Consider the following 52778-nt stretch of genomic DNA (forward strand, 5'->3'; position numbering starts at 1 on the left):
GAGCGGAACCACGAGGAGGAATGATCCTCGTGGTTCACAGCGTCCTCGCTGTGTGCCTCCCAAGCATGTTGGGAGGTCTTTCAAAGGAACCTCGTCCCAGCTTGTGCTGGAGACGGGGTATCAACATATCTGGCGTTGACTTTTGGCACGCTGTTGAGTTCTCAAGGAACGGACGCTTCCTTCGGCCTGCCCTCGCGGGCTTCCTCCGGGCGCTTCCCTTCGGTCTTGCGTCTCCGACTCTATCAGATCCTTTCGGCCCTGATTTTCGCCGGTGCGATCCGGCCTTTCGGCTTTCTCGCGGTTCCAACCTTACCAGATCCGTTTCCGTCTCTGGCCCCCTGCTGGAGCAGGGTCGGCCGTTTCGCTTTCGCTTTTCGGCCTTTCCGACTTTATCAGATCTTCTTTCCGTTCCGAGTCGCTTGGCGACTGGTTCGAATTCCGTTCTGAAATACCCGTCGGACGGGTTTGTCTCTCGACTTTTCCGACTTTATCAGAGGTATTCGATCCATATGACGGACCGAAGCTTCTGTCAGTGGTCGGTGCGCTCCGCCGACTGTGAAGTCCGGCTGGAGCGGAGATGAAACTAACCGTTGCGATCGAACCTGTCCAGTTCCTTGCAACCGTTTGAATCTACCTCCCCCTGTCACCCGTGTCAACGGGTTGCGGGGCGAAGAGGAGATTAGCAGGTCAGGAAGGGTGTGTGCACATCAGGCGGCGGTGGGGAGGAGGGCTGCGCGGTCGGTTGCGTCGACGTCGCCGGTCTCGCCGGCGCGTACGGCGCGGCCGCCCAGTACGTAGACGTAGGTGAGGAACGCCAGCTCGGCGAGGACGCCGATGGTGATGCGGGCCCAGGTGGGGAGGCCGGAGGGGGTGACGAAGCCTTCGAGGACGCCGGAGACGAAGAGGACGGCGGCGAGGCCGACGGCGACTCCCAGGGCGGTGCGTCCCTCCTCGGCCAGGGCGGTGCGGCGGGTGCGGGGGCCCGGGTCGACGACGGTCCAGCCGAGGCGGAGGCCGATGCCGGCGGCGACGAAGACGGCGGTCAGTTCGAGGAGGCCGTGCGGGAGGATCAGGCCGAGGAAGGTGTCGAGGCGGCCCGCCGAGGACATCAGGCCCAGTCCTGCGGCCAGGTTGAGCATGTTCTCCAGCAGGACCCAGAGGACGGGGAGACCGAGGAAGGCGCCGAAGACCAGGCAGAGGGCCACGGCCTGGGCGTTGTTCGTCCATACCTGGGCGGCGAAGGCCGCGGCGGGATGGTTGGAGTAGTAGGTCTCGTACTCGCCGCCGGGGCGGGTCATGTCGCGCAGTTCCTGAGGGGCGCCGAGGGCGGACTGGACCTCGGGGTGGGCGGCTATCCACCAGCCCAGGAGGGCGGCGGCGGTGAGGGAGAGCACCGCGGTGGGGATCCACCAGTGGCGCAGGCGGTAGACGGCGGCGGGGAACGAGGTGATGAAGAAGCGGGCGGCGTCGCGCCAGGAGGACTTGCGGGCGCCGGTGACCTTGCTGCGGGCGCGGGCCACGAGGGAGGTGAGGCGGCCGGTCAGGGCCGGGTCGGGGGCGCTGGAGAGGAGGAGGGAGAGGTGGGTGGTGGTGCGCTGGTAGAGCGTGACGAGTTCGTCGGCCTCGGTGCCGGTGAGGCGGCGTTTGCGGCCCAGCAGGGTTTCCAGGCGGTCCCATTCGGCACTGTGGGCCGTGACGAAGACATCGAGGTCCATACCGGGGTCGCTCCTCGCAGCGCGGTGGGTGGGTGTCGGGCCAGCTTGGCAGACTGGCCGGGCGCGGGGCCCTGGACCTCAGGGCGGGACCGCGGTGTCACGGGCGGTCGCGCAGGGCGGGCCGGGGAGCAGGGCCGAGAGGGAGTGGGGCGTGTGAGTCAGCTGGTGACGGGTGAGGCGGTGGTGCTGGGACTGCGGCCGGCCAGGCTGGCGAGCCGGGGGCTGGCCGTGGTGGTCGATCTGGCGGTGGCCTGGGGGACGTACATCGCGGTGACGCTGGTGATGGTGAGCGCCGCGTCCTCGTTGGACGGTGCGGTGCTGGCGGCCCTGCAGGTGGCGACGCTGGTGCTGGTGCAGGTGGGGATTCCGATCGCGGTGGAGACGCTGAGCCACGGGCGGTCGTTGGGAAAGCTGATCTGCGGGTTGCGGGTGGTGCGGGAGGACGGCGGGCCGATCCGGTTCCGGCATGCGCTGGTGCGGGGTGCCATGGGGGCCGTCGAGATCGTGATGACGTTCGGGGTGGTGGCGTCGATCGCTTCGTTGGTGTCCGCCCGGGGGCGGCGGCTGGGCGATGTGTTCGCCGGGACGCTGGTGATCCGGGAGCGGGTGCCCGAGGCGGAGGGCGGGGGCGTGCTGCTGCCGGCGCCGCCTGCGTGGCTGACGGGGGAGGTCGGGGGGCTCGATCTGTCGCGGGTGCCGGACGGCTGGTGGCTGGCGGTGCGGCAGTACCTGGGGCGGCTGGGCGAGCTGGATCCGCAGGCGGGCGCGGTACTGGCCGCGCGGCTCGCCGGGGATCTGCGGGGCTTCACGGGGGCGGAGGTGCCGGCAGGGGTGGACCCGGCGGTGTACCTGGCCGCGGTGGTGCAGGAGCGGCAGGGGCGGGAGTCCCGGCGGGCGTTCGGGGAGAGCGGTGTGGCCGGGGTGGAGCCGGGAACGGCCCGGGCCGCGGGGGCGGTTGCGGGGGCGGCGCCTTCGGGTGGCGTCCCCGGGGGCGGTGCGGTCGCGGCCGGTGGGGCGTGGGTGGTGCCCGGGGGTGCGGGGACGACCGAGCAGGGGCCGGTGGGCGGTGCGTCCGGTGGTGCCGGGGCAGGCGGGACCGTGGGGGCGGCCGGGCAGGTGCCGGGAGCGTCGGGCGCGGGCGGTGGGCAGGCGCCGCCGACCCGCGGGACGGGGTTCGCGCCGCCCGTGTGAGGCGGGTGGGGGCGGTGGGCGACTCCGGGAGGGCTGTGACGGAGCCGGGGTCTTTGGGGTGCCGTGCCGTGGGGCCGGTGCCCGTCGGGGCGTCAGCTGAACGTCGACGGCGGGGTGTCGAGGGATTCGAGTTCGATGCCGGGGGCGGCGAGGACGACATCGCCGGCGAGATGGACGGCGTGCTGTTCGCCGGTTTCGAGGTCGGTGACCTGGTACTCGTCGGCGACGAGCGGGGCGATGTCAGTGGCGTGTGGTGTGCTGGAGAGCAGAGCCCAGCCCTGGTCGAGGGTGCGGGGCGCGAGGACGGGGGGTGTGAGGGCGACGAGGCGGACGCGGGTGGCGCCGGCGCCGAGCGCGGGGCGCAGCAGGCGGGCGGTGGCGACGAGAAAGGCCGGGGAGGCGCCGGTGAAGGCGTGGGCGGCGGCGTTGCCCTCGGTGGCGTGGGTGCCGGTGGGATCGGTACGCACCCAGGTCACGCCGTCCAGGGCGGCGCCGCGGACCTGCCAGGCGGCGCAGGTGAGTTGGAGGCGGATCGGGCGGCCGAGGTCGTCGAGGGTGAGGTCGACGGACCCGGTGTGCTCGCCGGCGGTGTCGAGGATCTGGGAGACGTAGCGCCAGCCGGAGGGGCCGGTGGCGCAGTGGAAGTGTTCCTCGCCGAGGGGGGTGTGGTCGTGCGGGTCGTGGAGCGAGTAGTGGCCGCGGGGCATGGTGGTGCGGTCCTTGCGACGGGCGAGTGGGGCGGTGCGCCGGGGGCGCGGGGGTTTCCGGGGTTTCTGCGGGCCAGGCCCCCGCCGGGAGGGCGAGGGCCTGGTGCCAGCGGCTGCTGGGGGTGCCGGTTGCCGGCCCGCGGACGGGCCGGCGGCGGCTCAGTAGCGGTAGTGGTCGGGCTTGTAGGGGCCCTCGACCTCGACGCCGATGTAGGCGGCCTGCTCCGGGCGCAGGGTGGTGAGCTTGACGCCCAGCGCGTCCAGGTGGAGGCGGGCGACCTTCTCGTCCAGGTGCTTGGGCAGGACGTAGACGTCGGTCGGGTACTGCTCGGGCTTGGTGAAGAGCTCGATCTGGGCCAGGGTCTGGTCCGCGAAGGAGTTCGACATCACGAACGACGGGTGGCCTGTGGCATTGCCGAGGTTCAGCAGGCGGCCCTCGGAGAGCACGATGAGGACCTTGCCGTCGGGGTGGGTCCAGGTGTGGACCTGCGGCTTGACCTCGTCCTTGACGATGCCCGGGAGCTTGGCGAGGCCGGCCATGTCGATCTCGTTGTCGAAGTGGCCGATGTTGCCGACGATGGCCTGGTGCTTCATCCGCGCCATGTCGGAGGCGAGGATGATGTCCTTGTTGCCGGTGGTGGTGACGAAGATGTCGGCGGTCTCGACGACCTCGTCGAGGGTGGTGACCTGGTAGCCGTCCATCGCCGCCTGCAGGGCGCAGATCGGGTCGATCTCGGTGATGATGACGCGGGCGCCCTGGCCACGCAGGGACTCGGCGCAGCCCTTGCCGACGTCGCCGTAGCCGCAGACGACGGCGGTCTTGCCGCCGATCAGGACGTCGGTGGCGCGGTTGATGCCGTCGACGAGGGAATGCCGGCAGCCGTACTTGTTGTCGAACTTCGACTTCGTCACCGCGTCGTTGACGTTGATCGCGGGGAAGAGCAGGACGCCGTCGCGCTGCATCTCGTAGAGGCGGTGGACGCCGGTGGTGGTCTCCTCCGTCACGCCGCGGATCTCGGAGGACAGGCGGGTCCACTTCTGCGGGTTCTCGGCGAGGGTGCGGTTGAGGAGTTCCAGGATGGCGCGGTGCTCTTCGTTCTCCGCGGTCTCGACGGCGGGGGCCTGGCCGGCCTTCTCGTACTCGACGCCCTTGTGGACGAGGAGGGTGGCGTCGCCACCGTCGTCGAGGATCATGTTCGGGCCGCCGGTGGGGGTGCCGGGCCAGGTCAGCGCCTGCTCCGTGCACCACCAGTACTCCTCCAGGGACTCGCCCTTCCAAGCGAAGACCGGGACGCCCTGCGGGTCCTCGGGGGTGCCGTGCGGGCCGACGGCGATGGCCGCGGCGGCGTGGTCCTGGGTGGAGAAGATGTTGCAGGAGGCCCAGCGGACCTGTGCGCCCAGTGCCACCAGGGTCTCGATCAGCACGGCGGTCTGCACGGTCATGTGCAGCGAGCCCATGATCCGGGCGCCCTTGAGGGGCTGCTGGTCGGCGTACTCCTTGCGGATCGCCATCAGGCCGGGCATCTCGTGCTCGGCGAGGGTGATCTCCTTGCGGCCGAAGGCGGCGAGGGACAGGTCGGCGACCTTGAAGTCCTGGCCGGTGGCTGCTGTCGTCATTACGGGCTGCTCCTCGGATGTCGAGGTCGGTGGGGCAATTCGGGCAGTCTGCGGCGCGGGTCGGGGTCCCCGGTGCGTGACCGGGCGTACGTGAGCCTACGTGGAGGCTGCTACACCTCTCCCCTTGCCGCAGCGCAGTCCGTCGGAGGCCCTCTCTCCCTCGGCCGGTCCGCGAGCGCGGGCCGCCCGACCGCCATCAGCAGCGACGTCTGGCACTGCCCTCGAATCTACACTGATCGGCTCCGTGGCCCCAGACCGCGTCGGGGTGCGGGTTGGCTTGATCTGTGCGCCGCGCGGGGTGCCTGGGCCGGTTCGGTCCGTGGCGCGGGATGCGTGCGGCCCCGCCTCCCTGGGGTGGCGGGGCCGGTGGCGGGTGGGGCGTCAGGTGCCGCTGGGGGGCTGGGCCGCGGCGGCCTTCTCGTCGTAGATGTCGGGTTCGAGGTAGATGACGCGGGCGATCGGGACGGCTTCGCGGATGCGGGCCTCGGCGGCGTCGATGGCGCGGGCGATCTCGGCGGCGGTGTCGTCGTGCTGGACGGCGATCTTGGCGGCGACGAGGAGTTCCTCGGGGCCGAGGTGGAGGGTGCGCATGTGGATGACGCGGGTGACGACGTCGCCGTCGACGAGGGCTTCGCGGATCCTGGCGACCTGTTCGGGGCCGGCCGCCTCGCCGAGCAGCAGGGACTTGGTCTCGGCGGCGAGGACGAGGGCGATCAGCACCAGCAGGGTGCCGATGGCCATGGTGCCGATGCCGTCCCAGACGCTGTTGCCGGTGGCGAGGGTGAGCAGGACGCCGGCGAGGGCGAGGACGAGGCCGATCAGGGCGCCGAAGTCCTCCAGCAGGACGACGGGGAGTTCGGGGGCCTTGGCGCGGCGGATGAACTGTATCCAGGACTGCGTGCCGCGCAGCTCGTTGGACTCCTTGACGGCGGTGCGGAAGGAGAAGCCCTCGGCGACGACGGCGAAGACCAGGACGCCGACCGGCCAGTACCAGGCGTCCAGGGGGTGCGGGTGGTGGATCTTCTCCCAGCCCTCGTAGAGGGCGAAGACGCCGCCGATGCTGAAGAGGACGATGGAGACCAGGAAGCCGTAGATGTAGCGCTCGCGTCCGTAGCCGAAGGGGTGTTCGGCGGTGGCGGCGCGCCGGGACTTCTTGCCGCCGAGCAGCAGCAGGCCCTGGTTGCCGGAGTCCGCGAGGGAGTGCACGCCTTCGGCCAGCATCGAGGACGAGCCGCTGAAGGCGAAGGCGACGAACTTGGCCGCGGCGATCGCCAGGTTGGCGCCGAGCGCCGCAACGATCGCCTTGGTACCGCCGGATGCGCTCATGAGGTGCGCCGTGTCCCTTCCGTAGACCGGGCCGCTGTGCCGCCCTTTCCCTGCCGTGCGGCGGTCATTGTTGCAGCCCGGCCCGGGGGCGTCGTGCGGTGGCCGGATCGCGGACGGGCGTCAGACGACGACGGTGGCGCGGAAGAGGGTGCCGTCGCCGGTGAGGGTGAGGTGTTCGCCGGCGGGGGCGAAGACGGCGGCGCCGGGGGCGAGGGTGAGGTCGCGGGTGGTGCCGGTGTCGCTGGTGAGGTGCACGGTGCCGGCGGTGCAGAGCAGGATCTGCGGGGTGCGGGCGGGCAGCGGGCGGGGGGCGCCGCCGGGGGCCGGGACGAAGCGGGAGAGCCGGAACTCCTCGATGGGGGTGTCGTAGACCTCCTCGCCGTCGGTGTCCTCGGGGCGCAGCACGCCGGGATCGCCGGGGGTGAAGCGGACGACGCGCAGGAGTTCGGGGACGTCGACGTGCTTGGGGGTGAGGCCGCAGCGGAGCACGTTGTCGGAGTTGGCCATCAGTTCGACGCCGAGTCCGCCGAGGTAGGCGTGCGGGATGCCGGCGCCGAGGAAGAGGGCCTCGCCGGGCTGGAGGCGGACGTGGTTGAGGAGCAGGGCGGCGAGGACGCCGGGGTCGCCCGGGTAGTGGTGGGCTATGCCGGCGCAGGCGGCATACGCGTCGGCGTGTATGCCTCCCTGGGTGGCGAGTTGGGCGGCGGCCGTGGCGGCGCGGTCGACGGTCTCGGCGAGGGCGTGGGGTTCGGCGCCGAGGACGGCGGTGAGCACCTCGCGCAGGGCGGCCTCCTCGGGGGCGGCGCGCAGGATGTCGACGTACGGCTTGAGGTCGGCGACGTCCAGGCCCTCCAGGAGCTCGGCGGCCTCGGCGGGGTGCCGGAAGCCGCAGAGACCCTCGAAGGGCGTGAGGGCGCAGAGGAGTTCGGGCTTGTGGTTGGCGTCCTTGTAGTTGCGGTGCGGGGCGTCGAGGGGGATGCCGCGGGCCTCCTCGTCGGCGAAGCCGGCCTGGGCCCGGGCGCGGTCGGGGTGGACCTGGAGGGAGAGCGGGGCGCCGGCGGCGAGCACCTTGAACAGGAACGGCAGCCGGGGGCCGAAGGCGCGGACGGTGTCGGCGCCCAGTTCGGCCTCGGGGTCGGCCTCGATCACCTCGGCGAGGGAGACCGGGCCGTGGCCGCGGTCCAGGCGGGAGGGGGCGCCGGGGTGGGCGCCGAGCCACATCTCGGCCTGGGGTTCGCCGGTGGGCGGGACGCCGAGCAGCTCGGGAAGGGCGGTGGTGGAGCCCCAGGCGTAGGGGCGCACGGTGTTGACGAGGCGGTCCATGCGGCGACTGCTTCCTGACGTGGCGTGGGTGGTCCGGCGGGGCGCCGGGCGGCGGCCCCGGGCCCCATGATCACTCGGTGCCGGCGAGCGCCAGGTAAACGGCGCCGAAATCGGCGATGGCGAGGAGTTCCGCGGCGCGTTCCAGGTCGCTGCCGGGACTCGGCTGGAGTTCGCTGAGGGGGGTGTCGCGTTCCTCGGCGAGCTGCTGGGCGGCGCGGGTGGCGGAGAGCGGGCCGGCGTCGGCCTCGCGGAGCAGGACGATCCTGGCGTGCAGGGCGGCGGACTGTTCGACCCGGTCGCGGAAGAAGTCGTCCGGGTCGGCGCCGGCGGCCAGCGCGCCGGCCAGGAGGGTGCGGTGGGTGGTGAGCGCCTCGGGGAGTTCGGCGGGGAGGGCGGGGCGGCCGGCCAGTCCGGCCAGTTCGGTGGCGAAGTGGCGGCCGACGGCGCCGGCGACCGGGCCCTCGGTCCAGATCAGCGGGAGCGCGTCGGCGAGGTCGGCGGCGAGGGTCTTGCCCGGGTTGGTGTAGGTGGGGATGGCCGGGCCGCAGCGTTCGGCGACCTGGTCGAGGCGGTCGGCGAGCTTGCTGACGGCGTGCGCGGGGGCGTTGATCAGGCCGATCCGGTCGGCGAGCACCAGCAGCGGGATGAGGACGGACCAGAGGGTGCCGGGGGCGGCGGGCGGGGCGCCCTCGACGTCGAACTCGGTGTCGTAGGCGGTGGTGGCGAGGGGGACGGGCAGGCCGCGGGCCTGGACGACGGCCTCGGCGAGCGGGCCGCCGGCGGGGGTGACGGCGACGACCGCGCAGCCGCGGCGGTAGGACTGCTCGACGAGTTCGGCCAGGCCCGGGTCGGCGGCGTCGGGGCCGGCGACGAGGAGGAGGTCCAGGGGGCCGGCCCAGCCGGGCAGTGTCCAGCGGAGGGCGCCGGGCACGGGCGCGACGCCGGTGGGCTGGATGAGGCTGACCGGGCAGCTGCCGCCGCTGAGGGCGCGCAGCAGGTCGGCGACGCCGGCGGCGGCCGGGCTGGGCCCGGCGACGAGGACGGCGCGCGGCCGCCCGTCGGGGCTCAGCTCGGGGATGCCGGACTCGGCGGCGCCGCGGGCGGCGGTGCGGACCCGGGCGCCGGATTCGGCGACGCCGCGCAGCAGGCCGAAGCGGTCGGCGCCGGCCAGCGCCTCGGGGGCGTCGAGCAGTGACTCGTCGAGCATGGTGGCGCGGCCTCCGATCGCCGGGTGGGCAAAGTGACGCCGGTCAGGCGGGGCGGCGGGCTTCGTCGACGAGGAGGACCGGGATGCCGTCGGTGACGGGGTAGGCCAGGCCGCAGTCGGCGGAGGTGCAGATCAGCTCGGCCGGGTCGGCCGCGGTGCGGTCCTCCAGCCGGGCGTGGCAGGCCGGGCAGGCGAGGATCTGGATCAGGCTGGCTTCGACCGGCATCGGTGCTCCTTCGGCGTGGTTGCGGCGTGGCCAGCGTACCGCCGGAGCGGGGGGCCGGGCCTGCCCGGAGGGGTTTTCGGCAGGTGGGAGGGCCGCCGTGCGGGCGGCCCTCCCCGGGGGGCGGTCAGCCGCGGATGAGGGCGAGGGCCTCGTCGCGGATCCGGTCGACGGTGGCCCGGTCGCGGGCCTCGGCGTTGAGGCGGAGCAGCGGCTCGGTGTTGGAGGGGCGGACGTTGAACCACCAGTCGGCGGCGGTGACGGTCAGGCCGTCGAGTTCGTCGAGGGTGATGCCGTCGCGGCCGGCGTAGGCGGCCTTGAGGGCGGCGAGGCGGCCGGCCTGGTCGTCGACGGTGCTGTTGATCTCGCCGGAGGCGGCGTAGCGGTCGTAGGCGGCGACGAGCCCGGAGAGCGGGCGGTCCTGTTCGCCGAGGGCGGCCAGGACGTGGAGCGCGGCGAGCATGCCGGTGTCGGCGTTCCAGAAGTCGCGGAAGTAGTAGTGGGCGGAGTGCTCGCCGCCGAAGATGGCGCCGGTGCGGGCCATTTCGGCCTTGATGAAGGAGTGGCCGACGCGGGTGCGGACGGGGGCGCCGCCGTGTTCCTCGACGACCTCCGGGACGGACCAGGAGGTGATGCAGTTGTGGATGACGGTGCCGCCGGGGTGCTTGGCCAGTTCTCGGGCGGCGACCAGCGCGGTGATGGCGGACGGGGAGACCGGGTCGCCGTTCTCGTCGACGACGAAGCAGCGGTCGGCGTCGCCGTCGAAGGCGAGGCCGAGGTCGGCGCCGACCTCGCGGACCCGCTGCTGCAGGTCGACGAGGTTCTTCGGGTCGAGCGGGTTGGCCTCGTGGTTCGGGAAGGAGCCGTCCAGTTCGAAGTAGAGGGCGTCGAGGTCGAGGGGCAGGCCCTCGAAGACGGTGGGGACGGTGTGGCCGCCCATGCCGTTGCCGGCATCGACGACGACCTTCAGGGGGCGGATGCCGGTGAGGTCCACCAGGGAGCGCAGGTGGGCGGCGTAGTCCTTGAGGACGTCGCGGCGGGTGACGGTGCCGCGCCGCGCGGCCGGCGCGGGGGCGCCCTGCTCCGTCCAGCGCTCGACCAGCGCGCGGATGTCGGCGAGGCCGGTGTCCTGGCCCACGGGGGCGGCGCCGGCCCGGCACATCTTGATGCCGTTGTACTGCGCGGGGTTGTGCGAGGCGGTGAACATCGCGCCGGGCAGGTCCAGGGCGCCGCTGGCGTAGTAGAGCTCGTCGGTGGAGCACAGGCCGATCTCGGTGACGTCGGCGCCGCGGGCGGCCGCGCCGCGCCCGAAGGCGGCGGCCAGGCCGGGCGAGGAGGGGCGCATGTCGTGCCCGATGACGATCGCGTCGGCGGCGGTGACCTCGACGAAGGCCGCGCCGAAGAGTTCGGCCAGCGGCTCGTCCCACTGGTCGGGGACCACACCGCGCACGTCGTACGCCTTCACGATCTGCGACAGGTCAGTCACAGCCAGCCCTCCTGGAGTCGCTACGGGTCCACAAACCTACCCGTAGGGCCGGAGCGGGGGCCGGGAAACAGCCGTGATCGGCGGCGGGCCGGGGCGGCGATCAGGAGTCGGGCGAGCGCAGGACCCGGAGGTGGCCGCGGCGGGCGACCTCCATGGGGTGGCCGTCGCGGCCGGAGGGGGCGGGGGTGCCCGTGCCGCCGGCGGCGCGCTCCTGGGGGCGGGCGGCCTCGCGGACGGCGTTGGCCAGCGCTTCGAGGTCGTCACCGCTGGGGCGGGCCGGGCCGGGGTCGACGGCGAGGCGGACGACCTCCCAGCCGCGGGGGGCGGTCAGCCGCTCGGAGTGCTCGGCGCACAGGTCGTAGCAGTGCGGCTCGGCGTAGGTGGCGAGCGGTCCGAGCACGGCGGTCGAATCCGCGTAGACGTACGTCAGCGTTGCGACGGCGGGGCGGCCGCACGCAGTGCGCGAACAGCGACGTACAGGGCTCACGACGTTGGACGGTACCGCACTCTTGAGCGGGCCGCGACGACTCTCCCCCGGCTCACCCAACCGTGTCGTCCCGCTTCGTCCGATGCGTCTGACCTGCACCCGTCGGCCGGGACCGCTCGGGAACGGGACGGGGGCGTGCGGGCCGGGAGCGGATTCCCGTCACGAGGTGGCGCAATTGGTGTCATTCCGCGGCACCGGGTGGGAGCGGGGCGGTCCGATGCGGGTCCGCAAACGAACCGAACCGGGGCCGGTCCGGTCACTCGACGACAAGTGGCGCGTTGTCGCACAACGCCGTACGGGCCGTGCCGGGAGGGCTACGCTCGATCTGATGGACAGCCCCGTACCTCCCCGTCCCGCGGAGCCGCGGCCCCGCCGCCGCGACCGCCACGGCCGTGGCATGCGCGGCCCGATCGCGCCTCCCCAGGTACCGCTGTCGGTGACCCGCGCCGACGCGTTCGCGGATCTCGTCTACGACTCCCGGGACCGCCTGGAGCGGCGCTGGCCGCAGCTGGCGCAGGTCGATTTCCTGGTGCTGGAGGTGCCCGGGTCCGGGCCCGACGGCGGGCCGGACGCGCTCGCGGAGGAGGACGGTGTGCCGCTGGGGCGGGTGCTGCCGTCCGGCGGCGGATATCGCGACCGGATCGTGATCTACCGCAGGCCGGTGGAGATCCGCACCAAGGGCCGCGACGAGCGGGCGCTCCTCGTCCACGAGGTCGTGGTGGAACAGGTCGCCGAACTCCTGGGGCTGGCCCCGGAGTCGGTGGACCCGCGCTACGGGCAGGAGTGAGCCGGCGCCGCGCAACAGGAGGTGTCGCCGTGCAGCGGCGCCGGTGAGGGGCGGTGGCCGGAAGGACCGGGACGGGTCAGCGGGTGAGCAGGGACAGGTCCTGGCCGGCGGTGGGGACGAGGACCGAGCCGCGGTCGTCGGGCAGCGGCTGGATCGTGAAGGCCGGCACCCCGCCCTGCGGCAGCGCCAGTATCCGGGCCGCGTAGACCGGGCCGCTGCCGGTCTGCGGCTCCATGGTCAGCGCGTAGGTGCCCTTGAGGCCGGACGGCTGCGGCGGCGGGACCGCGAGGCTGGTGCCGCCCTTGACCGTGTACGTCTTCGAGACGGGGGTGCCGCCGCCGCTCCCGGCCGACGCGGTGACCTTGACCTTGGCGTCCTTGCCCTTGGTGGGGGCGACGAGGGTGAGGGTGCCGCCCTGGGCGCGGTTGTCGGCGACCGTGCCGCGGGTCTCGATCGGCCGGGTGGCCGGGACGAACGCCGTCTCCTGGTTGTCGCCCTTGCCGCGGACGACCTTCACGGCCGCGGTGACCGGGGCGCCGGCGTCGCCGCCGGCGGGCGTGAGGACCAGCGAGCCGGCCTCGCCCTTGGTGACGTCCTTGAGGTCGACGGTGGTGGTCATCCCGCCCTTGACGTGCAGGCTGTCGAGTCCGGTCGGGGTGATCAGGCCGGTGGGGGTGGCCAGTTGCACCTTGAGGTCGGCGTCGGAGTCGCCGGGGGCGACGGCCACCAGCTGGACGTCGGTGGCGTCGGCCGGGATGCCGGGGAGGACGACACCGGCGGACGGGTCGGCGGCGGGCGGCAGCCAGTCGCCGCCGGCCTTGGCGTCGGCGGCCTGGACGGCCGCGCCGACCCGGCCGGAGCGGACGCTGACGTGCAGTGCGGCGCCGTCGGTGGGGGTGCCGGTGAGGGTGGAGAGCCGAACCGGGACGGTGGTGTGCGGCGGCACGGGGATGTCCTCGCCGCCGCCGCTCGCCGTCAACGGGCCGTCCTTGCCGCGCATTTCGAGGTCCACGACGGCCGGGGTCGAGTCGGGGTTGGTGAGGTGGACGTAGTCGGTGCGGCCGGCGGCGGTGCTGACGCCGGGGAACCAGAACTGGGTGTCGGGGGCGGTGCAGCTCAGGCCCTGCAGGCCGCGGCCGGAGCCGGCGGCGATGGCGGTGGTCTGCTGGACCGTCCAGCCGGGGGCCGGCCCGCCCTCGGCGGAGCCGGCCAGGGCGGGCGCGTCGGGGCTGTCGGTGGTCGCCACGACGGGCTTCCCGGCCTGCTGGAGCGGCACCACGGGCTTGGTGTCGGGCGGCGGGACGGTCTGCAGGCCGCCGGAGTCCGCGGCGCCGCCCTTGCCGCCCTTGCCGCCCTTCCCCTTGTCCTTGCCGCCCTTGCCGGCGGGGTTGCCGTGGCTGTCGGCGACCGTGCCGGTGGGCAGGAGCTGGGCGGTGCCCTTCCCGGTGCCCGCGCCGGCCGCGGCGCCCGGCGGCGAGAAGGCGGTGTAGGCGGTCTCGGCGACCTCCGAGGAGCTGGGCGCCGGGCACACCAGCGTGGAGCGCTGGACGGGCTGCCGGGTGCCGCTCGCGGGGGCCGCGGCGCCGTCGCCGCCGGGGGCCGCGACCGCGGCGACGCCGGTGACGGCGGCCAGCGCGGCGGCCGCGGCGGTCAGGGACACGATGGTGCGCTTCACTGCTGCTCGCTCCCGTCACGGCGCGGCTCGGGGAAGGCGCCGGGGTACGTCGTGCCGTCGTAGGGCGGCTGCGGGTGCTGGTGCTGGTCGGGCCCGGCGTCCGGGTACGGCTGCTGCCCGCCGTAGCCGTACGGGTCGTAGGCGCCCGCCTGGTACGGGTCGGCCGGGTAGCCGCCGTACTGGCCGGCCTGGTACGGGTCGGCCGTCGGGTAGGGCTGCTGCTGCCCGCCGTACGGGTCGGGCTCGTACGGGTCGGGCTCGTACGGGTCGGCGGCCTGTGGATAGGGCTGGTCCGCGGCGGCCGGGTCCGGGGCGGCCTGCCAGTCCTCGTAGGCGGGCTGGGCGGGGACCGCGGCATACGGGTCGACGGCCGGGACGGGGTCCGGGACCGGGGCGGCGGCCGGGGGCTCCTCGGTGCCGGCGGCCGGGATACCGGCATCGGCGTCGGCGGGCGGCGCGGCGGTGCCGGCGGCCTCCGCCTGGGCGCGCAGCCGGCGGGCCCGGCGGCCCTCCCCCGGGACCTGCGGCGCGGCGAGCACGGCGGCGTCCTCGGGCAGGTCGTCGTCGATCTCCCGGCGCCGGCCGGGCAGCGCCATCACGACCAGGACGAGCGCGAGCAGCCCCTGGGTCCACAGCCAGAGGGTGTGGCCGAGGGCGTTGTCGTGGGTGAGGTCGAGCCGGCCGCCGGAGGACGGCAGCTGGAATCCCTGGGCCCAGCCGTCGACGGTGACGGGCTTGAGCGGGGTGCCGTCGAGGGTGGCGTGCCAGCCGTCGTCGGCGGCGTCGGCGATCCGCAGGATCCGGCCGGCGGGTCCGACGGGCACCTTGGCGCCGTGTGCCTCCACCGGGCCGGCCGCCACCGGGACGGGTGCCACGGCGTCGCCGTTGCCGGTGCCCTCCTTGGTCTGCCCGGAGACGATCGTGATCCGGGAGACCCGCTGGTCGACGCGCCACAGGGCGCTGCCGTCCTCCTGGCTGAGCCGGGTCAGGCCGGGGGTGGCGTCCAGGACGCGGCCCATCTCGCGCGGGGCGCCCTTGCGGACGAGGACGTAGCGGACCGCATAGCCGCCCAGCCGGTCCGTCTGGTCGGCGCCGGAGCCGGCGACGAGGTGGGCCACGACGTCGTCCAGGCGGCTGTCCGGGCCGGCCTCGGCGGCCAGGTCGGCGTCCCCGAGCACGGCCCCGGAGCCGCGCACGAGGGAGTACGAGACGTGCCCGGCGGTGCCGTCCAGGACGAGGGTGCGGGCCCGGTCGGTGGTGGTGGCCTCCTCGGCGACGAACGCCGGGACCTGGGTGGCGTCGCGCCGCTGGAGCGGGCCGGACGCGCCGGTGATCATCCAGCTGGCCGCGGCGTAGAGGGGAGCGATCAGGCAGGCCAGCGCGACCAGTACGGCGGCCGGCTGCTTCCAGCCGAAGCCGAGCGCGGTCATCCGGGTGCGGATGCCCTCGGCGCCGACCGCGGCCGCGCACAGCAGCGCCAGGCCGTAGACGAGCATCGCCGGGCCGGTCCAGCCGGAGCCGTTGCCGAGCGCCGCACACAGCAGCCCGGTCAGGGCCACCGCCCAGGCGGTGCGGATCGCCCGCTGCCGGGTGTCGCGCAGGGTCGCGCCGAGGGCGGCCAGCACGATGCCGAGCAGCAGCAGCCCGCCGACGGCCTTGGGGCCGCCCGGGCTGAGCCCGACGAGGTCCAGCACGGAGGCCGAGCCGGCGCCGTAGTCGAGGCCGGCCTCGCGGAAGAACTGCGCCGGGTGCGCGAGCAGCGACAGCGACCAGGGCGCCAGCACCACCAGCGGGGCCAGCACCACGGCCAGGAACCGCAGCGCGTACGCCAGGATCACGCCGCGGCTGCCGTCGAGGAAGCGCAGCACCAGCAGCGCCGCCCCGAGCACGACCGCGATCGGCCAGACGATCGGGGTGAAGGCGGTGGCGACGGTGACCAGCAGCGCGTACGCCCAGGCGGCGCGCCAGCCGGGCCGGGTGCCGGGCGCCAGCCGCAGCCCGGCGGCCGCGATCCCCGCGCGGGCCATCAGCGGCAGCAGGACGGCCAGCAGGGCGGTGCCCAGGCGGCCGCCGGCGAGCGCGCCGGTGGCGGCGGGCAGGAAGGCGTAGGCGATGCTGCCCCAGGCCCGCAGCAGCCGGGAGGCGACCAGCGGGCGGGACGCGAAGTAGGCGGTGAGGCCGGCCAGCGGGACGGAGCAGACCAGCAGCAGGGTGAGGGTGAAGCCGGTGCTGCCCAGGAAGACCGTGGACAGCACGGCGAGCACCGCGAGGTAGGGCGGTGCGGAGGCGGTGTCGCCGACGCCGACCGGATGCCAGCCGGCCACGTAGGAGGACCACAGGCCGCCGAGGCCGTCCGGCGCCGGCAGCAGGGCGCCGCCGACGAGCGAGCCGCCGCCGAGCAGGTCGCGGCAGGCGATCAGCGAGACGACCAGCAGGACGAGGAAGAGCACCGGCGCGGGGCGGCGGGCGATCCGCTTGAGCCGCGCGAACTGCTCGATCTCCAGGTAGTCGGCGTCGTCGCCGCCGGGCCCGGACTCCACGGCGCCGTGCCGGCCGGAGGAGGCGACGTCGGGGGCGGCGCGGCCGGCGAGATTGCCGGCGACCTGTTCGACGGTGGCGCGGACGGTGGCGCCGGGCGGCGGGAACAGCGACCGCAGTTCGCCCGCGTCGACCGCCGGTTTCCCGCGCCGCCTGCGGGCGGCGAGGATCTTGCCGGGGCGGAGCAGGGTGCCGAAGAGCCCGGCGAGTTCGTCCAGCGCCTGGCCGGGGACCTTGCCGACGAGGTAGGCGACGACTCGCAGCAGGGTGCCGATCAGCAGCCGCAGCAGGGTGTACGGGACCAGCGCGCCACGGGTGTTGGCGAGCAGGGTGTAGACGGCGCCGGCCTTGTCGACGCGGTGCGGGGTGGGACCACGCAGCGCGAAGCGCTTCGATGAGGGGTGGCGGTCGGGCGACGGGCGGGCCGACCGGCCGACGCAGTCGATGGGGCGGCGCTCGCGGGCGGCGGCCTCGGCGTGCCGCAGCACGGCGTCGGGGGCGACCAGGACCTGGTGGCCGGCGGCCTGGGCGCGCCAGCACAGGTCGACGTCGTCGCGCATCAGCGGCAGCCGGCGGTCGAAGCCGCCCAACTGCTCGTAGACGTCGCGGCGGACGAGCATCCCGGCGGTGGAGACCGACAGCACCGGGCGGACCTGGTCGTGCTGGCCCTGGTCCTGCTCGCGGCGGTCCAGGCCGGTCCAGCGGCGGCCGCTGCGGGCGATGCTGACACCGGCCTCCAGGAGCTGCCGGCGGTCGTACCAGCTGCGGAGCTTGGGGCCGACGACGGCGGTGGAGGGGCTGGCGTCGGCGACCCGGAGGAGTTCGGCGAGCGCGTCCGGAGCGGGCGCGCAGTCGTCGTGCAGCAGCCACAGCCACTGGACCGGCTCCCCGTGCGGGAGTTCCGGCATGTCGTACGCCTCGTCGTGCCAGGTCCGGCTGACCGGGTCCCAGCCGCTGGGGCGGCGCAGATAGGCCAGGTCGTCGGGGCCGAGGACGGGGGCGGCGCGGACCGCCTCGTCGACGGCGGTGCCGAATCCCGAGCGTCGGGCGAGGTGGAGCACGCGGTCGTCGCCGATCGCCTCGGCGAGCAGGCGGGCGGAGTCGTCCGCGCTGCCGGTGTCGGCACCGATGACGTTCTGCACCGGACGCTCCTGGGCGAGCAGTCCGGCGAGCGCGTCGGGCAGCCAGCGGCCGCCGTCGTGCGAGACGATCACGGCCGTGACGACGTGCCGTGGGAACTCTGGTGTGGCGGCTGCATACGGGGCGGCCTGCGCCGCCGGCTGGCTGTGCACGGACATCGAGGTACGGGCCCTCCGGACCCGGGAGTCCGGGGCCCGGGCGAAGTCGCTCAAGGCCCCCGCCCCCGGAAGACACTGCGACGGACTACGAGGGACACACACGCGCCGCGCCGGCGGTGCGGGCGTGACCCGGACGGGGCCCCACACTAATGGTTCGCGCCGGCCCGCCGACCGGCTCCGTACACAGCAGACCGCCTCCGGCGGGCAGTGCGCGGGAGGCGGTGCGTTCGCTATAGGGGGATATGGGGAGTTGGGGTGGTGCGGCGGCGTGGTCGGCGCGGCCGCGGGCGGCGGGTGCGGGGGACTGGCCTGTCACGGTTCAGACGGCGGCCTTCTTGAGGCGGCGGCGCTCGCGTTCGGACAGACCGCCCCAGATACCGAAGCGCTCGTCGTTGGCGAGGGCGTATTCGAGGCACTCGGACCGGACTTCACAGGCGAGGCAGACCTTCTTGGCCTCGCGGGTGGAGCCACCCTTCTCCGGGAAGAAGGACTCGGGGTCGGTCTGGGCGCACAGTGCGCGCTCCTGCCAGCCGAGCTCCTCGTCCGCCTCCTCGACCAGCAATTCCTGGAACAGCTCGGTCATGTGCGCCCCTCGTCTGTCTTTACGTCCCCGTGATCAAGCCGTGATCGAAAACGGCTGAACGACACGAGTGAAATTACAAGTGTGCTGATCCGGGCCAGTCAAGCCGAGATCTGCTATTGGGCCTCTTATTCACTCTGCGGAACCAAGCGTATGCGGAAAGTGTTCAAATCATGCAAAACCAGGACACTTCCCCGGGTGGTTGACCCGTGGCCCTCTTCTCACCGAGTGAGACGCCGACTGGCGGCCTTCGCGTTGCACCGCGACCCCCCGGAGCGGGGAAGATCACAGCCGGATCACAGGACGGCAACGCCGCCCCGGGCGCGGTTGCTGACCGCATCTCCCCGCCGTGGGCTGCACAAACCTTTCTCCGGGCCGGGTAACCGGATGAGGTGAACGAGACCCGGCGCGCCGCTCCCCGTTTGACAGCGCACCACCGCCCCGTGTCTCCTTGACCGCATGCTAGCGACCTCCGCGCACCGACTGACCCGTTCCTACGGGTCGCTCTGCGCCGTGCAGGCCCGCTGTCGCTGTTCCAGCTGTCGCAGCCACTGAGCTCCAGCCGCCCGCGCCCGCCTCATCCCGGCCGGCGCCCCGCTCCGCCCGCGTCCACCGCGCCGCGCCCCCACCGGGAACGCCCGCGCCGTGGCGCACCCCGTCCCCCGCCACCGCGGGACCGGGACCCCAGCGCGCCACTTCGCACTTCCGCCGAGGAACCCCGTCATGAACAGCGACGTCCAGATCGCCGGCGACCCGCTCGCCATCCCCCACCTGCTGCCGCCCGTCCCCGCCCACCCCACCACCGTCGCCGGCTTCGCGGGCCTGGCCCGCGCGATCGCCGCCGACCGCGCCGCCTGGGCCCCGCTGGTCCGCTACGACGCCACCACCCGCTGGTACCACCGGCTGCGCACCGGGCCGGGCTACGAGGTGTGGCTGCTGTCCTGGGTCCCCGGGCAGGGCAGCGGCCGGCACGACCACGGCCCGTCCTCGGGCGTACTGACCGTCCTCGAAGGCGAGTTGACCGAACACACCGCCGGCGGACCGCACACCCTGGCCGCCGGCGCCCAGCGGGTCTTCGCCCCCGGCTACGCCCACGAGGTCGTCAACGACGCGCTGGCGCCGGCCGTCAGCCTGCACGTGTACTTCCCCGGCCTGACCGAGATGCCGATGCTCGCGCCGTCCCACCCCGACGCGGCCGAAACGGCCCCCCTCGCCCCGTACAGCGCCCGCTGCGCGGCCCCGTCCGAGGAGACGGCGGCCCACTGACCCCGGCCGCCCACCGGACCTCCGCCCCTCAAGGGTCAGCCTGCGGCTGACAGCCCCGCCCGTCGCCCGACCACCACCCCTCATGGCTCAGCCTGCGGCTGACAGACTTACTGCCATGCGCATTGTGGTTCTGGCCGGCGGTATCGGCGGCGCCCGCTTTCTGCGGGGACTGAAGGCAGCGGCTCCGGAAGCGGACATCACCGTCATCGGCAACACCGGTGACGACATCCACCTGTTCGGGCTGAAGGTGTGTCCCGACCTCGACACCGTGATGTACACGCTCGGCGGCGGCATCAACGAGGAGCAGGGCTGGGGCCGGACGGACGAGACGTTCCGGGTGAAGGAGGAGCTCGCCGCGTACGGCGTCGGGCCGGAGTGGTTCGGGCTGGGCGACCGGGACTTCGCCACCCACATCGTCCGGACCCAGATGCTGGGCGCCGGCTACCCGCTGAGCGCCGTCACCGAGGCGCTGTGCGCCCGATGGCAGCCCGGGGTGCGGCTGCTGCCGATGTCCGACGACCGGATCGAGACCCATGTCGCCGTCGAGGACGAGAACGGCGAGCGCAAGGCCGTGCACTTCCAGGAGTACTGGGTGCGGCTGCGGGCCTCGGTGCCGGCGCTGGCCGTGGTGCCGGTCGGTGCCGAGCAGGCCAAGCCGGCGCCCGGCGTGCTGGAGGCGCTCGCCGCGGCCGACGTGATCCTCTTCCCGCCGTCCAACCCGGTCGTCAGCGTCGGCACGATCCTGGCCGTACCGGGCATCCGGGAGGCCGTTGCGGAGGCCACGGCTCCGGTCGTCGGGCTGTCGCCGATCGTCGGGGACGCCCCGGTGCGCGGCATGGCCGACAAGGTGCTGGAGGCGGTCGGCGTGGAGTCCACCGCAGCGGCGGTGGCCCGGCACTATGGAGCGGGCCTGCTGGACGGCTGGCTGGTGGACGGCGTGGACGCGGGCGCGGTGGCGGACGTCGAGGCGGCGGGCATCCGCTGCCGGGCGGTGCCGCTGATGATGACGGACCTGGCCGCCACCGCCGCGATGGCCCGCGAGGCGCTGACGCTGGCCGAGGAGGTACGGGCATGACCGGAGCGGCGGAGGCCCCCGGATACCGCGTGTGGACGCTGCCGGGCCTCCCCGAGGTGCGGCCCGGCGACGACCTCGTCAAGTTGATCGCGGCCGCGGCGAGCGGCCCGGGCGCGCCCCAACTGGCCGACGGCGACGTGGTGTTGGTCACCTCGAAGATCGTCAGCAAGGCGGAGGGCCGGATCGTCGAGGCGGCCGACCGCGAGGCGGCCATCGACGCCGAGACGGTGCGGGTGGTGGCCCGCCGCGGCACCCTGCGGATCGTGGAGGACCGCCGCGGCCTGGTGATGGCCGCGGCCGGCGTGGACGCCTCCAACACCCCTTCCGGCACGATCCTGTTGCTGCCCGAGGACCCGGACGCGTCGGCCCGGGCGCTGCGGGCCGGGCTGCGCGAGACGCTCGGCGTGAACGTCGGCGTCGTCGTCACCGACACCTTCGGGCGGCCCTGGCGCAGCGGACTGACCGACGTCGCCATCGGGGCGGCCGGGGTGCGGGTGCTGGACGACCTGCGCGGCGGCACCGACGCGTACGGCAATCCGCTGGTCGCCACCATCGTGGCCACCGCGGACGAACTCGCCGCCGCGGGCGACCTGGTGAAGGGCAAGGCCACGGGGCTGCCGGTGGCGGTGGTACGGGGGCTGGCGCATGTCGTGGTGCCGGGGGCGGGGGGCGTGACCGCGGCGGCTTCCGGCTCGGTGTCCGCGTCCGGCTCGGCGTCCACGTTTGGCTCGGTGTCCGTGTCCGGCTCCGGGGACGGGGCCGGGGAGGCGGAGGATCCGGGGGCGCGGGCGCTGGTGCGGAACGCGGCGGACGACATGTTCCGGCTGGGCACGTCGGAGGCGGTGCGGGAGGCGGTGACGCTGCGGCGCACGGTCCGGGAGTTCACCGACGATCCGGTGGATCCGGGGGCGGTGCGGCGCGCGGTGGCCGCGGCGCTGACCGCGCCGGCGCCGCACCACACCACGCCGTGGCGCTTCGTCCTCCTGGAGTCGGCGGAGGCCCGGACCCGGCTCCTGGACGCGATGCGGGCCGCCTGGGTCGCCGACCTGCGGGCGGACGGGAAGTCGGAGGAGGCCATCGCCAAACGGGTGCGGCGCGGCGATGTGCTGCGCAACGCGCCGTATCTGGCGGTGCCGTGCATGGTGCTGGACGGCGCGCACGCCTACCCGGACGCGCGGCGCGCCGCCGCCGAGCGCGAGATGTTCGTCGTCGCGCACGGCGCGGGCATCCAGAACTTCCTGGTCGCGCTCGCCGGCGAGCGGCTGGGGTCGGCGTGGATCTCCTCGACGATGTTCTGCCGCGACGTGGTCCGCGAGGCGCTGGAACTGCCCACGGAGTGGGAGCCGATGGGGGCGGTGGCCATCGGCCGCCCGGCCGCGGCCCCGCGGGAGCGGCCGGCACGACCGGTGGACGACTACCTCAGCGTCCGCTGAGGCTGCTGCTGAGGACCGCCGGCAGCGTCCGCTGAGCACCGCCGCTGGGGACCCGCACGCTCGGCGGCGGCGCGCCGCACATCCGAGGCTGAGGTCCGGCGCGCCCGTGTCTCCGGTGGGTGGCACCGCGACCGGTGTGTGGCACGCCTCGGCCACGGCCGGGTCCGGCCGCAACCGGGGTCACAGCCGGGCGATGTCGCCCACCGGGAAGCGCGGGGCGCGGCGCGGCGGTACCAGGCCGGAGAGCAGGATCAGCCGGGCCGCGCGGTGCCGCTGCCCCTCGTAGGGCGCGAGGAGCTCCAGCATCTCCTCGTCGGTGGTGCCACGCCGGCCGGTGAGCGCATAGCCGATGATCTTCGGCAGGTGCAGGTCGCCGACGGTGATCGCGTCGGGGGCGCCCAGGGCGCGCTGGAGGGTCTCGGCGGCCGTCCAGGGGCCGATGCCCGGGATCGCGGTCAGCCGGCGGGTGGCGTCCGCGAGGTCCATCCGCGCGGCCTCCTCCATACGGGCCGCGACCCGGACCGCCCGCAGGACCGCCGACGACCGCTTGGCGTCGACGCCCGCGCGGTGCCACTCCCAGGACGGGATCAGCGCCCAGCCGCGCGGGTCGGGCAGCACCCGCAGCCGGTCCCAGGGGCCGGGTGCGGGCGTGCCGTGGCGCTGGAGCAGCAGCCGCCAGGCGCGGTACGCCTCGTCGCTGGTGACCTTCTGCTCCAGGATCGACGGGATCAGCGACTCCAGGACCAGTCCGGTGCGGGCGAGCCGGACGCCGGGGTGGCGGCGGCGGGCCTCGTGGACGACACGATGGCGGGCCGTCAGGGCCTCCGGGTCGTCGGACTCCCCCAGCAGCTCCGGCAGACGGTCCAGCAGCCACTCGGCGCCGGAGCCCCAGGCCGTCGCCACGACGTGGCCGTCGGCGGGGCGGGCCGCCAGGCGCAGGGTGCCGGGGCCGGCGGGCGTGCGGCAGGCCCGCCAGATCTCGTCGCCGCGGACCGCGAAGGCCGGGTCGCCGGGACCGCGGCGCAGCACCCCGAGGGTGCGGTGCAGGTCGTACGGGCCGGGCGGGACCCAGGTGCGGGTGGCGGGCATGCGGCCAGGCTAGGCGATGGGCGGGCGGTCGGGTGAGGCGATCGGGGGTGGGCCGGGCGTTGGGCTACTGGTCGGAGGAGAAGCGGACGGAGGCGGCGGGGAGGTGGGCGTCGCACCAGATGCGGATGCCGTCGCGGAGTTCGTTGTCGGGGCCGATCACGGCGCCGTCGCCGATCACCGCGCCGTCGAGGACCGTGTTGGCCCCGATCCGGGCGCCGGCGCCGATCAGCGAGTCGCGGACCTGGGCCCCCGGTTCGATCACCGCGCCGTCGAGGACGGTGCTCCCGTCGACCCGGGCGCCGGCGCCGACCCGGGCGGCGGAGCCGACGACGGTGCCGCCGGTGAGCTTGGCGTCCGGGGCGACCTCGGCGCCGTCCAGGACGAGGCGGTCGCCGCAGCGGCCGGGGACGGCCGGCGACGGGGCGCGGCCCATGACCAGGTCGGCGGAGCCGCGGACGAACGCCTGCGGGGTGCCGAGGTCGAGCCAGTACGTGGAGTCGACCATGCCCTGGAGGTGGGCGCCGTCGGCGAGCAGGCCGGGGAAGGTCTCGCGTTCGACGGAGACCGGGCGGCCGGTGGGGATGGCGTCGATGACCGACCGGTTGAAGACGTAGGCACCGGCGTTGATCTGGTCGGTGACGATCTCCTCGGGGGTCTGCGGCTTCTCCAGGAAGGCGGTGACCCGGCCGGTGTCGTCGGTGGGGACGAGCCCGAAGGCGCGCGGGTCCTCGACCCGGGTCAGGTGCAGGGAGACGTCGGCGCCGCTGGTGCGGTGGGTGTCGACGAGGGCGCGGATGTCCAGGCCGGTGAGGATGTCGCCGTTGAAGATCAGCACCGGGTCGCCGGGGGCGGAGTGCAGCCGGGAGGCGACGTTGCGGATGGCGCCGCCGGTGCCCAGCGGTTCCACCTCGGTGACGTACTCCAGGTGCAGGCCGAGCGCGGAGCCGTCGCCGAAGTACGGCTCGAAGACCTCGGCGAGGTAGGAGGTGGCCAGGACGACGTGCTCGACGCCGGCGGCGCGGGCGCGCGCCAACTGGTGGGTGAGGAAGGGCACGCCGGCCGCCGGGACCATGGGCTTGGGCGTGTGCACCGTCAGCGGGCGCAGCCGGGTGCCCTTGCCGCCGACCAGGAGGATCGCTTCAGTCACTGTGTCCTCAGTTCGCTTCTCCGCCCGCGCAGCGGTGCGGCACTCGACGACGTCCACCACAGCCCGGTGGCTGCACGTGCGACGCTCACGTGTCCTCTGTTCGCTTCTCCGCCCGCGCAGCGCAGCGGTGCGGCACTCGACGTCCACTGCGCGCGTGCGACGCTCACGTGGTCCTCTCTGCTTTCTGCTGGTTGCCACTGGTTCGGCCGGTCGGCGGACCAGTGTAGGCAGACGGTCCGCCGGCTCCAGTAGCCGGGACGCGGCCGGGCCGGTGACGCGGCGACAGGGCACCTGCGGTCCTTAGGACGCGGCGGGGCCGGGAGAGGTTCAGCGGCCCTGGAGGTGGGCGGCGGCCTGGCGGACGGCGGGGAGGTCGGCGTACAGGCGGGTGCCGGGGCATTCGGTCTTGAAGCCGTCGCGGTGGCCGGAGATGACGTGCTGTTGGACGGTCTTCCCCCTGCGGTAGAGGTTGCCGCCGCTGGAGGTCATGGGAGCGCGGCCGCGCGGGTCGGCGCCGTACAGGCCGAGCTTCCAGGCCGTCAGGCGGGCCAGGGCCTCCACGGCGGGGCGCGTCGGGGCGGCCTTGTTGAAGGAGCCGAGGAGGGCGATGCCGGTGCTGTCGTTGTTGAAGCCGAGGGTGTGGGCGCCGAGTACGGGTTTGGCGACGCCGCCGGCGCGGCCCTCGTAGACGGTGCCGCACTTGTCGATGAGGAAGTTGTAGCCGATGTCGCGCCAGTGGCTGCTCTTGACGTGGTAGCGGTACAGGCCGCGGATCACCGAAGGGGCCTGTGCGCAGGTGTAGTTGTTGCCGGTGGCGCTGTGGTGGACGAAGGCGGCGCGGACGGTGTGGGTGTAGACGAAGCGGGCCTCGCGCAGTCGCTCGTCGGCGCCCCAGCCGGCGCGGGTGACGATGCGCGGGCGGGCGCCGATGTGGGCCGGTCCGGTGGGGAGGTGGCCGCCGGCGGCGGCGATGTCGGCCTGGGCGGCGGCCTGGTCGGCGGCGGGGATCTCGGTGGCGCCGGGCGGGGCGAGGGGGGCGTTGGCGGCGGTGCCGGCGGCGGCCGCGGGGGTGGGGGGCGGGCCGCCGCGTACGGCGGGGGTGTCGGGGCCGGGGTCGACGAGTTCGAGGCGGAGGCCGTGCGGGAGGGCGCCGGCGGCGCGGTGCGGGTCGTCGAGGGTGAGGCGCAGTTGGATGGCGTCGCTGGCGCCGACCCAGAGGGGCGCGGTGCTGCCGCGGGCGCGGGTGCCCTGGGGTTCGCCGCCCGGGTCGGGGGCGTCGTCGCTGTCGGTCTGGAGGTCCTGCCAGTCGGACCACTGGGCGCTGCCGCGGGCGCGGGTGCGGACCTGGGCGCGGCCGCGGAGGGCGCGGGCGGCGTCGTCCCAGACGACGCCGACGAGGGAGAACGGGCGGACGGCGCGGGGCGGGAGTTCGTGGACGGTGTTCTCCTGCGGCGGGACGGTGGCCCGGGCCGCGCCGTGTGGGGCGGTCAGGCCGAGGCCGTCCAGGGGCAGGGACTGGGTGGCGCCCGGCAGGTCGCCGGCGCTCGCCGTGCCGGGCCCGGCGGCCGCCTGCGCGGGGTGCGCGGGCGGGGCGAGGGGCAGGGCGAGGGCGGCCGTGCACGCGGCGCCGAGGCAGGTGGCGAGGATGGGGCGCATGGGGAAATCCTGGGACGGCCCGGGGCGGCCCGCCATCGCTGGTGGGGCGGGGCTTCGGCCGAACCGGTGGCGGGTGCGGCCGGACCCGACTGCCCGTCAGGGTCCGTCGCGCGTACGCTGGCCGCGATGAACGCCATCGATCGCACCCCCGCCGACCTGCTGGGTTCCGCGCTCGCCGCGGACCCGGCCCGCCCGCTGGTGACCTTCTACGACGATGCCACCGGCGAGCGGGTGGAACTGTCCGTCGCGACCTTCGCCAATTGGGTGGCGAAGACCGCCAACTACCTCCAGGGCGATCTGGCCGCCGAGCCCGGCGACCGGCTCGCGCTGCTGTTGCCCGCGCACTGGCAGACCGCGGTGTGGCTGCTGGCGTGTGCGTCGGTGGGGGTGGTCGCGGAGGTGGGCGGTGATCCGGGCGCGGCGGATCTGGTCGTCAGCGGCCCGGATGCGCTCGATGCGGCGCGGGCCTGTTCCGGGGAGCGGGTGGCGTTGGCGCTGCGCCCGTTGGGGGGCCGGTTCCCGCAGCCGCCGGCGGGGTTCGCGGACTTCGCGGTGGAGGTGCCGGGTCAGGGTGACCGGTTCGTGCCGTTCGCCCCGGTGGATCCGAGGGCGCCGGCGCTGGTGGTCGGCGGCGAGGAACTGACGGGCGCCGGGATCGGGGAGCGGGCGCTGGCGGATGCCGCGGCGGCCGGGATGCCGCCGGCGCCGCGGGTGTTGTCGGGCCTGGCGTACGACAGTTGGCGGGGGTTGTCGGCGGGGCTGTACGCGCCCCTGGCGGCGGGGGGTTCGGTGGTGCTCTGCCGGCATCTGGACCGTTTGGACGGGGCGGCGCTGGCCGGTCGGGAGGCCGCGGAGAAGGTCACGTTCACGGTGCCGCGTTCCTGAGGACGGGGCCCGAGTCCGTTCCGGGAGTTCTGTGCCCGCCCGTTCCTGAGCGCCGGTTGAGTGCCCGGTGGGGTGCCCGGTGGGGTGCCCGCTCCCCCGTCCGGCGGAGGGTGGTTCCCGTCGGGCGGGCCGGTTCGTCCGGCCGGGGCCATGCTCGGGTTACGTACGCCCGGCGACGCCGGGTGCGTACGGGCTCCCCGGCGCGGGGTCCGGCGGTCTTCCCGGTGGTGCCGGCGCGGGGGCGTCCGGTCGACTCCGAGGGAGGCCCGCCCACGTGTCCGAGAGCCCCGACACCCCGTCCGGCCGCCGGCGTCGTTCCGAGGGCGGTGGGCGGGCGCGGTTCCGGGGCTGGCCGGAGCGGCCCGCGGGGCTGCTGTGGACGGACCGGCCGGGGCCGCCGCGTACTCCGCCGCCGCGCCACCGCCGCTGGCTGCGGGCCGCGGCGCTGGCGCTGACGGTGGCGGTGCTGGCCTCGGCGGGGCTGGGGTGGGCCGTCTGGACGCGGTTGGACGGCAACATCCGCTCGGACAGCGCGACGGAGCGGGAGCTGGAGAAGTACGAGTCGGAGCGGCCGCCGGCGGGTCCGAAGAACGCGCAGAACATCCTGCTGATCGGCTCGGACAACCGGGGCGGCGGGAACGGGGAGTACGGGGAGGACAGCGGCACCCAGCGGTCGGACACCACGATCCTGCTGCATCTGGCGGCGAACCGCCAGAGCGCGACCGCGGTGAGCGTGCCGCGCGATCTGATGGTGCAGGTGCCGCACTGCAAGCGGTCCGACGGGTCGGAGTCCGTGCCGCAGACGGTGCAGTTCAACTGGGCGTTCGCGTTCGGCGGGGCGGCGTGTGCGATCCGCACGGTGGAGCGGATGACGCGGATCCGGATCGACCACCACATCGTCGTGGACTTCACCGGTTTCAAGAACATGGTGGATGCGGTGCACGGGGTGCAGATGTGTCTGCCGCGTCCGGTGCAGGACGACGAGGCGCATGTGTCGCTGCCGGCCGGCCGGCAGACGCTGGACGGGGAGGCGGCGCTGGGTTATGTGCGGGCCCGGAAGAGTCTGGGGGACGGCAGTGACACCCAGCGGATGGCGCGGCAACAGCAGTTCCTGGCCGCTCTGGTGAGGAAAGTGCAGAGTAATGGTGTGCTGCTCAATCCGATGCGGCTGTATCCGGTGTTGGATGCCGCGACGAGTTCGCTGACGACGGATGCCGGGCTGGCCTCGCTTCGGGGTTTGTACGAATTGGTCCGCAGTATGCGGAGCATTCCCACGGCACATGTGCAGTTCCTGACGGTGCCGCGTACCGAGTACCGTTACGACCCGAATCGCGATGAGCTGGTGCAGCCGGACGCGGATCGGCTCTTCGGGCGATTGCGCAGTGATCAGCCGGTGGCGGTGGTGCCGCAGCCGCCCGCGGGGGCACCGCTCGGCGGTGGGGACGACAAGGCGGCGGGGCCGGGGCGCGGCGCGCGGCCGGCGCCCGGTGCGAGTTCCACTCCGGCCTTTCCGGGGAGCACGGCGGAACACGGCGGCTGCGAATAAAAACGCCGCAAAGAGCGCCCGGAACCCGTGAAGGGAATGGGCGGATTGCCCAGTTGTAGGGAAGTGGAATTTGTCACGGGCGTCGCCCGGGGCTGAACTGGGCGGATAGTGTGAGCGATCCGGTCCGCTCGACCAGCCGACCGATGACCGTTGCCCGGCGACGGTTGACCCAGTACCGAACCACCTAACGCACGATCGACCGACCGAGCGCCTTGAGGGGATGGCGCCGCGTGGTACCGACGGAGGACTCAAGGCACCGTGGACGCGCAAGGCCGTGGGCAGGCGGGCGACAACAACGTCGATCCCGCTGATCAGTGGGTGTTCAATCCGAACACCGGCAACTACGAGTTGCGGCTCGACCCGTCGGGTCAGGGCCCTGCTCGGCCCGCCGACCGCAAGGCGCCCGGCAGACGTTCCGCGGGGAGGCCGGGTGCGGGTGGCGGCGACAGCGACACCCGTCCGCTGCCGGTGCAGCGGGGCGGCCGCGGGGACGGTGACGCGGAGCCTGCGGAGCCCGCGGCGGGCGGTCGGGCGGCGCGCCGGGCGGCCGGCCGGGCCGGCTCGGCGGCGGCGACGGCGTCGGCCGGGGGTGCGGCGAGCCGCCGCAAGCCCAGGCCGAAGGCGTCGGGGCGGCGGAAGTTCCTGTACTGGACGGCCGGTGTGGTGGGCTTCGTGCTCGTCGCCGGCTGCGGTACGGCGTTCGTGATCTACCAGCAGCTCGACGGCAACATCAAGAAGGTCGACGTCGGCGAGGAGAACTCGGCAGTCACCGACGGCCCGGTGAACCTCCTGGTGATCGGCACCGACGCGCGCACCGGCAAGGGCGACACCGGTTACGGCGACCAGGGCAGCGTCGGGCACGCGGACACCACGATCCTGATGCACGTGTCGAAGGACCGGACCAACGCCACCGCGCTGAGCATTCCGCGCGACCTGGTCACCGACATCCCGGACTGCCCGACGAAGCAGCCGGACGGTTCGACGAAGGTCGTTCCGGGCCAGCGGCATGTGCGGTTCAACACCAGTCTGGGCCAGGAGGGCCGGGATCCGGGCTGCACCTGGCGGACGGTGGAGAAGCTGACCGGCCTGAAGATCAACCACTTCATGATGGCGGACTTCAACGCCGTCAAGGACCTGTCCGACGCGGTGGACGGTGTCGAGGTGTGCACCGCGAAGGACATCGACGACCCGAAGTCGCACCTGAAGCTCTCGGCGGGCCGGCATGTGGTCAAGGGCGAGCAGGCGCTGGCGTTCGTGCGGACCCGGCACTCGGTGGGCACCGGCAGCGACCTGAGCCGGATTCAGCTGCAGCAGCAGTTCGTCGGTTCGCTGATCCGGAAGCTGAAGTCGAGTGCCTTCGGCAGTCCGGGCAAGCTGCTGGACGTGGCGCAGGCGGCGACGAAGGCGCTGACGGTGGACACCGGTATCGGCACCGCGGGCAAGCTGATGGACTTCGGGGACGACCTGAAGAAGGTCGACCTCAACAAGATCACCTTCGCCACCGTGCCGGTGCTGGACAACCCGCGGGACAAGGCCACCGTCGTCCTGGACACCGCGAAGGCCGAGCCGCTGTTCAAGATGGTGCAGCAGGACCACGCGCTGGCCAAGGGTGCCGGGAAGGGCAAGGGCGGCAAGCCGAGCGCGCCGGTCAAGAAGGCGCCTCCGGAGCTGGTCCGGGTCGATGTCACCAACGGGGGCGGGCCGTTCGGCGCGGCCCAGGAGACCGTGGACTGGCTGCAGAACACCAAGGGCGCGCGGCTGTCGACCAACGCCGGCAACGCGCCGGAGAAGCTGTCCGCGACGCGTCTGGAGTACGCGCCGAACCAGGCCGACCAGGCCGCGACGCTCGCCGAGTGGATGGGCCTGCCCAAGAGCGCGCTGAAGCAGACCGGTGCGAACGCCGGTCCGCGGGTTCCGATGAAGCTGGTGCTGGGCAAGGACTTCACCGCGCCGGGTTCGCCGATCGAGGCGCCGACCGAAACCCCGGAGGGCGTTCAGCACGTCAGTGCAGATGACAAGAACATCTGCGCGAAGTGATCGGGCCGGGCGCTGAGCCCGGGCACGGAGCGCAACTGCACGGAAAACGGGGGAATGGCGAATGCCGCAGAGCGGTGTGCGCGGTGAGGGGCGGCAGCAGGAGCCGCGCCGGCTGGGCTGGACGGACGGCGGTGCCTTCGAGAACAAGGGGCTGCCGCCGGACGCGCCGGACTGGGCGGCCGACGGGGCCGTGGGCGGCCCGGCCGGCGGCGCGGGCGACGCTCCGTCCGGCGGGACGGCCGGGGGCCGCGCCGCGCGCCGCCGGGACCGCCGGGCCGCGAAGGCCGCGCGGGGCGGGAAGGAGGGCGGTACGGGCCGCCGGGTGCTGCGCTGGACGGCGTTGGGCCTGGGCGTGCTCCTGGTGGCCGGGGCCGCCGGCGGTTATCTCTACTACCAGCACCTGAACGCGAACCTCCGCAAGGAGGCGCTGGACCTCGGGCCGGGCGGGCTGAAGAAGCCGGAGCCGAACGCGTTCGGGCAGACGCCGATGAACATCCTGCTGCTGGGGTCGGACGGCCGGAACACCGAGAAGAACATCGAGCTGGGCGGGGCCCGCCAGGACGCGGACCGCAAGCCGCTGGCGGACGTCCAGATGCTGGTGCACGTCAGCGCCGACCGCAGCAACATGTCGGTGATCTCCATCCCGCGGGACACCCGGGTGACCGTGCCGCAGTGCACCGACCCCAAGGACGGCCACGTCTATCCGGAGACCACCGCGCCGATCAACGAGTCGCTGCAGCACGGCGGTCCGGGCTGCACCGTCGCCACCTGGAAGGCGCTGACCGGCGTCTACGTCGACCACTTCATGATGGTCGACTTCTCCGGGGTGGTGGACATGGCCGACGCGGTCGGCGGGGTGCCGGTCTGCGTCGACCGGAACGTCTACTCGCACGACCGCAGGGGCCACGGCAGCGGGCTGCGGCTGACCAAGGGCACCCACCCGGTCAAGGGTGTGCAGGCGCTGCAGTGGCTGCGCACCCGTTACGGCTTCGAGGACAACACCGACATCGGCCGGGCCAAGGCCCAGCACATGTACATGAACTCGATGATCCGTCAGCTCAAGCAGGGCACCAAGCTCACCGACCCGGTGCAGCTGCGGGACCTGGCGGAGGCCGCGACCAGTGCGCTCACCGTCGACGAGGGGCTGGGCTCGGTCAAGAAGCTCTACGACCTGGGCGGCGATCTGCAGCGGGTGCCGACCGGGCGGATCACGATGATCACCATGCCCTGGGAGTACGGCCCCGGGGAACGGTATGTCGTGCCGAAGCCCGGGGACGCGGAGGCCACCTTCGCGATGCTGCGCGACGACGTGGCGCTGGACGGCAAGGACGCCAAGGGCGGCCAGGGCGGCAAGGACGCGAAGGGCGGCGGGCCGCAGCCGGCGGCGCCGTCCCCGTCAACTCCCAAGGGGAAGCTGGCCGTTGTCGTCCAGAACGGCACGGACGGGGCGCGCGGCCCGGCCGCCGGGCGGGCGAACGACATCCAGGAACGGCTGGTGGCGCTCGGCTACACGGGCGCGCGCACGCATTCCCGGCTCGTCAGCCAGGCGGCGACCACCGTGCTCTACAAGGACGCCGCGCGGCGCGGCGACGCCCTGGCGCTCGCCAAGGCGCTGGGGCTGCCCACCGGTGCGGTACGGGAGTCGGCGGAGGCCGCCACGGTGCGGCTGGTGGTCGGCAACGACTGGCGGACCGGCACGGACTATCCGGCGGCGTCCGGCGCGGGCGGCGGGGCACCCGCGCACCAGGCGCCCAAGAGCGCGGACCCGCTGAACGCGGAGAAGGACTCCTCGGCCTGCATGAAGGTCAATCCGCAGTACACGTTCTGACGTGCCGGGCCCGGATACGGGGGTGCGCATCGCGGGGCGCGCACCCCGGGAGGGCTACTCGGCCGGGGCGGGAGCCGGGGCCTTGACGGCCGGGCGCCGGCTGGCGATGACCTTCTTCGCGAGGGAGCGCGGGCTGGTGAGGAAGCCGGCGCCCCAGGACATGTGCATGGTCGCCAGGGCGACGGGGATCTGGGCGCGGGCCTTCAGCGACAGGCCCTTGCCGGCCGGCAGCGAGCCCGCGGTGATCGCGGCGAGGTAGCCGGCCGGGACGACGAGGCCCCAGGGCGTGACGGCGACGCCGACGACCAGGCCGGCGGCGATGGCGCAGACCGCGGCCGGCGGGGCGAGGTAGCGCAGGTTGATCGACCCGGAGTGGTAGCGGGCGACGACGTGCCGCCACTTGCCGTAGTCCTTGTACTGCTTGGCGAGGGCCTTGATGCTGGGGCGCGGCCGGTACTGGACCCGCAGCTCGGGCGAGAACCAGATCTGCCCGCCGGCCTCCCGGATGCGGAAGTTCAGCTCCCAGTCCTGGGCGCGGATGAACTCCTCGTTGTAGCCGCCCTGCTGCTCCAGCACCTCGCGGCGGAAGACGCCGAGGTAGACCGTTTCGGCGGGGCCGGCCGCGCCGCCGGTGTGGAAGGCGGCGTTGCCCACGCCGATCTTGGAGGTCATGGCGGCGGCCACCGCCTCCTCCCAGGCGTTCTCGCCCTCGGCGTGCATGATGCCGCCGACGTTGGCGGCGCCGGTCTCCGCAAGGAGGCGCACGGCGGTGGCGATGTAGTTCGGCGACAGCATGCCGTGGCCGTCGACGCGGACCACGACGGGGTGCCGGGACGCCTTGATGGCGGCGTTCAGGGCGGCGGGGGTGCGGCCGGTGGGGTTGGGCACGGTGTGCACCCGGGGGTCCTCGCGGACCAACTCCGCGGCGATCTCGTCGGTGCGGTCCGTGGAGGGGCCGAGGGCGATCACCACCTCCATCTCACCGGCGTACTCCTGGGCCAGGATGTGCCGGACGGCGTTGCGCAGGTGACGTTCCTCGTTGAGCACCGGCATGATCACGGAGACGGCCGGGAGCTGCTGCTGGGGCATGGTTCCTCGGGGGTACGGCCCGCGGCGAGCCGCCATGGGGGGGCGGCAGCGCCCGCCGGGAGACTGCGGTGTTCCGCCTCACGGTACCGCGAACGGGGGACCTCTTCGGACGGCAACCGGGTGGCCGGACGCCGACCACCCGGTGTGTGGCATTTTGATGCAGATCGTACGGGTTTACGGTGACCGGGTCCGTTCCGTGACGGGCCCGCACCGCACCGGCCCGCGCACCGCGCGGGGCCCGCCGGTGGGCCCCGCCACCCCTGTCCCCGTCCACCGCGGAGGTGGCCCGTGCCCGTCCCCGCGCCGTCGACCTCCTCGCGCACCGTCCCGGGCCGGCGCCCCCGGCGGTCCCGGTGGCGCCGCCCGCGCCGGGGCCCCCAGGGGCCGCGCTGGGGACTGCGGATCAGCGCCGCGGCGACCGCCCTGCTGCTGTCCGCGAGCGGGGTGGGGCACGCCATGGTCACCGACGTGGAGACCGGGATCGGCCGGGTGGACGCCTTCCAGGGGATCAACGACCGGCCCGTGGTCGGCGCCGGGCTGACGTTCCTGGTCGTCGGGACCGACGGCCGGGACAACCTGACCGACGAGGAGAAGGAGCGCTACCACCTGGGCGGCGACCCCTGCCACTGCACGGACACGCTGATGCTGGTGCACCTCTCCGCCGACCGGAGCCGCGCCAGCGTGGTGAGCCTGCCCCGCGACTCGTACGCCGAGGTGCCCGCCCACCAGGACGCCGACGGCCGGCGGCACCCCCGGCACGCGGTCAAGCTGAACGCGGCCTACGCCGAGGGCGGCCCCAACCTGACCGTGCGCACCGTCGAGCACATGACCGGGGTGCACATCGACCACTACCTGGAGATCGACTTCACCAGCTTCATGCGGACCGTGGACGCGGTCGGCGGGGTGGAGGTCTGCAGCGTGCGGCCGCTGCGGGACCGCTACTCGGGGCTGGACCTGCCCGCCGGGACCTCGCGGCTCAACGGCGGCCAGGCCCTCCAGTACGTCCGCTCGCGCCATGTGGACGGCTCCGCGGACCTGGGCCGGATGCAGCGCCAGCAGCGGTTCCTGGCCGCGCTGCTGGACCGGATCACCTCGTCCGGGGTGCTGATGAACCCGGTCCGCTTCAAGGAGGTGGCGGACGCCATGCTGCAGTCCGTGCGGGCCGACGACGGCTTCGGCGCGGGCGAGCTGGCCGATCTGGCGCAGGCGATGCGCGGCTTCGGCCCGGCGTCGTCGGAGTTCGCCTCGGTGCCGCTGCGGGGCGAGGCGGAGAACGTGCCGGGGCTGGGCTCGACGGTGCGCTGGGACCCGGTGCAGGCGCCGCGGCTGTTCCGGGCGCTGCGCGAGGACCGGCCGTTCGCGGTGCACCGGCGGGCGGCGGAGCCCGGCACGGTCGTGGACGTCCCGCCCGGGCAGGTGCGGGTGCGGGTCGACAACGGCACCGGCCGGCCCGGGCTGGCCGCCCGGGTCACCCGGGAGCTGGCGGACACCGGCTTCGCCACCGTCGGCACGCCGGGCGACTCCGGGCACGGCGCGGCGCCCCGCACGGTGCTCTCCTACGACCCGCGCTGGGACCGCTCGGCGCGCTCGCTGGCCGCCGCGCTGCCCGGTGCCCGGCTGCGGCCGGCGGCCGGGCAGGGGCCGCTGATGCGGGTGACGGTCGGCGCGGACTTCCGGGCGGTGCGGCCGGTGCGGGCCGAGGAGCCGGCGCCGGCTCCCGGCACCCTGGCGGCGATCACCGGCGACCAGGCGGTGTGCCGATGACCGTGCCCGCGCCGCGCCGCACCGCCGCGGGGCCGCCGGCGGCCGGGCCGGACCGGCGGCGCCGGGCGGGCCGGGCCGCGGCCGCCGTCGCCGTGCTGGGCCTGCTGGCGATGACCGCGGCGGCCGTCCCGTCGGCCCCGGCCGCGCCGACCGGCTGCGGGGTGCTGCTGCTCGGCCGGCTGTGCCTGCGCGGCCCGGTCGGTGCGACCGGCGTCTACACCGCCGTCTACCGGCGGGACGCCCCGGCGCCCGGCGAGATCTCCGTCCGGCTCGGCTACCAGCGCAAGAACTCCCGGATCACCGCGTTCCCTGGCTGGTTCGGCGCCGGGCGGACGCGCGGCGGGGTGCTCCGGCTGAGCGGGCGGGTGGAGATGCTGCCGGACGAATGCATCCGGGGCGTGATGGAGCACGGCGCGACGGTGTTCGTCACCAAGTGGAGCTGCGGCTGACCCGGGCCGTGCGGCGTCCGGTGTCCGATGTCCGGAAAGGTGGTGCGGAGCATGTGGCGGATCGTCCTGGCGATCACCCCGGCGACGGTGGTGCTCTTCCTGCTCGGGGCGCTGGCGCTGGCCCTGGCCCTGGCGCTGTGGGCGCTGCAGGCCCCGGGGCGGCGCGCCCCGCGCACCGCGGCCGGGGTGCTGCTGGCGGTCTGGCTGGTGCTGCTGCTGGCGGTCACCCTCGCCCCCACGCAGCCGGTGGGCTCCGGCGACGCGACGTTCTGGTGGCGCCCCGGGGAGGGGCTGCTGGAGCTGGGGGCGCAGCTGGAGCCGGGCGAGGTGGCGATGCTGGTGCGGCGGCAGATCGCCGGGACCGCGCTGTTCGTCCCGGTCCCGCTGCTGCTGCGGTTCGCCGCGCCCCGCTGGTCGGCGGCCGGGGCGTTCCTGCTCGGGGTGGGGCTGAGCGTCGCCGTCGAGCTGGCGCAGCTGCTGATGCGGGCCGGGCGGGTGGCCGACATCGACGATGTGCTGTGCGCGGCGGCCGGGACCGTCACGGGCGCGGCGCTGGCGCTGCTGGCAAAGGGGACGGCAGCGGCGCTGCACCGCCGGGCGCTGCCCCGCGGCGCGGTCCGGCCGGCCGCGGCACCCGCGCCGGAGGAGGCGTGAGGCGCCAGGGCCGGCCGGTCAGGCGTCGTCTGGATGAGTGAGTCCGAAGTCCCGTCGTCCGCCCGGAGGGCGGGCCGCGGGACTTCGGACTCACTCATCCAGCCCCTCGGCGGCGCGCCGTTCGCGGAGTTCCCGGATGGCGCGGCGGCGGGCCAGTCGGTGCGTCCGGCGGATCTGGGCCTCCTGGTAGCGCCGCTTGTCGCGCTCGGTCTCGGGGATGACCGGCGGTACCGCCCGGGGCTTGCCGTGCTCGTCGACGGCGGCGAAGACGAGGTAGGCGGAGCCGACCTGCTGGGCGGGGGTGGATTCGTTCCAGCGCTCGGCCAGCACCCGGACGCCGATCTCCATGGAGGACCGGCCGGTCCAGTTGACCTGGGCCTTGACGTGGACGAGGTCGCCGACCCGGACCGGCTCCAGGAAGGCCATCTCGTCCATGGAGGCCGTCACCGCCGGGCCGCCGGAGTGCCGGCCCGCGACCGCGCCCGCGGCGTCGTCGACGAGTTTCATGATCACGCCGCCGTGCACCGTCCCGAGGAGGTTGGTGTCGCCTGCGGTCATGATGTGCGACAGCGTGGTGCGGGAGACGGAGGTGGGCTTGCCCGCGGGGGCGTCCTCCGGGGAGTGGGTGACGAGGTCGGTCATGCAGCCAAGCGTAAGCGGGGGCCGTACGGTCCCGTACGGCGCGGGCGGCGGGAGCGGGCCGGCGTGACGCGGGTCTCGCCGGCCACGTGACGCGGGTCTCGTCGCCGGCGTGAGATGGCTCTCCCGCCCTCCGCCGGAAACCATCCGGAATGGATGCTTCCGTTGGCCGCGGCCGGAATCGCCGGGCCCTTCGCGGTATGGCCCGTTAGCGCTCCGCCGCTTTGCATCAGCTCTGCAACAGCCACGGCCCGATCCCGTACCCGCCCTATGGAGCGGGCCCCCGCGGCGTGCACACTTCCCCGTATGAATGAGTGGCCCCAAGGACGGTCCGGCGAGCAGAGCGGCAACCGGTACGGACGCGGCAGCAGCGGCGAGCCGGAGGGTGCGCGCGCCATGCCGCACGTACGGCGCGACGCAGGCCCCGGCTACGGCCGGAACGAGCCCCCGCTGCCGCCCTCGCTCTCCCCGCGGCGCGGCGGCGGGAGCGCCCCGCAGCAGTCCCAGGGCTACGACGACTACGACAGCGGCTACAACACCGGCCAGGTCTACGGGGGCGGCCGGGGCGGCCGCGGCACCGGTGGCGGCGGCTACAACGGCGACGGCGGCGACGGCTACGCCGCCCGGCCGCGCCCGCGCTGGGGCCGCCGCATCAAGTGGGCGCTGATCACCCTGGTCGTGGTGGTGCTGGCCGCCTCCGTCGGCACGTACTTCTGGGCGGACGGCAAGCTGCGCCGCGAGGTCGACCTGAGCAAGGTCATCGACCGCCCCGCGACCGGCGACGGCACCAACTACCTCATCGTCGGCACGGACAGCCGCGAGGGCATGACCGACGAGATGAAGCAGAAGCTGCACACCGGCGGCCCCACCGACGGCGGGCGCACCGACTCGATGCTGATCCTGCACGACGGCAGCAACGGCCCGACGCTGATATCCCTGCCCCGCGACTCCAACGTCGAGATCCCCTCGTACGTCGGCTCGAAGTCCGGCAAGCAGTACCCGGCACGCGGCCGGCACACCAAGCTGAACGCGACCTACGCCGAGGACGGCCCGGCCCTGCTGGTGCGCACCGTCGAGTACAACACCCACCTGCACATCGACCACTACGTCGAGATCGGCTTCGCCGGCTTCGCCAACATCGTCGACGCGCTCGGCGGGGTGGAGATGGACATCCCCCAGGCGTTCAAGGACAAGGACTCCGGCGCCGACTTCAAGGCCGGCACCCAGACCCTCGACGGCGCGCAGGCGCTCGCCTTCGTCCGGACCCGGCACGCGTTCGCCTCCCAGGACCTCCAGCGCACCAAGAACCAGCAGAAGTTCCTGGCCGCCGTCGCCAAGCAGGCCGCCACGCCGGGCACCCTGCTCAACCCCTTCAAGCTCTATCCGACGCTGGGCGCCGGCCTGGACACGCTGAAGGTGGACAAGGACATGGGCCTGTGGGACCTGGGCCAGATGTTCTTCGCGATGAAGGGCGTCACCAGCGGCGACGGCAAGTCGATGAACATGCCGATCTCCGGGAGCGCGGGCGGCAACCTGGTCTGGGACCAGGCCAAGCTCAAGCAGCTCGTCCAGCAGCTCAACAACGACGAGCCGGTCACCGTCGCCGGCAACTGACCGGACGGACCACGGGACGGGCCCCGACCGCAACCGCGGCCGGGGCCCGTCCCGTCGGGCGCGAGACGTCCCTACGGAAGGTTCCGCGCCATCACGATCCGCTGCACCTGATTCGTGCCCTCGTAAATCTGCGTGCTTTACGGAAATCACCCCTCTGACCTGCGCGAACATACCCCTCATGGGTTGCTCCCCCAGCATTTCCCCATGATCACTAGGTCACTCCAGGGACGCCACCGCATCCGCGATCAGAGAACGCGCTGCCGCTCCCCGTGCGGCCCCTTGGGAGAGCCGCTCAAACGCTCGGGCGTACAGCTCGACCTGACTGGGCTGCGTGAGCGTGGAAGCAGCGTCCAAGGTGTCCGCGTGCACCCGGCCGTCATCGAAGATCGTGAAGGTTGGCATGGGCCACACGGTCCGTTGTGCCGAGAACGGGACGATGCCCACCGCGACGTTCTGAAGGTCCATGACCCCGAGCAAGTGGCCAAGCTGTGCCGCCATGGTTTCGGCGCTGCACAGCCGGTAGCGCAACACCGACTCCTCCAACACGAACGAGAAACGGTGTGCGCCATTGCTCAGCACCGCGTTCCGCCTCATGCGGGCCGCCACGGCATCGCTCACATCATCCGGAGTTCCCCGGAAATCCGCGATGGAGGACAGCAGAGCAGCGGCGTATCCGGGCGTCTGGAGGAAGCCGGGGATCACGTCGGAGACGTAGACCCGGAAGGTCGTGGTTTGTTGGTACAGATCCCCGGTGGACTCTTGCAGCCGCCGCAGCCCGCTCCGCTGGAGTCGTTTCCACTGCACATGGGCATCGGCGGACTGCCGGTTTGCCGCGATCAAGTCGGGGGCCTGGTCGCCAGCGGCGCAGGCGCGACACCAGGCCCGGATGTCCGCGTCAGAGGGCGGCGTCTTGGCGTTCTCGATCCGGGATGACTTCGACTCCGACCAACCGCACCTGACGGCCAGCTCCCGCCCGCTGATCCCCGCGTCCTTCCGGATCTCCCGCAGACGCCCCGCAAGATCCTCGCGGGCCTTCTGGACGCGTGAAGAGGGGTGTGGGGGCATGGAGCTGGCTTTCGTCAGACCTCGTACTGGTGGTGCGGGATCGCTCGCTCCCAAACCGCTTCGAAGGCAGCAGAGCACAGCTTCACGGCTTCCGGATCCTCTGTGATCTCGTCCTCCACCACCGCGCCGTCACCTGAGAAGTGGTGCACCCGGAGCAGCGCATCATCAAACAGCCAGAAGTCGTTCCCCGGCAGGGCGACAGCCGTGGCCCGCCGCCGTGGCAGCCACCGGACTTCCTCGCCGGCCGTGACGTTGGCATGAGTGACGTAGTGCTCCCACCGGATGTAGTCCGATACCGGCTCGGAGACCACCCGAGCCCTGCGGATCACCACGCCCCTGGCCACGGTGTCCGCGATCAACTGGTCATAGGGATGCCACCAGGAATCGCGATCCTCCCAATTGATCCGCTCCCCACGCTTCCACGCCTCGAACCGGTCCGTGGTGGCGTACGAGTCGCGCAGTTCCAGGTGGACGGCGGATCGCTGGCACTGGCCAAGCAACTCAGCGAAGCTGGGCACGCTCGACGGCATCACACGCCTCCCTGATCATCGGAATCATCCGGGCCGGAATCCTGACGATGGCCTCACTGTCGGGCACCGAGCCGTTCGCGGGGCTGGTTCCCTCGCACTCCGCCTGAGTCTCGGGGTTCGGCTTCCACCCCTGCAACAAGATCTCCTGAGCTTCCGCGTCCGCCCACACGGTGGGGCAGTGGTCCCGGTCGGTGTTGGGGTCGATCCCAACGAACTCTACGGCCATGGCAGGCTCCCTGGTCTAGGTACTTGCTCGGGCTTGCATCAGCTTCTTTGAACTGGAGAGATAGCGTCAATACCGCTACGAGCCATGCCAATTGACGTGCAAGCTCATGCAAGTTTGTGGAGCCCGGCACTCCCTGATTCCTACGGTCGGCACATCGACCTCGGAAGCGATCGGGAGGGCGCGGCGCGATGACCGAGAGCAGGGCGCAGGGCAACGAAGCGGCTGACCAGATGGGCAGCAGTGAAGCTCGACGGCTTCTCTCCCGTCTCTCTGACGCGTTCGGTGTCGGTGGGGTGCTCCTGGTGCACAAGTCGACCCCTGGGCCGGAGGGGGCGGACGTTGCCCCTGGCGATGGTCTGAAGTGGCCCAAGTGCCAGTGCGGTAGCCCGAAGTGCCCCGACTACGAACCACCGACGGAGCCGTTAGGCGACGGGTCAGCGTCAGGGTGGCCGAAGCCAATAGGCGGAGCAGTAGGGGCGGGCTGTGAGCCCGCAGACGGCGACGAAAACGGCCAGGAAGCGTAAGCCTCGCAAGGCGTCGCCGAAGCAAGCGGCCAAGGCTCCCGCGCCCGTGATCACGTGCTGCGGTGTGTGCATCAGTCACCGCTCGATCTGGTGTCCCGACTGCTGCGGATTCGCCGGGTGCCGCACCTGTCACCACACGTTCAGGGTTCCCTGCCCGCTCTGCGCGGGCGGCACGTTGGAGCCGATCAGATGGTGATCCCATTCTCCGCCCCTGCCGGATGTAACCGAACCGGGCTCCCCCGGGCCCATTCGAAATCCCGGCAGTGGCGGCGCAAGCTCCGTCCCGGTGGTGGAAACCCTGGACAGGTCGAGCGGCCAGGGACGGGTTGCAGGTCGGCGCGGGGACCGCTTCCCCGCACGCATGGAGAAGGGATAGGCACGATGACCGCAGTCCCCGAGTTCGAGTTCCGCACGTCGAGTGCGTGCAAGTACGACCCGAACGACCGCAGGTGTGTCGAAGTCGCCACCAACGTGCCCGGCAAGGTGGTCGTCCGCAATTCCGTGACCGGTCAGACGGTCGAGTTCACGGCCGTGGAGTGGACCGACTTCATGGGCGGTGCCAAGCTGGGGGAGTTCGGCCTCTCGGCGTAGGGAGTCACATGTACCAGTGCCCGCATTGCGGCGGTAGCGCGGAGGCCGACCCGGAGCACTCCGGGATGATGCGCTGCATGTCGTGCTGGCACGTGTGGATGACCACTGAGAAGCGGCCATGCCCCGGTAAACGGAACCTTCTGGCTCCTGGGTTGCAGATGCTGGAGGAGTGCCGGGAACTGAACCGCTGAGCAACGAAGGAACGCCCCTGCCGAGGACGGCAGGGGCGTTCTTCGGTCCCTTCGAGCGCTCAGAGCAGCGCCATGAAGGGATTGGTGCTGGCGAGCGGTTCCGACCGCTTCATCGGCTCCGGGGTCTGCGTGAGGGCCGGGCGGTAAGCGTCCATCTGCACGACCGTGGCGCGGTTCACGTCGTCACGCTCCGCGCTGGCCGGCTGGGGGGTCGGGGCCTCGTTCGGCTGCTCTGCGTAAACGGGAGTGTCATCGCGGAGCGTCAGAACGGTCTTCGGACGACCGGTTTTCCCTTCCCGTTCCACGGTCACGACGATTCCGGGCAGTGCCTTGACCTCAGCGGCCGTCGCCCCCACGTACGGGAGCACCTGAGACGACGTGGCGGCACCGCCATGCATGGCGATCCTGGCCTTCACTTTGTCCGCGAGGCTGAGCGGCTGCCGCTTCGCCTTTGGAGCGTCGGCTCCCTTGCTGATCCGGACCGCATCCTGGACGGACCGCCGTACGAGAGCGAACGCGGCGGCCAGCATCTCGTCCGTGATGGTCTCGGCGCACTCAGAGGCGGCCAGGCAGGCCGCGACGCGCAACGTCTGCTCTGCGGTTCGTTCTATGAACACCGCCTGAGCTTCCGGCAGTGTCTCCCCGAGGATGCGGGCGTACCGGCGCACGATCCTCCACAGCGGCCGGGCGTCCTCCCCCAGCGTGATCACGCGTGGTCGAGCGGTAGCCCAGCCGTATGCGTCGGGCAGTTCCCGGCCGTCCACCTCCGGCAGGCTCACGCGGTCGTCGTCCAGCATCGGCACCGACCTGAGCAGGAAGGGAAGGATGCGGTTGTACGAGCCTCCGGCCGCCTCCGACTCACCCACGTACTTGGCCCAGTCGGAAGGGGTGATGTGGGAGTGCAACGCCATGGCGGGATCGCGGACTTCCTGCGCTTCCTCCTTGGTGGTGTTCCGCAGTGTTGCGCCGTCCCAGGCTGCGCGGAGTTTGGTGGTGAATGACGCGTCCCGCTTGACCCTGCGGAGCACTTCCGACCATTCCTCTTCGACCACCAACGCCCGTACGTCCCGGCCGTGTTCGGTCTCCGCCGTGGCCTCTTGCTGCTCCCACAGGTGGTTGACCATACTCGCGCCGGAGGTGATCCCGGAGGTGGTGTGCGTGGCCAGGAAGCGACCCAAGGAGGCGTCCAGGACATGAAGCGCGGCCCGCAGCGCGGTCCCCTTCCCCCTGCCTGTTCCGGCCACCAAGGCCGACCACAGCAGCACTGGGCGGGAAGAACCACGGGACGAGACCTTGACCGTGCCACCGATGGCGGCCGACCACATCGACAGCGCAGCGACGTACACGCCCAGGGCGTCAGCTTCGAGGAACGGGGCGATCTTGCGGACCGCGCGGCCGATGGGGCCGTACAGAACGGGGGTGTTCATGCTGTTGCGTTCGCTTCCTTGGTTGACCGATCGGGGAGGAGGGGCCGACCGCCCCGACCGGCGGTCGGCCTTGTCAGAGCGAGGCTCAGGCTGCTGCCACTTGTCCCCCGGACGCGTCCCCGTGCGTCAGTTCGTACGCGTGGCGGACGTGTATGGGGATGCGCCCCTTGGTGGGGATGCTGTAGCCGTTGGCGCGTCCCCAAGCCCTGACCTTGGCGTTACGCTCCCGCCCACTCATGGCCTCGGGACCGACCTTGGCAGGTTCCGGAAGCGCGTCACCACCCACGAACTCACCAGCAAGAACGGCGGCCTTGAACCGGCCGGGAAGGGTTGCGTCCATCACGGACAGATCGCGTTCCCGTGCATCGCGCAGCTTCGTGGCGTTCCGCTCCGCGCCGTTGCCGCAGATGAACAACACCGTGGAGTCGTCCGCGCGCCCGACCACCTCATAGCCCAGGTTGCGGACTGCCTGGCGTGCGTCCTCCCAGTCGTACCCGTCAATCTCGCCGGAGATCATCACGGACGGGACGGGCTGAGGATCGGTCGCCTCCTCGCTCACGCCCTCCGCATCGCACTCCGACTCGACAACGGGCGACGGCTCAGCCACGGGCACAGAGTCAACGACTGCCACAGACTCAGGGTCGGAAGTCGCCGGGGCAGGCTCGACGGAAGCGTCCTCTGGTACCCCAAGAGCGTCCACGAGGTAGCGGCCGAAGATGACGTTGTGCTCAAGGCAGAGATGCCAGGTGGAGTCCCCGAGAGCCAGCGCCTCGGTTGCCTCCACCTCGGACCCGTCGCGCGCTATGTGGGCGTCGCAGAACGTTCGAACCACAGGGACAAGGACGGTCTTACGCATGGCGCTGCATTCCTTTGATTCAGGCTGGCAGTGAAGTCTCAGTGAGTGGCCGGAGCATTGCTCTAACGGCCGCCGCGTTCGATGTCGCGGAACTGATCAACATCCTGCCTCACCATGAGCCAAGAAAACCCCCGATCCAGGTAACGAAATAATAACTTCACGGAAATGCGGGTGGGGGTAACGGGAATTAGGAAGTAATGAGGACCCACCGGGGGTGCCTTCCTCCCGCCGTGTACGGGTATGAAATTTTCAGGACGCCGGCCGCCCGGACTCTATATGGCCTGCCGATACTTCATTCCGATGCCTCGGGAGCGTGAGAACTGGTGGATTGCAGCCGGGAACGGTGAACGGATGGACTATCAAGCCAGTCCGCGGTGACCTCGGTCTCACTTTGATGAGCCGCCGATACGGTTCAACGCCAATAACAGGTACGTATTTAATGCGAGGGTTATATATTCTCGCGAAGACCGCTCTTGAGTGAGATACTTCTCCGTCCACTTACTCACCCGTTTTCGCCTTCTTCACCAGCGCCTCACGCTCAATATCACGGATGATTCTTGCCCAATAGTGGCACTTCACGGCCAAGGTTGTAATAAAGGTTCGGGTTTCAGAGGATCCCACTGCATAATTTGCAAATTCCTCCAGTTGCTCAACAACGGCGCATCGGATTCTAAAATCGTTCCAATGGTCGCGACCCTGAAGGGTTCCGCGCAGGACATCCACTACTAACTTCTCTGTCAGGCCTTGGCCAGCGAGGTCGCGGGGTTCCAAAGAGTAAAGGAAGGTATGGATGGTGTTCAGATGACGGCAGAATTCCCTTTCCGCCCGTCTTCTATCCACTTGAGGGGAAGCGACCGGGGCTGCAGCCGCAGTCTGATCACCTACCTCTCCGACTTCCCTGCGTCGCTCCATCCAAGCGGCCACGTCACCACCCCACGCCTTGACCATGCGCGCCAGCGTTTCGCGAGTTGGCAACTGAGTGCCGTTCAACACGCCGTAATAGGTCGCTCGGCTGATCTCAGCGGTGTCGCAGGTTTGCTTCAAGAGGCCGCGGGTCCCAGCCCTGTCACGCAACGTCCGGAGGTCAGAGATGAAGGCGTAGTGCGGGTGGTTGGGATCGAGTGGTTTGGTCGGCCTCCCCATGCCAGTCTCCCTGAGTCCTGAGTAGTCCAAGCAACGGCTGAAGTAGTCCGGAATCCTAGTCCAGCCCCGTGCCTGCGCAGATGCTGATGTTGGTCATCTCGCATGTACACAACGGAGGTTGAAGTGGGGCTGTCCCTATACGTCAGGCTGCTCGTGGTCTTGGTGGCGGCGCTGGCAGCGATCATCGTCGGCATCGTGGCCGGCCTTCTCGCCCGGTGGGAGGGAGCCCCCACTCCAACGTGCATCAGGGGCGGCTCAGCCGCAGCTGGCGCCGCGCTGACGCTCTTCGTCTTGGTGCTGACGAGTCTCCACGCCCTCGGGTGAGCCGCCGAGCACGACGTGGAGCACTCGTAGTTGATGAGAGGTCCCTCGCGGCAAGGGCCCTCTCATCAACCTCATGCTGACCAGTCCACGGCAACCTTGCAGATCCCCTTGGTCGGCTTGGATTCATCGAAGGTGTTGTCAGCCTTCTTGGTGTCCAACTCGGGGTATCGCACGATCTTTCCGCCGTACAGGTGCAGGGTGTCGATGTAGTCGGCTCGGTATTTCTCCGACTGGCCCTCGCGGAATCCCGTGAACTGGCTGGCATAGGTGGCGAATTCCTTGTGCCCGGCCACGATGTCCGCTCCCTTCGGCATTGCGGTGGTGGACAGCACCGTGAAGCCAGCGAGCTTGGCAACGACGCCGTTTGCCGTCACTCCGCCTTCGCCGTACGCGGCAGCGTTGGCGACGGCCGGATGCTCGATCAGGTAGCGCTTCACGCGAGGTGAGACGACTACGTAACGGCCTGCGGGAATGTCGTTGTCGTCCAGGGCCAGCATCATGTCCAGGATCGCGCTGTAGAGCGCCTGCGGTGCCGTGGCCGCCGATGCCTTGACCGTCGGACGGGCCGTGGCGCCCTTGGCGATGATGTCGCCCATGAACGTGTCGGCCTCACGTGCAAGGGAACGGATCATCTGCTGATTGATCGGAGAGCTAAGGTTTCCGCTGGCGAGTTGGATACGCTCCGCGTCCTCCACGAGGACCTGAAGGTACTTGGCCTCTGTGATCGGGAGCTTCTGGTCAACAGTCTCCGGCCGCTGGGCAGTCATGCCGTCCGGGAGCTTGTAGTCACCGACAGAGGGTCGTAGAAGCGAGTTGATGTGGACTACATCGCCCTTCTTTCGGATATTTCCCTCATACTTGTTGTTCGAGACGATCGGGGAAGCCCAGACCAGCAGCGGGTCAAACTGGGTCAGCAGGTCGGCATTCCATATCTCCGGGACGAAGCTATGGGAGGCAGGATTCTGGTAGGCAAAAGTCATAGGGGTACTCCTGGTTAGCGGTTACGGGCATCGAGGGAGACCGAACTGCGGGCACCTATGCCGTTGTAGTGGCCCATGCCCATGAGCTGCGGGAACTTTGGCTGCGGCTCAGCCTGAAAGGGCTTGAGTGCCAGTGCGATAGCGTCTGCGGCAGGCTCGCCGTCCTCCCCGAGGAGCTTGGATAGGTCGAGAAGGTCAATGAACCCGTCGGGAAAATCCACACCGGCCTTGGCGGCCTCGGCCCTCAGTTCGGCTTGGGCCAGCCTCCTTGCATACTCCCGCTGGATCTCGGCCCGAATCACCTCGGCAGGGTCGGGAGCATTGGCGGGTTCAGATTCGGCCGGCTGGGCCTCGAAAGCCTCGGCCGCATCGAGAGTTACCGGGTTCTCCGGAGTCTCTGAAATTATTTCCGCGTCGCTCATGGCGACACCTCCTCAAGATCTGATCAAGCTAGAAAGCGGAAAGAGATAGGGGCCGCTCCCAAGGCGGCCTTATAGCTCACAACAGGACGACGTAAGAGAAGACAGGTCCCTTACCCCGTTCATTTACTTCACAGGGTGTGGGGACTGACTCTGTGTTGCCGCTGCCGTGGTCTCACAGGCAGGTGTCCGCAGAGCTGCATTCGAGCACCTTCACAACATGCTCAGGACTTCAAACAGGCCCGGACTCTCGTCCGCGTCAGGGGACCGCCGCCCAGCGGCCTTGACTCCAAGGGAAAGCTCCCTCACTCCTATAAATAATCGGACAGGGCTCCACCAGAAGCTCTGTCCGTAACGTTCACCCGCCCACGCTGAACGGCTTCATGCGTTCTGCGATCCCCCGGGTGCACAGGAGGGCCCCTGGCTGCTCCGCTTCCCTCCACGGGCGGGCGGAGCCGATAACCGCTAGCTTCCGCTTGGCGCTGGCTGTCTGGCCGAGGTAGTCACCGGACTTGGCCGCTCGGCTCTCCAGGAACCAGCGATCAACCGCCTTCCGGTCTACCTCGGTCGAATACCGGACGATGCTGTCCACTTCAGCCAGGGCATCGCTTCGCCATTCGTCCCAGAGATAGAGGTGGTATCCCCCATTGAGGTCTGCCGTCCGGCAGCTACGCCACCAAGGACGTTCGATGACGTCGCGGCGGGCGGTCTCCTCCTCTACTGTCAGGTTCTCGGCCTTATCCGCCGGACGGATGTTCCACGTCTCGTACTCGATGCCCTGGCGCTTCTGCTGTCGCCGGATGGCCCGATTCTGGTTCTGCCGCTTGCCTCCGCACTGCGCGTGATCAGGATTGGTTACCGGGTTCGGTCCACGCTTTCCTTTCGGCCGGTAGAACGTCCACTCTTCCTTGCACCAGGCGCAAATCAACCCAACAGGCTTGGTCGCTACGGCTGTCATCCGGAACTCAGCTCCAAATGGAAATAAAAGGCCCCCGGTTGCCTCGGGGGCGCGGTTCGTCGTGCTGTTCAGTCCTGGCGGTCTAGCCACTTCTCCAGGTCGGCCGGGCGGCATCGGAGCGACTGCCCAACCTTTCGGAACGGGACCTGTTCGCGCTTCCAGTTGTCGTACACCCATGACTTGGGCACATTCAGATGCTCGGCCACGTCGTCAACAGTCATCAGCTTGCTCAATACGTTCTCCCGGAAAAGGAAAACCCCCGAGGGGCCTCGGGGGCTGTGGTGCGTTTGTGGATGACGGGGGTTCGGCTACGCGTCCGGCTCGGCGGTGATTCTGGAATCGAGTACGGCGTTGGCCTTGTCGGTCAGCTCCCCACCGGCCTTGCCCGCAATGGTCGTGAGGAAGCCGTCCCTGCGGGCCTGCTTCAAATGCCCCTTGACCGTCTCGGGGCTTCGCTTGATGCGTCGCGCCAGCCACTGGACGGGCGCAGCCTCGCCAGCGTCCGCAGCGCTCTTGTAGACGGCCGCCAGGAACGCCAGGTACGTCTCAGACACACCTTCGCTTTCAAGCAACGCGCCGGCCGTATCCCCGGCTTGCTGCATCGCTTCGGTGAGTCCCTGCATGACCTCTTGGCCCTTCGGGCCCATCTCGGCTGCCATCTTCACCGCGCCAGGGAGGTCGAGCCTCCGGAGAACGGTCGTGGAGATGCCGCGCGCCACGTCGCGAGCTGGCGCACCCTCAGCGCTCTCGATGGTGATGCGCTGCGGCCCGCCATTCACCGGGCCCGGGGGCCACCACATGCGGATCACCCAGGCGCCTTGCTCCTGGGTGATCTCGAATCCGCTCTCATCCGCCTTCATGATTCCGACCGTACCACACAGGGTTGCCCACCCTGTGTTGACAATCCAGGGTGGGTCATGTGCATTCTGGAGGCAGAGGGGCTGGCCACACGGGGGCGGGCCCAACAAGGACGAGAAAGGCCAGCTCAGACGTGGCAAGGGCATGGGTAGCGCGCTCCAAGGACGATCCGAAGAAGTGGACAACCTTCTGGTACGACCCGGACGGCAAGCAGCGGCAGAAGACGTTCGAGACCAAGAAGCGGGCCGACGACCACCGCAAGCGCAAGGAACAGGAACTCGACGCCGGGACCTACCTAGACGACAAGTTGGGCAAGCAGCCCGTGACGGCCGTCTGGGAACAGTGGGCGAATCAGAGGAAGCTGGAGAACAGCACCAAGAAGCAGTACCGATCGATCCTGACCACAACCATTGAGCCGTTCTTCAAGGCCCGCTCCATCGTGTCCCTGAAGGTGGCGGACATTGAGCAGTGGCTCTTGTGGATGGAGGCGAACCGCAAGCTGTCCGCGCGGACTCGGCGTCAGCGGTTCTCGTTCTTCTCCGGAATGATGGACTGGGCCGTCGTCAACGAGATCATCGGCCGCAACCCGTGCAAGAAGATCAAGCACGCGGGGAGCCGCGCCAAGGAGATCCGCGAGCATAAGAGCAAGGCCCGGCGGCTCACGACGCGGGAAGTCCTGGCCATGCTCGACGGGGCTCCGGCCCGGTACAGGGCGATGCTGTGGCTGATGGCGGGATGCGGTCTGCGCCTCGGGGAAGCCATGGCTGTCTCGCGGGATCAGATCGATTTCAAAGACGAAGTTCTGCGCGTTGACTTCCAGATCGCGGAGGACGGGCAAACCGAGTCCGGCAAGAACAGCGCGCTACAGCGTCGGCACATCAAGGCCCGTGACGAGGAGGAGCCAGGGCGGGTGGTGCCGCTGCCTCCGAACGTCGCCTTCGAGCTGCGGCGGCACATCAAGAACCACGGTGTTTGGGGGCCGGAACGGCTGCTCTTCCCCAACGTCAGCAGGACTGGCTACCTGTACGCGTCGTACTTCTACCCAAAGATTTGGATGGTCGCCCTGTCCAAGGGCGACGTGACGTACACGAAGCCCCACGCCCTACGGCACTACTACGGGTCGCGCCTCCTGTACGCGGGCGTCCCTGAGAACGACGTGGCCGACTGGATGGGGCACAGCAGCACGGACGTGCTGAGGGAGCACTACCACTACATCTTTGAGGGCGCGGAGCAGCGCGGGCGGGCAGCCATCGCAACGATGCTGACGCCCGGCGCGGACGACCCCACCGAAGGACAGGCGGAAGTCGCCTGACAGAGCCAATGCGAACGGCCCCCGGCATCGTGCCGGGGGCCGTTGTGTTTGTGCAGGTGAGAGGCGGTTTACTGCCCAGCGTCAGCCCAGGATTCCCCCAGCATGACGCCCATGATCGGCCCGAAACGGGCCCGAACGGACCGGAAGCCGATCACAGCCAGCGAGCCATCAAAAATGGCCTATGACCTGCGAAAACCCTGCTACGGCAGGTTCCTCGCCATGACGATCCGCTGAACCTGATTCGTGCCTTCATAAATCTGCGTGATCTTGGCGTCCCGCATCATCCGCTCCAGCGGGTAGTCGCGGGTGTAGCCGTAGCCGCCGAGCAGCTGGACCGCGTCCGTGGTGATCTCCATGGCGGCGTCCGAGGCGTAGCACTTGGCGGCGGCGCCGAAGAACGTCAGGTCCTCGCCCTTGCCGCCGGCCGAGACCCGCTCGGAGCGGGCCGCCGCCGCGTAGGTGAGCTGGCGGGCCGCCTCCAGCTTCATCGCCATGTCGGCGAGCATGAACTGGATGCCCTGGAAGTCGCCGATCGGCTTGCCGAACTGCTTACGCTCCTGGACGTAGCCCTTGGCGTAGTCCAGCGCGCCCTGGGCGATGCCGAGCGCCTGGGCCGCGATGGTGACGCGGGTGTGGTCCAGCGTCTTCATGGCGGTGGCGAAGCCGGTGCCCTCCGCGCCGATCATGCGGTCGGCGGGGATGCGGACGTTGTCGAGGTAGACCTCGCGGGTCGGGGAGCCCTTGATGCCGAGCTTCTTCTCCGGCGCGCCGAAGGAGACGCCCTCGTCGCCCTTCTCGACGACGAACGCCGATATGCCCTTGGAGCGCTTCTCCGGGTCGGTGACGGCCATGACGGTGTAGTAGTCCGACACCCCGGCGTTGGTGATCCAGCGCTTGACGCCGTTGAGGACGTAGAAGTCGCCGTCCCGCACCGCCTTGGTCTTCATCCCCGCCGCGTCGGAGCCGGCGTCCGGCTCGCTGAGGCAGTACGAGAACATCGCGTCGCCCTTGGCGAGCGGCGCCAGGTACTTCTTCTTCAGCTCCTCGCTCCCGGAGAGGATCACCGGGAGCGAACCGAGCTTGTTGACCGCCGGGATCAGCGACGAGGAGGCGCAGACCCGGGCGACCTCCTCGATGACGATCACGGTCGCCAGCGCGTCGGCACCGGCGCCGCCGTACGACTCCGGTACGTGCACGGCGTGCAGGTCGTTGGCGACCAGCGCGTCCAGCGCCTCCTGCGGGAAGCGGGCCTCCTCGTCCACGGCGGCGGCGAACGGCGCGATCTTCGCCTCGGCGAGCGAGCGCACCGACTCGCGGAGCATGTCGTGCTCCTCGGACGGCCGGTACAGATCGAAATCAGCGGCCGCGTTCTTTCCCGATGGCGCCAAGGTCTCTCACTCCCCTGAGGTGCCGGCAGTGCTAACTACCGTTAAGTAACCCTTACTGAGAAGGGATTCTAGGGCGGATACCGGGACCGCCGATAGGTGAGGTTGCCGACAGTCCCCCGGGGTGCGCACCGCGTGCGGGAAGGGTCCGTTCCGTGCGCGGATATGCTCGGTCGGCACCACTTTCCGTCAGACCCAGGGAGCCCCGCAATGGCCCTCAAGATCACCGTGATCGGCACCGGCTACCTCGGTGCCACCCACGCCGCCGCCATGGCCGAGCTGGGCTTCGAGGTGCTGGGCCTGGACGTGCAGCCGGAGAAGATCGAAATGCTTCGCCGGGGCGAGGTGCCGATGTACGAGCCGGGCCTGGAGGAGCTGCTGCGCCGCCATGTCGCCGGCATCGAGGGCTCCACCGGCCGGCTGCGCTTCACCACCTCCTACGAGGAGGCCGGGGCCTTCGGCGACGTCCACTTCGTCTGCGTGAACACCCCGCAGAAGCACGGCGAGTACGCCTGCGACATGTCCTACGTCGAGGCCGCCTTCGACGCGCTGGCGCCGCATCTGACCCGGCCCGCGCTGGTGGTCGGCAAGTCGACGGTGCCGGTGGGCAGCGCGGCCCGGCTCGCGCAGCGGCTGGCGGCCGCCGCGCCCGCCGGCGCCGACGCCGAACTGGCCTGGAACCCGGAGTTCCTGCGCGAGGGCTTCGCCGTCCAGGACACCCTGCACCCCGACCGGATCGTGGCCGGCGTCACCAGCGAGCGGGCCGAGGCGCTGCTGCGCGAGGTCTACGCCACTCCGATCGCCGCGGGCTCCCCGTTCATCGTCATGGACTACCCCACCGCCGAGCTGGTGAAGACCTCCGCCAACTCCTTCCTGGCCACCAAGATTTCGTTCATCAACGCGATGGCCGAGGTGTGCGAGGCCGCCGACGGCGACGTGGTGAAGCTGGCCGAGGCGATCGGCCACGACGAACGGATCGGCAGGAAGTTCCTGCGGGCCGGCATCGGCTTCGGCGGCGGCTGCCTGCCCAAGGACATCCGCGCCTTCATGGCACGGGCCGGCGAACTGGGCGCCGACCAGGCGCTGACCTTCCTCCGCGAGGTCGACTCGATCAACATGCGGCGCCGCGGCCACATGGTCGAGCTGGCCCGCGACGCGGTGGGCGGCAGCTTCCTCGGCAAGCGGGTCGCCGTCCTCGGCGCCACCTTCAAGCCCGACTCGGACGACGTCCGCGACTCCCCCGCCCTCAACGTCGCCGGCCAGATCCACCTCCAGGGCGGCCAGGTCACGGTCTACGACCCCAAGGGCATGACCAACGCGGAGAGGGTCTTCCCGACCCTCGGTTACGCGGAGAGCGCCCTGGAAGCGGTGCGCGGCGCGCATGTCGTCCTGCACCTGACCGAGTGGCGCGAGTTCCGGGAACTCGACCCCGCCGTACTCGGCGAGGTCGTCGCCGAACGGAGCGTCCTGGATGGCCGCAACGCGCTTGATCCGGAGCTGTGGCGCAAGGCGGGGTGGCTCTACCGAGCCCTTGGGCGGCCTCGCTCCTAAGGTTTTTGCTGCGCTTGGCAGCGCTTGCTTTTGCCCGCTGCGCGGGGCCGGTCCGCTGCGCGGGGCTGTTCGGCCGCGGTGCCGGGCCTCCGGGGCAGGGGGTGTGT

At 71.7% G+C, this 52778-nt stretch carries 45 protein-coding genes; 16 read left to right on the plus strand and 29 right to left on the minus strand.

Annotated elements, in window-relative coordinates; genetic code table 11:
- Positions 1 to 707: 707 nt before the first annotated feature.
- Positions 708 to 1715 carry a stage II sporulation protein M gene (locus B073_RS0128555; RefSeq protein WP_018541505.1) on the minus strand — a complete coding sequence of 336 codons (1008 nt, stop codon included), beginning with the start codon at positions 1713 to 1715 and terminating at the stop codon, positions 708 to 710.
- Between the two features lie 153 nt (positions 1716 to 1868).
- Here B073_RS0128555 and B073_RS0128560 point away from each other — a divergent pair, with 153 nt between their 5' ends.
- On the plus strand, positions 1869 to 2906 hold the full coding sequence (locus B073_RS0128560) for an RDD family protein (RefSeq protein ID WP_018541506.1): 1038 nt from the start codon (positions 1869 to 1871) through the stop codon (positions 2904 to 2906).
- Between the two features lie 92 nt (positions 2907 to 2998).
- Here the strand turns inward: B073_RS0128560 and B073_RS0128565 are convergent, their stop codons facing one another.
- From B073_RS0128565 to B073_RS0128600, 8 genes are all read right to left on the minus strand, one after another.
- Positions 2999 to 3613, minus strand: a complete 615-nt coding sequence (locus B073_RS0128565) for a hypothetical protein (protein ID WP_018541507.1) — start codon at positions 3611 to 3613, stop codon at positions 2999 to 3001.
- 159 nt (positions 3614 to 3772) lie between these two features.
- Positions 3773 to 5230: an adenosylhomocysteinase gene (gene ahcY, locus B073_RS0128570; protein ID WP_018541508.1), complete on the minus strand. Its 1458-nt coding sequence runs from the start codon at positions 5228 to 5230 to the stop codon at positions 3773 to 3775.
- Between the two features lie 381 nt (positions 5231 to 5611).
- The gene (locus B073_RS0128575; protein WP_018541509.1) at positions 5612 to 6556 is read right to left on the minus strand and encodes a cation diffusion facilitator family transporter; all 945 of its coding nucleotides are present in this window, start codon (positions 6554 to 6556) and stop codon (positions 5612 to 5614) included.
- A 120-nt stretch (positions 6557 to 6676) separates the two neighbouring features.
- Positions 6677 to 7879 (minus strand): mannose-6-phosphate isomerase, class I, encoded by a 1203-nt coding sequence (gene manA / locus B073_RS0128580; RefSeq protein WP_018541510.1) that lies wholly within the window; start codon positions 7877 to 7879, stop codon positions 6677 to 6679.
- Positions 7880 to 7949: 70 nt separating this feature from the next.
- Positions 7950 to 9086, minus strand: coding sequence for an SIS domain-containing protein (locus B073_RS0128585; protein WP_018541511.1), 1137 nt, complete (start codon positions 9084 to 9086; stop codon positions 7950 to 7952).
- Positions 9087 to 9129: 43 nt separating this feature from the next.
- Entirely contained in the window at positions 9130 to 9312 is a 183-nt protein-coding gene (locus tag B073_RS0128590) for a Trm112 family protein (protein WP_018541512.1), read from the minus strand.
- A gap of 124 nt (positions 9313 to 9436) precedes the next feature.
- Complete coding sequence (locus B073_RS0128595; RefSeq protein ID WP_018541513.1) at positions 9437 to 10795, minus strand: phosphomannomutase/phosphoglucomutase; 1359 nt, start codon at positions 10793 to 10795, stop codon at positions 9437 to 9439.
- Between the two features lie 100 nt (positions 10796 to 10895).
- On the minus strand, positions 10896 to 11342 hold the full coding sequence (locus tag B073_RS0128600; RefSeq protein ID WP_078508222.1) for a DUF3499 domain-containing protein: 447 nt from the start codon (positions 11340 to 11342) through the stop codon (positions 10896 to 10898).
- A 268-nt stretch (positions 11343 to 11610) separates the two neighbouring features.
- On the opposite strand from B073_RS0128600, the gene B073_RS0128605 reads away from it, so the two are divergent.
- Entirely contained in the window at positions 11611 to 12069 is a 459-nt protein-coding gene (locus B073_RS0128605; RefSeq protein WP_018541515.1) for a metallopeptidase family protein, read from the plus strand.
- Positions 12070 to 12145: 76 nt separating this feature from the next.
- On the opposite strand, the gene B073_RS0128610 is transcribed toward B073_RS0128605, so the two are convergent.
- The 3 genes from B073_RS0128610 to B073_RS0128620 form a co-directional block, all read right to left on the minus strand.
- Entirely contained in the window at positions 12146 to 13744 is a 1599-nt protein-coding gene (locus B073_RS0128610; RefSeq protein WP_018541516.1) for a DUF5719 family protein, read from the minus strand.
- Positions 13741 to 17580 (minus strand): glycosyltransferase, encoded by a 3840-nt coding sequence (locus B073_RS0128615; protein WP_018541517.1) that lies wholly within the window; start codon positions 17578 to 17580, stop codon positions 13741 to 13743. The genes B073_RS0128610 and B073_RS0128615 overlap by 4 nt, the downstream gene beginning before the upstream one ends.
- 319 nt (positions 17581 to 17899) lie before the next feature.
- Complete coding sequence (locus B073_RS0128620) at positions 17900 to 18163, minus strand: WhiB family transcriptional regulator (protein ID WP_003983763.1); 264 nt, start codon at positions 18161 to 18163, stop codon at positions 17900 to 17902.
- 720 nt (positions 18164 to 18883) lie between these two features.
- Here B073_RS0128620 and B073_RS0128625 point away from each other — a divergent pair.
- The 3 genes from B073_RS0128625 (at position 18884) to B073_RS0128635 (ending at position 21934) form a co-directional block, all read left to right on the plus strand.
- Entirely contained in the window at positions 18884 to 19426 is a 543-nt protein-coding gene (locus B073_RS0128625) for a cysteine dioxygenase (RefSeq protein WP_018541518.1), read from the plus strand.
- Between the two features lie 115 nt (positions 19427 to 19541).
- The gene (gene cofD / locus B073_RS0128630) at positions 19542 to 20501 is read left to right on the plus strand and encodes a 2-phospho-L-lactate transferase (protein ID WP_018541519.1); all 960 of its coding nucleotides are present in this window, start codon (positions 19542 to 19544) and stop codon (positions 20499 to 20501) included.
- Positions 20498 to 21934 (plus strand): coenzyme F420-0:L-glutamate ligase, encoded by a 1437-nt coding sequence (locus tag B073_RS0128635; protein WP_018541520.1) that lies wholly within the window; start codon positions 20498 to 20500, stop codon positions 21932 to 21934. The genes cofD and B073_RS0128635 overlap by 4 nt, the downstream gene beginning before the upstream one ends.
- A gap of 180 nt (positions 21935 to 22114) precedes the next feature.
- Here the strand turns inward: B073_RS0128635 and B073_RS0128640 are convergent, their stop codons facing one another.
- From B073_RS0128640 to B073_RS0128650, 3 genes are all read right to left on the minus strand, one after another.
- Positions 22115 to 23023, minus strand: coding sequence for a DNA-3-methyladenine glycosylase family protein (locus tag B073_RS0128640; RefSeq protein ID WP_018541521.1), 909 nt, complete (start codon positions 23021 to 23023; stop codon positions 22115 to 22117).
- 64 nt (positions 23024 to 23087) lie between these two features.
- Positions 23088 to 24170 (minus strand): sugar phosphate nucleotidyltransferase, encoded by a 1083-nt coding sequence (locus tag B073_RS0128645; RefSeq protein WP_018541522.1) that lies wholly within the window; start codon positions 24168 to 24170, stop codon positions 23088 to 23090.
- 327 nt (positions 24171 to 24497) lie between these two features.
- Entirely contained in the window at positions 24498 to 25826 is a 1329-nt protein-coding gene (locus B073_RS0128650; protein WP_018541523.1) for a peptidoglycan recognition protein, read from the minus strand.
- 126 nt (positions 25827 to 25952) lie between these two features.
- Here B073_RS0128650 and B073_RS0128655 point away from each other — a divergent pair, with 126 nt between their 5' ends.
- The 4 genes from B073_RS0128655 to B073_RS0128670 all read left to right on the plus strand — a co-directional run bounded on the left by B073_RS0128655 (position 25953) and on the right by B073_RS0128670 (position 32122).
- The gene (locus tag B073_RS0128655) at positions 25953 to 26711 is read left to right on the plus strand and encodes a TIGR03089 family protein (protein ID WP_018541524.1); all 759 of its coding nucleotides are present in this window, start codon (positions 25953 to 25955) and stop codon (positions 26709 to 26711) included.
- A 274-nt stretch (positions 26712 to 26985) separates the two neighbouring features.
- Positions 26986 to 28257, plus strand: a complete 1272-nt coding sequence (locus tag B073_RS0128660; protein ID WP_018541525.1) for an LCP family protein — start codon at positions 26986 to 26988, stop codon at positions 28255 to 28257.
- A gap of 258 nt (positions 28258 to 28515) precedes the next feature.
- Positions 28516 to 30294 (plus strand): LCP family protein, encoded by a 1779-nt coding sequence (locus B073_RS0128665; protein WP_018541526.1) that lies wholly within the window; start codon positions 28516 to 28518, stop codon positions 30292 to 30294.
- A gap of 61 nt (positions 30295 to 30355) precedes the next feature.
- Complete coding sequence (locus B073_RS0128670; protein ID WP_018541527.1) at positions 30356 to 32122, plus strand: LCP family protein; 1767 nt, start codon at positions 30356 to 30358, stop codon at positions 32120 to 32122.
- Between the two features lie 54 nt (positions 32123 to 32176).
- Here the strand turns inward: B073_RS0128670 and B073_RS0128675 are convergent, their stop codons facing one another.
- A complete protein-coding gene (locus B073_RS0128675) occupies positions 32177 to 33211 on the minus strand; it encodes a glycosyltransferase family 2 protein (RefSeq protein ID WP_018541528.1) in 1035 nt (344 codons plus the stop codon).
- 288 nt (positions 33212 to 33499) lie between these two features.
- On the opposite strand from B073_RS0128675, the gene B073_RS0128680 reads away from it, so the two are divergent.
- The 3 genes from B073_RS0128680 to B073_RS0128690 are packed head-to-tail and all read left to right on the plus strand — an operon-like array spanning position 33500 to position 36078.
- The gene (locus B073_RS0128680; RefSeq protein WP_018541529.1) at positions 33500 to 34975 is read left to right on the plus strand and encodes an LCP family protein; all 1476 of its coding nucleotides are present in this window, start codon (positions 33500 to 33502) and stop codon (positions 34973 to 34975) included.
- On the plus strand, positions 34972 to 35424 hold the full coding sequence (locus tag B073_RS0128685; protein ID WP_018541530.1) for a hypothetical protein: 453 nt from the start codon (positions 34972 to 34974) through the stop codon (positions 35422 to 35424). The genes B073_RS0128680 and B073_RS0128685 overlap by 4 nt, the downstream gene beginning before the upstream one ends.
- 51 nt (positions 35425 to 35475) lie before the next feature.
- Positions 35476 to 36078, plus strand: a complete 603-nt coding sequence (locus tag B073_RS0128690) for a VanZ family protein (RefSeq protein WP_018541531.1) — start codon at positions 35476 to 35478, stop codon at positions 36076 to 36078.
- Between the two features lie 90 nt (positions 36079 to 36168).
- On the opposite strand, the gene B073_RS0128695 is transcribed toward B073_RS0128690, so the two are convergent.
- A complete protein-coding gene (locus tag B073_RS0128695) occupies positions 36169 to 36720 on the minus strand; it encodes an acyl-CoA thioesterase (protein ID WP_018541532.1) in 552 nt (183 codons plus the stop codon).
- 303 nt (positions 36721 to 37023) lie between these two features.
- Here B073_RS0128695 and B073_RS0128700 point away from each other — a divergent pair, with 303 nt between their 5' ends.
- On the plus strand, positions 37024 to 38331 hold the full coding sequence (locus B073_RS0128700) for an LCP family protein (protein WP_018541533.1): 1308 nt from the start codon (positions 37024 to 37026) through the stop codon (positions 38329 to 38331).
- Positions 38332 to 38547: 216 nt separating this feature from the next.
- On the opposite strand, the gene B073_RS0128705 is transcribed toward B073_RS0128700, so the two are convergent.
- The 3 genes from B073_RS0128705 to B073_RS0128715 are packed head-to-tail and all read right to left on the minus strand — an operon-like array spanning position 38548 to position 40152.
- A complete protein-coding gene (locus B073_RS0128705) occupies positions 38548 to 39396 on the minus strand; it encodes a helix-turn-helix domain-containing protein (protein WP_018541534.1) in 849 nt (282 codons plus the stop codon).
- 14 nt (positions 39397 to 39410) lie between these two features.
- Positions 39411 to 39926 (minus strand): DUF6879 family protein, encoded by a 516-nt coding sequence (locus B073_RS0128710; RefSeq protein ID WP_018541535.1) that lies wholly within the window; start codon positions 39924 to 39926, stop codon positions 39411 to 39413.
- A complete protein-coding gene (locus B073_RS0128715) occupies positions 39898 to 40152 on the minus strand; it encodes a hypothetical protein (RefSeq protein WP_018541536.1) in 255 nt (84 codons plus the stop codon). Before B073_RS0128715 ends, B073_RS0128710 begins: the two co-directional genes overlap by 29 nt.
- 905 nt (positions 40153 to 41057) lie before the next feature.
- Here B073_RS0128715 and B073_RS0128725 point away from each other — a divergent pair.
- Positions 41058 to 41267 (plus strand): DUF397 domain-containing protein, encoded by a 210-nt coding sequence (locus B073_RS0128725; protein ID WP_018541537.1) that lies wholly within the window; start codon positions 41058 to 41060, stop codon positions 41265 to 41267.
- Between the two features lie 250 nt (positions 41268 to 41517).
- On the opposite strand, the gene B073_RS0128735 is transcribed toward B073_RS0128725, so the two are convergent.
- The 8 genes from B073_RS0128735 to B073_RS0128770 all read right to left on the minus strand — a co-directional run bounded on the left by B073_RS0128735 (position 41518) and on the right by B073_RS0128770 (position 48425).
- Entirely contained in the window at positions 41518 to 42885 is a 1368-nt protein-coding gene (locus tag B073_RS0128735; RefSeq protein WP_018541539.1) for a DUF3987 domain-containing protein, read from the minus strand.
- Between the two features lie 85 nt (positions 42886 to 42970).
- Positions 42971 to 43741, minus strand: coding sequence for an Lsr2 dimerization domain-containing protein (locus tag B073_RS0128740; RefSeq protein WP_018541540.1), 771 nt, complete (start codon positions 43739 to 43741; stop codon positions 42971 to 42973).
- A 498-nt stretch (positions 43742 to 44239) separates the two neighbouring features.
- Complete coding sequence (locus B073_RS46720) at positions 44240 to 44884, minus strand: hypothetical protein (protein WP_158690239.1); 645 nt, start codon at positions 44882 to 44884, stop codon at positions 44240 to 44242.
- Between the two features lie 395 nt (positions 44885 to 45279).
- Complete coding sequence (locus B073_RS0128750) at positions 45280 to 46188, minus strand: hypothetical protein (RefSeq protein WP_018541542.1); 909 nt, start codon at positions 46186 to 46188, stop codon at positions 45280 to 45282.
- Positions 46189 to 46202: 14 nt separating this feature from the next.
- On the minus strand, positions 46203 to 46610 hold the full coding sequence (locus B073_RS0128755) for a hypothetical protein (protein WP_018541543.1): 408 nt from the start codon (positions 46608 to 46610) through the stop codon (positions 46203 to 46205).
- A gap of 355 nt (positions 46611 to 46965) precedes the next feature.
- Positions 46966 to 47565 (minus strand): hypothetical protein, encoded by a 600-nt coding sequence (locus B073_RS46725; RefSeq protein ID WP_158690240.1) that lies wholly within the window; start codon positions 47563 to 47565, stop codon positions 46966 to 46968.
- A gap of 68 nt (positions 47566 to 47633) precedes the next feature.
- Positions 47634 to 47798: a helix-turn-helix domain-containing protein gene (locus tag B073_RS44550; RefSeq protein ID WP_234025186.1), complete on the minus strand. Its 165-nt coding sequence runs from the start codon at positions 47796 to 47798 to the stop codon at positions 47634 to 47636.
- Between the two features lie 75 nt (positions 47799 to 47873).
- On the minus strand, positions 47874 to 48425 hold the full coding sequence (locus tag B073_RS0128770; protein WP_018541546.1) for a hypothetical protein: 552 nt from the start codon (positions 48423 to 48425) through the stop codon (positions 47874 to 47876).
- Positions 48426 to 48556: 131 nt separating this feature from the next.
- Between B073_RS0128770 and B073_RS0128775 the strand changes: the two genes are divergently transcribed.
- The gene (locus tag B073_RS0128775) at positions 48557 to 49735 is read left to right on the plus strand and encodes a tyrosine-type recombinase/integrase (protein ID WP_018541547.1); all 1179 of its coding nucleotides are present in this window, start codon (positions 48557 to 48559) and stop codon (positions 49733 to 49735) included.
- A gap of 200 nt (positions 49736 to 49935) precedes the next feature.
- On the opposite strand, the gene B073_RS0128780 is transcribed toward B073_RS0128775, so the two are convergent.
- Positions 49936 to 51123: an acyl-CoA dehydrogenase family protein gene (locus tag B073_RS0128780; RefSeq protein WP_037813035.1), complete on the minus strand. Its 1188-nt coding sequence runs from the start codon at positions 51121 to 51123 to the stop codon at positions 49936 to 49938.
- Between the two features lie 207 nt (positions 51124 to 51330).
- On the opposite strand from B073_RS0128780, the gene B073_RS0128785 reads away from it, so the two are divergent.
- Positions 51331 to 52671 carry a UDP-glucose dehydrogenase family protein gene (locus B073_RS0128785; protein WP_018541549.1) on the plus strand — a complete coding sequence of 447 codons (1341 nt, stop codon included), beginning with the start codon at positions 51331 to 51333 and terminating at the stop codon, positions 52669 to 52671.
- Positions 52672 to 52778: the final 107 nt, after the last annotated feature.

Source organism: Streptomyces sp. MspMP-M5 (assembly GCF_000373585.1).
GTDB lineage: Bacteria > Actinomycetota > Actinomycetes > Streptomycetales > Streptomycetaceae > Streptomyces.

Bases quoted from the DNA above. Each gene is read 5' to 3' on its own strand.
- B073_RS0128555 (WP_018541505.1), bottom strand. From the start codon at position 1,715: ATGGACCTCGATGTCTTCGTCACGGCCCACAGTGCCGAATGGGACCGC.
- B073_RS0128565 (WP_018541507.1), bottom strand. From the start codon at position 3,613: ATGCCCCGCGGCCACTACTCGCTCCACGACCCGCACGACCACACCCCC.
- ahcY (WP_018541508.1), bottom strand. From the start codon at position 5,230: ATGACGACAGCAGCCACCGGCCAGGACTTCAAGGTCGCCGACCTGTCC.
- B073_RS0128575 (WP_018541509.1), bottom strand. From the start codon at position 6,556: ATGAGCGCATCCGGCGGTACCAAGGCGATCGTTGCGGCGCTCGGCGCC.
- manA (WP_018541510.1), bottom strand. From the start codon at position 7,879: ATGGACCGCCTCGTCAACACCGTGCGCCCCTACGCCTGGGGCTCCACC.
- B073_RS0128585 (WP_018541511.1), bottom strand. From the start codon at position 9,086: ATGCTCGACGAGTCACTGCTCGACGCCCCCGAGGCGCTGGCCGGCGCC.
- B073_RS0128590 (WP_018541512.1), bottom strand. From the start codon at position 9,312: ATGCCGGTCGAAGCCAGCCTGATCCAGATCCTCGCCTGCCCGGCCTGC.
- B073_RS0128605 (WP_018541515.1), top strand. From the start codon at position 11,611: ATGGACAGCCCCGTACCTCCCCGTCCCGCGGAGCCGCGGCCCCGCCGC.
- B073_RS0128615 (WP_018541517.1), bottom strand. From the start codon at position 17,580: ATGTCCGTGCACAGCCAGCCGGCGGCGCAGGCCGCCCCGTATGCAGCC.
- B073_RS0128620 (WP_003983763.1), bottom strand. From the start codon at position 18,163: ATGACCGAGCTGTTCCAGGAATTGCTGGTCGAGGAGGCGGACGAGGAG.
- B073_RS0128625 (WP_018541518.1), top strand. From the start codon at position 18,884: ATGAACAGCGACGTCCAGATCGCCGGCGACCCGCTCGCCATCCCCCAC.
- cofD (WP_018541519.1), top strand. From the start codon at position 19,542: ATGCGCATTGTGGTTCTGGCCGGCGGTATCGGCGGCGCCCGCTTTCTG.
- B073_RS0128635 (WP_018541520.1), top strand. From the start codon at position 20,498: ATGACCGGAGCGGCGGAGGCCCCCGGATACCGCGTGTGGACGCTGCCG.
- B073_RS0128640 (WP_018541521.1), bottom strand. From the start codon at position 23,023: ATGCCCGCCACCCGCACCTGGGTCCCGCCCGGCCCGTACGACCTGCAC.
- B073_RS0128650 (WP_018541523.1), bottom strand. From the start codon at position 25,826: ATGCGCCCCATCCTCGCCACCTGCCTCGGCGCCGCGTGCACGGCCGCC.
- B073_RS0128655 (WP_018541524.1), top strand. From the start codon at position 25,953: ATGAACGCCATCGATCGCACCCCCGCCGACCTGCTGGGTTCCGCGCTC.
- B073_RS0128670 (WP_018541527.1), top strand. From the start codon at position 30,356: ATGCCGCAGAGCGGTGTGCGCGGTGAGGGGCGGCAGCAGGAGCCGCGC.
- B073_RS0128675 (WP_018541528.1), bottom strand. From the start codon at position 33,211: ATGCCCCAGCAGCAGCTCCCGGCCGTCTCCGTGATCATGCCGGTGCTC.
- B073_RS0128685 (WP_018541530.1), top strand. From the start codon at position 34,972: ATGACCGTGCCCGCGCCGCGCCGCACCGCCGCGGGGCCGCCGGCGGCC.
- B073_RS0128690 (WP_018541531.1), top strand. From the start codon at position 35,476: ATGTGGCGGATCGTCCTGGCGATCACCCCGGCGACGGTGGTGCTCTTC.
- B073_RS0128695 (WP_018541532.1), bottom strand. From the start codon at position 36,720: ATGACCGACCTCGTCACCCACTCCCCGGAGGACGCCCCCGCGGGCAAG.
- B073_RS0128700 (WP_018541533.1), top strand. From the start codon at position 37,024: ATGAATGAGTGGCCCCAAGGACGGTCCGGCGAGCAGAGCGGCAACCGG.
- B073_RS0128705 (WP_018541534.1), bottom strand. From the start codon at position 39,396: ATGCCCCCACACCCCTCTTCACGCGTCCAGAAGGCCCGCGAGGATCTT.
- B073_RS0128710 (WP_018541535.1), bottom strand. From the start codon at position 39,926: ATGCCGTCGAGCGTGCCCAGCTTCGCTGAGTTGCTTGGCCAGTGCCAG.
- B073_RS0128715 (WP_018541536.1), bottom strand. From the start codon at position 40,152: ATGGCCGTAGAGTTCGTTGGGATCGACCCCAACACCGACCGGGACCAC.
- B073_RS0128725 (WP_018541537.1), top strand. From the start codon at position 41,058: ATGACCGCAGTCCCCGAGTTCGAGTTCCGCACGTCGAGTGCGTGCAAG.
- B073_RS0128735 (WP_018541539.1), bottom strand. From the start codon at position 42,885: ATGAACACCCCCGTTCTGTACGGCCCCATCGGCCGCGCGGTCCGCAAG.
- B073_RS0128740 (WP_018541540.1), bottom strand. From the start codon at position 43,741: ATGCGTAAGACCGTCCTTGTCCCTGTGGTTCGAACGTTCTGCGACGCC.
- B073_RS46720 (WP_158690239.1), bottom strand. From the start codon at position 44,884: ATGGGGAGGCCGACCAAACCACTCGATCCCAACCACCCGCACTACGCC.
- B073_RS0128750 (WP_018541542.1), bottom strand. From the start codon at position 46,188: ATGACTTTTGCCTACCAGAATCCTGCCTCCCATAGCTTCGTCCCGGAG.
- B073_RS0128755 (WP_018541543.1), bottom strand. From the start codon at position 46,610: ATGAGCGACGCGGAAATAATTTCAGAGACTCCGGAGAACCCGGTAACT.
- B073_RS46725 (WP_158690240.1), bottom strand. From the start codon at position 47,565: ATGACAGCCGTAGCGACCAAGCCTGTTGGGTTGATTTGCGCCTGGTGC.
- B073_RS0128770 (WP_018541546.1), bottom strand. From the start codon at position 48,425: ATGAAGGCGGATGAGAGCGGATTCGAGATCACCCAGGAGCAAGGCGCC.
- B073_RS0128785 (WP_018541549.1), top strand. From the start codon at position 51,331: ATGGCCCTCAAGATCACCGTGATCGGCACCGGCTACCTCGGTGCCACC.